This is a genomic window from Noviherbaspirillum agri (assembly GCF_054780595.1).
This window is the reverse complement of the sequence record NZ_BAAGWA010000020.1, coordinates 1-57,671: the sequence shown is the minus strand read 5'-3', so window position 1 is coordinate 57,671 and position 57,671 is coordinate 1. Positions and strand designations below refer to the sequence as shown.

51 protein-coding genes and 1 tRNA gene are annotated in these 57,671 nt (G+C 60.4%); 23 read left to right on the top strand and 29 right to left on the bottom strand.

All coding sequences use genetic code 11. The features are described 5' to 3' along the window. Positions 1–27 precede the first annotated feature (27 nt). The 3 genes from ACYVIA_RS21095 to ACYVIA_RS21085 form a co-directional block, all read right to left on the bottom strand. Complete coding sequence (locus ACYVIA_RS21095) at positions 28–846, bottom strand: hypothetical protein (protein WP_460844152.1); 819 nt, start codon at positions 844–846, stop codon at positions 28–30. A 484-nt stretch (positions 847–1,330) separates the two neighbouring features. Continuing rightward, entirely contained in the window at positions 1,331–1,822 is a 492-nt protein-coding gene (locus ACYVIA_RS21090; protein WP_460844151.1) for a hypothetical protein, read from the bottom strand. Positions 1,823–1,912: 90 nt separating this feature from the next. Next, complete coding sequence (locus tag ACYVIA_RS21085) at positions 1,913–2,467, bottom strand: HEPN domain-containing protein (protein ID WP_460844150.1); 555 nt, start codon at positions 2,465–2,467, stop codon at positions 1,913–1,915. A 149-nt stretch (positions 2,468–2,616) separates the two neighbouring features. On the opposite strand from ACYVIA_RS21085, the gene ACYVIA_RS21080 reads away from it, so the two are divergent. After that, positions 2,617–3,624, top strand: a complete 1,008-nt coding sequence (locus ACYVIA_RS21080) for an integron integrase (RefSeq protein ID WP_460844149.1) — start codon at positions 2,617–2,619, stop codon at positions 3,622–3,624. 216 nt (positions 3,625–3,840) lie between these two features. Here ACYVIA_RS21080 and ACYVIA_RS21075 read toward each other — a convergent pair whose 3' ends face one another. From ACYVIA_RS21075 to ACYVIA_RS21050, 6 genes are all read right to left on the bottom strand, one after another. Beyond that, positions 3,841–4,260 (bottom strand): hypothetical protein, encoded by a 420-nt coding sequence (locus tag ACYVIA_RS21075; RefSeq protein ID WP_460844148.1) that lies wholly within the window; start codon positions 4,258–4,260, stop codon positions 3,841–3,843. Between the two features lie 479 nt (positions 4,261–4,739). Continuing rightward, on the bottom strand, positions 4,740–5,816 hold the full coding sequence (locus ACYVIA_RS21070) for a BMP family ABC transporter substrate-binding protein (protein WP_460844147.1): 1,077 nt from the start codon (positions 5,814–5,816) through the stop codon (positions 4,740–4,742). A 218-nt stretch (positions 5,817–6,034) separates the two neighbouring features. After that, positions 6,035–6,625, bottom strand: a complete 591-nt coding sequence (locus ACYVIA_RS21065; protein WP_460844146.1) for a c-type cytochrome — start codon at positions 6,623–6,625, stop codon at positions 6,035–6,037. A 103-nt stretch (positions 6,626–6,728) separates the two neighbouring features. Further along, complete coding sequence (locus ACYVIA_RS21060; RefSeq protein ID WP_460844158.1) at positions 6,729–7,655, bottom strand: ABC transporter permease; 927 nt, start codon at positions 7,653–7,655, stop codon at positions 6,729–6,731. After that, entirely contained in the window at positions 7,655–8,716 is a 1,062-nt protein-coding gene (locus ACYVIA_RS21055) for an ABC transporter permease (protein WP_460844145.1), read from the bottom strand. Before ACYVIA_RS21055 ends, ACYVIA_RS21060 begins: the two co-directional genes overlap by 1 nt. Next, entirely contained in the window at positions 8,709–10,238 is a 1,530-nt protein-coding gene (locus ACYVIA_RS21050; RefSeq protein WP_460844144.1) for an ABC transporter ATP-binding protein, read from the bottom strand. Before ACYVIA_RS21050 ends, ACYVIA_RS21055 begins: the two co-directional genes overlap by 8 nt. A gap of 289 nt (positions 10,239–10,527) precedes the next feature. Between ACYVIA_RS21050 and ACYVIA_RS21045 the strand changes: the two genes are divergently transcribed. Beyond that, complete coding sequence (locus ACYVIA_RS21045; protein WP_460844143.1) at positions 10,528–11,829, top strand: NCS2 family permease; 1,302 nt, start codon at positions 10,528–10,530, stop codon at positions 11,827–11,829. Further along, positions 11,829–12,377, top strand: a complete 549-nt coding sequence (locus ACYVIA_RS21040; RefSeq protein WP_460844142.1) for a hypothetical protein — start codon at positions 11,829–11,831, stop codon at positions 12,375–12,377. The genes ACYVIA_RS21045 and ACYVIA_RS21040 overlap by 1 nt, the downstream gene beginning before the upstream one ends. Positions 12,378–12,387: 10 nt before the next feature. Here ACYVIA_RS21040 and ACYVIA_RS21035 read toward each other — a convergent pair whose 3' ends face one another. The 3 genes from ACYVIA_RS21035 to ACYVIA_RS21025 all read right to left on the bottom strand — a co-directional run bounded on the left by ACYVIA_RS21035 (position 12,388) and on the right by ACYVIA_RS21025 (position 19,468). Further along, complete coding sequence (locus ACYVIA_RS21035) at positions 12,388–13,695, bottom strand: MFS transporter (RefSeq protein WP_460844141.1); 1,308 nt, start codon at positions 13,693–13,695, stop codon at positions 12,388–12,390. 162 nt (positions 13,696–13,857) lie between these two features. Further along, positions 13,858–16,701, bottom strand: coding sequence for an ATP-binding protein (locus ACYVIA_RS21030; protein ID WP_460844140.1), 2,844 nt, complete (start codon positions 16,699–16,701; stop codon positions 13,858–13,860). A gap of 220 nt (positions 16,702–16,921) precedes the next feature. After that, entirely contained in the window at positions 16,922–19,468 is a 2,547-nt protein-coding gene (locus ACYVIA_RS21025) for a PAS domain S-box protein (protein ID WP_460844139.1), read from the bottom strand. Between the two features lie 251 nt (positions 19,469–19,719). Here ACYVIA_RS21025 and ACYVIA_RS21020 point away from each other — a divergent pair, with 251 nt between their 5' ends. The 3 genes from ACYVIA_RS21020 (at position 19,720) to ACYVIA_RS21010 (ending at position 22,774) form a co-directional block, all read left to right on the top strand. Then, positions 19,720–20,010 carry a GNAT family N-acetyltransferase gene (locus ACYVIA_RS21020; RefSeq protein WP_460844138.1) on the top strand — a complete coding sequence of 97 codons (291 nt, stop codon included), beginning with the start codon at positions 19,720–19,722 and terminating at the stop codon, positions 20,008–20,010. A gap of 166 nt (positions 20,011–20,176) precedes the next feature. Continuing rightward, positions 20,177–21,505, top strand: coding sequence for a guanine deaminase (gene guaD, locus ACYVIA_RS21015; protein WP_460844137.1), 1,329 nt, complete (start codon positions 20,177–20,179; stop codon positions 21,503–21,505). Between the two features lie 177 nt (positions 21,506–21,682). Continuing rightward, complete coding sequence (locus ACYVIA_RS21010; protein WP_460844136.1) at positions 21,683–22,774, top strand: porin; 1,092 nt, start codon at positions 21,683–21,685, stop codon at positions 22,772–22,774. 234 nt (positions 22,775–23,008) lie between these two features. On the opposite strand, the gene ACYVIA_RS21005 is transcribed toward ACYVIA_RS21010, so the two are convergent. From ACYVIA_RS21005 to ACYVIA_RS20995, 3 genes are read right to left on the bottom strand one after another with little or no spacing between them, the layout of a single operon-like run. Beyond that, on the bottom strand, positions 23,009–25,822 hold the full coding sequence (locus tag ACYVIA_RS21005; RefSeq protein ID WP_460844135.1) for an ATP-binding protein: 2,814 nt from the start codon (positions 25,820–25,822) through the stop codon (positions 23,009–23,011). Positions 25,823–25,864: 42 nt separating this feature from the next. Next, the gene (locus ACYVIA_RS21000) at positions 25,865–26,329 is read right to left on the bottom strand and encodes a DUF2269 family protein (RefSeq protein ID WP_460844134.1); all 465 of its coding nucleotides are present in this window, start codon (positions 26,327–26,329) and stop codon (positions 25,865–25,867) included. Next, on the bottom strand, positions 26,329–27,645 hold the full coding sequence (locus ACYVIA_RS20995) for an SDR family oxidoreductase (RefSeq protein WP_460844133.1): 1,317 nt from the start codon (positions 27,643–27,645) through the stop codon (positions 26,329–26,331). Before ACYVIA_RS20995 ends, ACYVIA_RS21000 begins: the two co-directional genes overlap by 1 nt. A gap of 129 nt (positions 27,646–27,774) precedes the next feature. On the opposite strand from ACYVIA_RS20995, the gene ACYVIA_RS20990 reads away from it, so the two are divergent. Both ACYVIA_RS20990 and ACYVIA_RS20985 read left to right on the top strand, forming a co-directional pair. After that, positions 27,775–28,278 carry a hypothetical protein gene (locus ACYVIA_RS20990; protein WP_460844132.1) on the top strand — a complete coding sequence of 168 codons (504 nt, stop codon included), beginning with the start codon at positions 27,775–27,777 and terminating at the stop codon, positions 28,276–28,278. 7 nt (positions 28,279–28,285) lie between these two features. Continuing rightward, complete coding sequence (locus ACYVIA_RS20985; RefSeq protein ID WP_460844131.1) at positions 28,286–29,011, top strand: intradiol ring-cleavage dioxygenase; 726 nt, start codon at positions 28,286–28,288, stop codon at positions 29,009–29,011. Positions 29,012–29,186: 175 nt separating this feature from the next. Here ACYVIA_RS20985 and ACYVIA_RS20980 read toward each other — a convergent pair whose 3' ends face one another. Continuing rightward, a complete protein-coding gene (locus tag ACYVIA_RS20980) occupies positions 29,187–30,455 on the bottom strand; it encodes a glycerate kinase type-2 family protein (RefSeq protein ID WP_460844130.1) in 1,269 nt (422 codons plus the stop codon). A 181-nt stretch (positions 30,456–30,636) separates the two neighbouring features. Further along, positions 30,637–31,356 carry a glycine-rich domain-containing protein gene (locus ACYVIA_RS20975; RefSeq protein ID WP_460844129.1) on the bottom strand — a complete coding sequence of 240 codons (720 nt, stop codon included), beginning with the start codon at positions 31,354–31,356 and terminating at the stop codon, positions 30,637–30,639. A gap of 261 nt (positions 31,357–31,617) precedes the next feature. Here ACYVIA_RS20975 and ACYVIA_RS20970 point away from each other — a divergent pair, with 261 nt between their 5' ends. Next, positions 31,618–33,873: a sensor histidine kinase gene (locus ACYVIA_RS20970; protein ID WP_460844128.1), complete on the top strand. Its 2,256-nt coding sequence runs from the start codon at positions 31,618–31,620 to the stop codon at positions 33,871–33,873. 265 nt (positions 33,874–34,138) lie between these two features. Here the strand turns inward: ACYVIA_RS20970 and ACYVIA_RS20965 are convergent, their stop codons facing one another. From ACYVIA_RS20965 to pepN, 4 genes are all read right to left on the bottom strand, one after another. Continuing rightward, positions 34,139–34,780 (bottom strand): acetyltransferase, encoded by a 642-nt coding sequence (locus ACYVIA_RS20965; RefSeq protein ID WP_460844127.1) that lies wholly within the window; start codon positions 34,778–34,780, stop codon positions 34,139–34,141. Between the two features lie 585 nt (positions 34,781–35,365). After that, positions 35,366–35,441, bottom strand: a tRNA-Thr gene (locus tag ACYVIA_RS20960). A gap of 99 nt (positions 35,442–35,540) precedes the next feature. Continuing rightward, entirely contained in the window at positions 35,541–36,542 is a 1,002-nt protein-coding gene (locus tag ACYVIA_RS20955; protein ID WP_460844126.1) for a class 1 fructose-bisphosphatase, read from the bottom strand. 32 nt (positions 36,543–36,574) lie between these two features. Next, on the bottom strand, positions 36,575–39,250 hold the full coding sequence (gene pepN, locus ACYVIA_RS20950; RefSeq protein ID WP_460844125.1) for an aminopeptidase N: 2,676 nt from the start codon (positions 39,248–39,250) through the stop codon (positions 36,575–36,577). Between the two features lie 71 nt (positions 39,251–39,321). Here pepN and ACYVIA_RS20945 point away from each other — a divergent pair, with 71 nt between their 5' ends. After that, the gene (locus ACYVIA_RS20945; RefSeq protein WP_460844124.1) at positions 39,322–39,663 is read left to right on the top strand and encodes a hypothetical protein; all 342 of its coding nucleotides are present in this window, start codon (positions 39,322–39,324) and stop codon (positions 39,661–39,663) included. A 116-nt stretch (positions 39,664–39,779) separates the two neighbouring features. Continuing rightward, entirely contained in the window at positions 39,780–40,433 is a 654-nt protein-coding gene (locus ACYVIA_RS20940; RefSeq protein WP_460844123.1) for a DUF4136 domain-containing protein, read from the top strand. 41 nt (positions 40,434–40,474) lie between these two features. On the opposite strand, the gene ACYVIA_RS20935 is transcribed toward ACYVIA_RS20940, so the two are convergent. The 7 genes from ACYVIA_RS20935 to ACYVIA_RS20905 all read right to left on the bottom strand — a co-directional run bounded on the left by ACYVIA_RS20935 (position 40,475) and on the right by ACYVIA_RS20905 (position 47,378). Further along, entirely contained in the window at positions 40,475–42,328 is a 1,854-nt protein-coding gene (locus tag ACYVIA_RS20935; protein ID WP_460844122.1) for a DUF1631 family protein, read from the bottom strand. A gap of 128 nt (positions 42,329–42,456) precedes the next feature. Further along, on the bottom strand, positions 42,457–42,588 hold the full coding sequence (locus ACYVIA_RS20930; RefSeq protein ID WP_460844121.1) for a hypothetical protein: 132 nt from the start codon (positions 42,586–42,588) through the stop codon (positions 42,457–42,459). A gap of 26 nt (positions 42,589–42,614) precedes the next feature. Further along, positions 42,615–43,589 carry a quinone oxidoreductase family protein gene (locus tag ACYVIA_RS20925; RefSeq protein ID WP_460844120.1) on the bottom strand — a complete coding sequence of 325 codons (975 nt, stop codon included), beginning with the start codon at positions 43,587–43,589 and terminating at the stop codon, positions 42,615–42,617. Positions 43,590–43,635: 46 nt separating this feature from the next. Continuing rightward, entirely contained in the window at positions 43,636–44,022 is a 387-nt protein-coding gene (locus tag ACYVIA_RS20920) for a methylglyoxal synthase (protein WP_460844119.1), read from the bottom strand. A gap of 30 nt (positions 44,023–44,052) precedes the next feature. Further along, positions 44,053–44,832, bottom strand: coding sequence for an SDR family oxidoreductase (locus ACYVIA_RS20915; protein WP_460844118.1), 780 nt, complete (start codon positions 44,830–44,832; stop codon positions 44,053–44,055). A gap of 8 nt (positions 44,833–44,840) precedes the next feature. After that, positions 44,841–45,752 carry a DMT family transporter gene (locus ACYVIA_RS20910; RefSeq protein WP_460844117.1) on the bottom strand — a complete coding sequence of 304 codons (912 nt, stop codon included), beginning with the start codon at positions 45,750–45,752 and terminating at the stop codon, positions 44,841–44,843. 69 nt (positions 45,753–45,821) lie between these two features. After that, complete coding sequence (locus ACYVIA_RS20905; RefSeq protein ID WP_460844116.1) at positions 45,822–47,378, bottom strand: helicase HerA-like C-terminal domain-containing protein; 1,557 nt, start codon at positions 47,376–47,378, stop codon at positions 45,822–45,824. A gap of 153 nt (positions 47,379–47,531) precedes the next feature. Between ACYVIA_RS20905 and ACYVIA_RS20900 the strand changes: the two genes are divergently transcribed. The 12 genes from ACYVIA_RS20900 (at position 47,532) to ACYVIA_RS20845 (ending at position 57,445) form a co-directional block, all read left to right on the top strand. Continuing rightward, positions 47,532–48,257, top strand: a complete 726-nt coding sequence (locus tag ACYVIA_RS20900) for a YebC/PmpR family DNA-binding transcriptional regulator (RefSeq protein ID WP_460844115.1) — start codon at positions 47,532–47,534, stop codon at positions 48,255–48,257. Between the two features lie 92 nt (positions 48,258–48,349). After that, positions 48,350–49,624 carry a phosphoribosylamine--glycine ligase gene (gene purD / locus ACYVIA_RS20895; protein WP_460844114.1) on the top strand — a complete coding sequence of 425 codons (1,275 nt, stop codon included), beginning with the start codon at positions 48,350–48,352 and terminating at the stop codon, positions 49,622–49,624. Positions 49,625–49,857: 233 nt separating this feature from the next. Beyond that, entirely contained in the window at positions 49,858–50,784 is a 927-nt protein-coding gene (gene hemF / locus ACYVIA_RS20890) for an oxygen-dependent coproporphyrinogen oxidase (protein WP_460844113.1), read from the top strand. Continuing rightward, complete coding sequence (locus ACYVIA_RS20885) at positions 50,775–51,446, top strand: nicotinate-nucleotide adenylyltransferase (protein WP_460844157.1); 672 nt, start codon at positions 50,775–50,777, stop codon at positions 51,444–51,446. Before hemF ends, ACYVIA_RS20885 begins: the two co-directional genes overlap by 10 nt. After that, positions 51,446–52,150, top strand: coding sequence for a ribosome silencing factor (gene rsfS / locus ACYVIA_RS20880; protein ID WP_460844112.1), 705 nt, complete (start codon positions 51,446–51,448; stop codon positions 52,148–52,150). Before ACYVIA_RS20885 ends, rsfS begins: the two co-directional genes overlap by 1 nt. Positions 52,151–52,159: 9 nt before the next feature. Then, positions 52,160–52,630: a 23S rRNA (pseudouridine(1915)-N(3))-methyltransferase RlmH gene (rlmH, locus tag ACYVIA_RS20875; protein ID WP_460844111.1), complete on the top strand. Its 471-nt coding sequence runs from the start codon at positions 52,160–52,162 to the stop codon at positions 52,628–52,630. 12 nt (positions 52,631–52,642) lie between these two features. Beyond that, positions 52,643–53,263 carry a Maf family protein gene (locus tag ACYVIA_RS20870; protein WP_460844110.1) on the top strand — a complete coding sequence of 207 codons (621 nt, stop codon included), beginning with the start codon at positions 52,643–52,645 and terminating at the stop codon, positions 53,261–53,263. Then, positions 53,260–54,723 (top strand): ribonuclease G, encoded by a 1,464-nt coding sequence (gene rng / locus ACYVIA_RS20865; RefSeq protein ID WP_460844109.1) that lies wholly within the window; start codon positions 53,260–53,262, stop codon positions 54,721–54,723. The genes ACYVIA_RS20870 and rng overlap by 4 nt, the downstream gene beginning before the upstream one ends. Positions 54,724–54,734: 11 nt before the next feature. Beyond that, on the top strand, positions 54,735–55,499 hold the full coding sequence (gene modA, locus ACYVIA_RS20860; RefSeq protein WP_460844108.1) for a molybdate ABC transporter substrate-binding protein: 765 nt from the start codon (positions 54,735–54,737) through the stop codon (positions 55,497–55,499). After that, positions 55,496–55,906 (top strand): TOBE domain-containing protein, encoded by a 411-nt coding sequence (locus tag ACYVIA_RS20855; protein WP_460844107.1) that lies wholly within the window; start codon positions 55,496–55,498, stop codon positions 55,904–55,906. The genes modA and ACYVIA_RS20855 overlap by 4 nt, the downstream gene beginning before the upstream one ends. Further along, positions 55,903–56,574, top strand: a complete 672-nt coding sequence (modB, locus tag ACYVIA_RS20850; RefSeq protein ID WP_460844106.1) for a molybdate ABC transporter permease subunit — start codon at positions 55,903–55,905, stop codon at positions 56,572–56,574. Before ACYVIA_RS20855 ends, modB begins: the two co-directional genes overlap by 4 nt. A gap of 1 nt (position 56,575) precedes the next feature. Continuing rightward, on the top strand, positions 56,576–57,445 hold the full coding sequence (locus ACYVIA_RS20845; protein WP_460844105.1) for an ABC transporter ATP-binding protein: 870 nt from the start codon (positions 56,576–56,578) through the stop codon (positions 57,443–57,445). A gap of 115 nt (positions 57,446–57,560) precedes the next feature. Here ACYVIA_RS20845 and ACYVIA_RS20840 read toward each other — a convergent pair. Then, the coding region (locus ACYVIA_RS20840) for an integrase core domain-containing protein (RefSeq protein WP_460844156.1) at positions 57,561–57,671 on the bottom strand (111 nt) is incomplete at its 5' end.

The following is a 57,671-nucleotide window of genomic DNA, read 5'->3' as shown; positions in this document are numbered from 1 at the left end:
CATTATGGCTTTCTCTCATCGCCAGAATCAGGGGTTAGCGCGAAAACTAAGAATGATGTTTCTGGTGGACGACACGATTTCCTTCCACTCTGAAAGATACCCTTTGCTGAAAAGGATCGATACACGCACGCGCATTTCAGGAAGCATATTGAATTTAAGAGTACAAGGTGCTAACACGTGCGCCTTGTTGCTGCACTCAATGTATGTATCCACCTTGCCATGCTCCCCTCTATGAATATAAATATTTTTATCGTTATAGTCGGGTGAGTGACCGTTAATTCGCTTCAACTCGTCTGCACCGATGGGCTCGTAGCCTACTAAGTCATATAGCTGTTCAGACATTTGTTGATAACGATACCCCGGCCCACTCTCGGCAAATATATTTCCCTTGGTGTAGTTGTCTAAGGCGTTGTCGCCGTCCGAGCCATATGTTGAGTTTGAACTAACACCGACTGACATCCAAATTTGCCCGTATTTGCCGACATCGCGGTTTTGCCTTGAATTCTCGATGGTTCGTACTTCGACTTCAGGAAAGCCAAGATCAAACCCAAAACTGGCGAGCTTCGATTGAAAATTGCGCTGGGGAGTGCGCCCCTTCCTTGGCTCTAACCAATGGGGGGCACCGTCGTACTCGACCAAATGAGCATATGCGCGCGGGATTCGAACCGGGACGCCGCCAAGTTCACCTATCACATAGTCATTTTTATTTTCGCGGAATACCGAGGAGTCGTTTAGCGATTGAGCCGCCTTTGCCTTCGAATAAAATGAATATGCCTCCCCCCATGCCATCACAACGCCGAGCGCAATGGCGGCAATAACTATAACGGCAGCTAACCGCTTCGCCATCCGTGTAGACTTATTATTTGATGGTGACATTCTCTTTAACGCCCAATTGGCCGGCATTCCTGGACGCACGGCTCGAATGTTGAATTAAAGACTGTGCGGTCCATTTTGCAGGCACCTTTCAAAAGCTAGAAAGCAAGCTTGCTGAAGTATTTCCGACTTGCCTTCAGCAGTAAGCCAAGCAGCCAATATGTCGGACGTAAAGACAAGCTTTCCTTCAGCAAGGATGCCCTCTATCTGCGTGTAGAGCCGATGATGGATCTCGTTTAGATCGAGCAATAATCTTGGGTCCGTAACCCCAGGGCCTTGAAATTCGTATGCTTTACGGCCTACCACAGTCAGCAAATGACCAAGCCGCGACAGAAACGTGGACTGCAAGTCCGGAGACATGCTATCCAAAATGCGTTCACAGTCTTGTTGAGTCAATGCCATGGACATTTAACGACCGAGATAACCAGCGGCGCAGCCGTCGGCGTTGATTGGAGAGTTAAACAACATGCGGCCATCCGTATTGGCTATGCGCCTGACGTCCGCAAAAAAGTTGAACAGTTCCGGCTTCTAGCTCAAGGCTGAAGGTTGAAGTCCTGATCGAGAATCGGCGCCAATGCGTAGCCCTATCGAGCCCGGGAATCATCATAAATACATCCGGTGTCTCTTCGAGAACGCATTGGCTCAGCTCACCAACTGGAACGCCATGTAGTACGTCGTCTTCCGCAGCAGGCTTCAAAAATCCAGCAGACTGCACTTTCCGTACTTCTGCAAACTGAAACACAGCATAGGCACGGAATCGCTCGCCGTACGCCCATTTCTCTGACGGGTTTCGGGGCAATTCCATAAACTGCCCAGCAACTGCCACATTATCGAAATCCATTCGGATGGAGTGCGGCGCAAACGAGTCGAGCGAAGGTGGTATAGCTTGGTACGGGCCAAGTAACGCCTTCGGTTCAACTAACAAATCCGCCCAGCTACCCTTATTCATCAAACCCTTTCTCCGTGCTGTTTAACGTTGGAATTCAGGGCGACCTGTGGCAGGCGAAGCCTGACACTGGGTCGGCCCTGGAATGAGTTGTTAGATTTTTTCTGCCAAAAACCTATCCGTTGTATTGGCGATTTGCGTTATGAAGTGGATGTGCTTTCGAAGCTCATCTCTAGTCACGGCATGCTCCTGTGGTTGAGCTACTCCGGAAACAGGGCGTAATGAGCGATGCGCAATATCACCACGCTTCTTAACTAACCTATTCAGTTCTGATTTTGCTTTTGCCGAATCACAGTTGTTCCAGCTCCAAGCTTCTGAAACGTCAATTGAAAGATACTTCTGAAAAAGCTGGCGAACCCTATCAGTGCTGGGGCTATGAAATAACTTTAGATCGGCCTCTAAGGAATTTCGATAGAAGTCAGAAAGGGAGCCATTTTCTTTGAGCCTGCCGCAAATCGAATTTACCTCTTCAGTAATTCTGTCCTCAAAGTACGTTTCGAGTGCGGCAAGCGCCATTACTAGGCTGGCACGCTTCAGAACCTCAATATCTGGTGGTGGAGGCTTGGTATTAAGTGCATCAAAGTGCTTCAGAAGGTCAGTGGAGTCCTGAATTGCATGATTAAATGTTTGAAGTGCATTTGAATTCATTTGAAAAATCTAACTAGATTTGGATTGACAGCTCCGGTCTGATCAACTCGACGCACTGTCCATCCAACCCGACGTGCCGAATTGACGCAAACCATTGCGGCATGATGTTTTTGACAATATACTGTATAAAAACACAGTTATAAATAACCATGAAAAACGTCACTCAGTTTAGTCCGTCCGTCCCTTTCCCGGCAAGGTCGCCGAAGCTGCTGGATCAGTTAAGACGTTGTATCCGCGACAAACACTATAGCTTTCGCACTGAAGAGACATATGTGTATTGGGCACGCTGGTTTATCCGCTTTCACGGCTTGCGGCATCCATCGGAAATGGGCGCGGCTGAGGTGCAGTCGTTTCTTTCCTACCTTGCCAATGAGCGCAAGATCGCTGCGTCCACGCACAAGCAGGCACTTTGCGCGCTGCTTTTTCTGTACAAGCAGGTGTTGCAGGTGGAACTGCCTTGGATGGAACAGCTACATCGCCCCACCCGCCCGCCGAAGCGGCCGACTGTACTCACACCGGCTGAAGTCGGCGCCGTCCTTGACAGAATGTCCGGCACCCACGCTCTCATCGCCCGGGTGCTGTATGGCACCGGGATGCGCCTCATGGAATGCATGACGCTACGTGTAAAGGACGTCGATTTTGAACGGCGCGAAATCACTGTGCGTGACGGCAAGGGGAGCAAGGATCGCGTCACCATGCTGCCATTGACGCTGGTTGTGCCATTGCGCGAGCAGATCGCAGCGGCGCGCGCGCTCTTCGATGCGGACCGCGCCGCTCAGCGCATGGGAGTGATGTTGCCGGACGCACTGGAGCGCAAATACCCGCGGGCATCCGTGCAGTGGGGCTGGTTTTGGCTCTTCCCTTCCGATCATGAATCGACCGATCCGCGTAGCGGTGTGGTGCGACGGCACCACATGTATGAACAGACCCTGCAGCGTGCGATCAAACGTGCAGTCGCCGCTGCCGGATTGACCAAACCTGCAACCACACACACGCTGCGCCACAGCTTCGCGACCCATCTGCTTGAGTCAGGTTACGACATCCGGACCGTACAGGAGTTGCTGGGCCACGCGGATGTGTCGACCACAATGATTTACACGCATGTCCTGAACAGGGGCGGGCGCGGGGTGGTTTCGCCGATCGACCGTAGCGCTTGAGATTGCCACTTCATCTCTCCGCCCCATGTTGCCTCGCACACTGACGATCAGGATTGATGTGATGGTCAACAGGATGTCTTGCCTTGCGAGGTTGCCTTCCTTGCCGGATGTTCCCGGCGCCCTCTCCGCCTGACAGCCTCGTCATCTGAAAGCCTGTTCAGTATCGCCTCGCAGATCTTGCCTACAGTCTTATCAAGGCCGTGGCCGGTACCAGGTTCAGGCCAATGCCAGATGCTTCTGCTGCTCCGGCAAAAACTCGCGGATGTCGCGCGGCTTGCGGCGGCGGGGATGTTCGATTTCATCGAGGCGCAAGGCGCGTGCAGCACGCCAGATCAGCACATCGTCCTCATAGGTGCGCAGCGCGGAGGTCTTCTCCCATGTCACGCGCCGATGAGTGATGAAGTCCCAGCAGACCGGTGTCAGGCCTTCCAGCGCGCCTTCGGCCCGTAGTCGCAATGCGTGGCCCATCACGTCGCCGGCATGGGGATTGTCTTCAGGGAAGTGAATCGAGTTTGCCCATGCGCGCACGTCGCAGAAGTCGAGGACCTGCCCGCGGATCGGCTTTTGCCAGTGATTGGGATGCGCGTTCTGGTTCGGCCAGCGGCCCGCGCCTACCCATGTGCCAGTCTTGAACATAGTGACCTCCTTGTTCAAAGCGCGGCGGCCTGGTTGCACTACCCCGGCGCCGCATGGATGCTGTCCTGGAACCTGTCTTGAAACCTGCTGCCCGCTCTGCTTTTCGGACTGCGTCGTGGCATTTGCAGACTGTGCCCTTGATCAGAACTTGGGGGTGCACGTTATGGTTTCAAGCACGTTCCCGGGCATCCGTGAACGCATGTGAATTGGAAGGCGCAAACCACACCGTCGAATTGCATCTTCAAACTGCATCTACCCTGCCCGATTCACATACTGTTTATTCATACAGTACGCTGAGTTTAACCTTTATTTGCAGGCCTTGCAGAAGATTTTTCGTCTGTTGCCATAGCGAAAACAGCAGGCATATCCGACCCTTTCCGCCGTGAATTTTCTTGCCAGAAAAGCAAAAAGGCCTGCATTTCTGCAGGCCCTTTCTCATGCGTGATACGGGATCGGGCGTGATCCCATCCGACGGTTGGTTATTTCCCCGGCAGTTTTCCGGAGACGCCTTCCACGTAGTAGTCCATCTTGTTCAGCGCGTCGTCGTTCAGCGAGCCCTTGTCGAGGCGGACCTTGCCTTCGTTGTCCTTGACCGGGGCATCAAACGGCGTGAGCTTGCCGCTGGCGATTTCTTTTTCCTTCGCGGCGATGAGCTGTTTCACATCAGCCGGGACGCTGGCATTGATCGCTTCGAGCTTGACCATGCCTTCCTTGATACCACCCCAGACGCCGCCGGACTTCCACTTCCCGTCCATGACGTCTTGCGCATGCTTGATGTAGAGCTTGTCCCAGTGGTGCGTGACTGCAGCGAGCTGCGCCTTGGCGCCGAACTTCTTCATGTCGGAGTGGTAGGACACCGCGTACTTGCCCTTCTCTTCCGCGGCCTGCACGATGGCGGTGGAGTCAGTATGGTGCGTAATGACGTCGGCGTTCTGGCCCATCAGCGTCAGCGCGGCATCGCGCTCCTTGCCCGGGTCGAACCAGCTGTTGACCCAGATGACCTTCACTTCGGCCTTCGGGTTCACGCTGCGCATGCCACGGGTGAAGGCGTTGATGCCCTGCAGGACTTCCGGGATCGGGAAGGCGCCGACATAGCCGGCGACATTGGTTTTGCTCATCTTGCCGGCGAGGACGCCTGCGAGGTAGCGAGCTTCATAGAAGCGGGCGTTGGCGGTGGCGACGTTCGGCGCGGTCTTGTAGCCAGTCAGGTGCACGAACTTCACGCCCGGGAATTGCTTTGCGACTTTCAGCGTCGGGTTCATGTAGCCGAAGGAGGTCGTGAAGATCAGCTTGTTGCCCTGCTGCGCGAGGTCGCGGATCACGCGCTCGGCATCGGCGCCTTCCGGCACGCTCTCGACAAACTTGGTCTTGATCTTTGCGCCGAAGGTCTTTTCCATCTCCTTGCGGGCGATGTCATGCTGCATGGTCCAGCCGGCGTCGCCGATCGGGCTGACATAGACAAAGCCGACATTCAGCGGCGCAGGATCGGCTGCAGCCGCGATCATGGGCAGCATGGCAAGGGCGGCAACGGCGCCGCGCAGGAAGCGTTTGGACATGTTTTCCTCTAGGTGGTACCCCACTATGCATCACCAGTCCGCGCTGCGTGGGAAAACAGCCGGACCACAAAAAACTAGAGCGGTTTGACAGCACATGCAAGGGAGTCGAGGTCGGGGTGAGAAGCGCAGCCGTACGTGATGTACGGCGAGCATCACAGACTCGAGATCGGCGCGGCCGGCGTAGGCCCCTTTCATGCGCTGGCGAATCGCTCTAACGCTCAGGGCAATTGCGACAGGTAGTCGGCAACCGCTTTCGTTTCCATCTCGCTCAGGCGGGAAGCGACCAGGTGCATGACGGCGTTGTCGTTGGTTCGTGCGCGCTGGTTGAAGTCCTTCAACTGCATCAGCAGGTAGCGCGAATTCTGTCCTGCCAGACGCGGCAGGGTCGTCGTGCCGTGGCCGTCGGCGCCATGGCAGTCCGCACAGGCCGGAACGCCCGACCAGCTGTTGCCCTTGCGGTAGATGTAGCGGCCGACAGCGAGCAGGTCCTCGTCGCTGACGCGGTGCTGCTTCGCCGGCTGGATACTGAACCAGGCAGCAAGGGCAGCGATCTCCTCATCGGGAAGCTCGGCGACCTGCGGTCCCATCGTATCGCTCTTGCGCCGGCCGGCCTTGAAGTCATGCAGCTGCTTGGCCAGGTATTCGCGATTCTGCCCGGCCAGCGACGGGAAGATCGGCGATGTGGACTGGCCCTTCGGCCCGTGACAGGAGGAACATTGCGAGGCCACCCGCTCCTCGACGTCCATCGCTGAAACACCGGCACACGCCAGTGAAAGCAGGGTCGCAAATGCCAGAAAACGGTACTTCATTGCATGCTCCTTTCCATTGTCAATCGTTGCCATATCCCAATCAAAACCGCGCGAATTTTACCTTGAGCATCGCAAAGCCGGAGCAGCGCCTGCTCAGAATTTTTCAGTCCGGATGAAAATTCTTGCCGAGCGACGCAGGCATGTTCAGCTTGATCCAGTTCGCATTACTGGAGATCAGGACCAGCACCACGATGGTGGCGAGATACGGCAGCATCGACAGCCATTGCGACGCGATCGCCACGCCCATGCCCTGCACATGGAAGGTCAGTATGGTGACGCCGCCGAACAGGTAGGCGCCGATCAGCACGCGCACCGGGCGCCAGGTCGCAAACGTGGTCAGTGCCAGTGCGATCCAGCCGCGGCCGGCGACCATGCCTTCCACCCACAAGGGCGTGTACACCAGCGACATGAACGCGCCGGCCAGTCCGCAGCAGGCGCCGCCGAACAGCAAGGCACCGAGCCGGATCGCCCGCACGTTGTAACCGAGCGCATGCGCCGACGATGGCGACTCGCCCACCGCGCGCAACACGAGACCAGCGCGGCTGCGGTACAGGAACCATGCAATCGCCGCACATAGCAGCAGCGACAGGTACACCATCGGATGCTGTTTGAACAACGCCGTGCCGAGGAAAGGAATGTCAGACAAAAACGGTAGCGCGAACTTCGGGTTTTCCAGGCTCTTGCCAACATAGCTGATGCCGATATAGGCCGATGCGCCGCCGCCGAACAGCGACAGTGCAAGGCCGGTCGCATACTGGTTGGTGCCGAGCCAGACCGTCATCAATGCAAAGAAGCCGGCCAGCAGCATGCCGGCGGCAGCACCGGCGACAAAGCCGAGCGCGACGCTATCGGTATTGACGGCGACGGCAAAGCCGACGACAGCCGCCATCAGCATCATGCCTTCCGCACCGAGGTTGACGACGCCGGATTTCTCGTTGATCAGCAGGCCGAGCGCGGCGAGCATCAGCGGCGTGCCGGCATTGATCGACGCGGCGATCAAGGGAGCCAACGTTAACGCAAATGAGTCCATCATTTACTCCAGCGAATCTTGTAGTGAATCAGCACGTCGCAGGCGAGCAGCGCGAACAGCAGGATGCCCTGGAACACGCCGGTGATCGCGTTCGGCATGCCCAGCCGTGACTGCGACAGCTCCCCGCCGATGTAGAACAGCGCCATGATGAAGCTCGAGAACACCACGCCGACCGGATGCAGGCGGCCGACGAAGGCGACGATGATCGCGGCGAAGCCGTAACCGGGCGACACCGACGGCGTCAGCTGCCCGATCGGGCCGATCACTTCCACCACGCCGGCCAGCCCGGCCAGTGCGCCGCACAGCAGCATCGACGTCCACAAGGCCTTGCGCGACGAGAAGCCGGCATAGCGCGCCGCGTGCGGCGCCATGCCGCCGACCTGCAGGCGGAAGCCGGCGAAGCTGCGCATCAGGAACACCCAGCCAATCAGCGACGCGGCCACCGCCATCACGATGCCCAGATGCAGGCGCGTGCCTTCGATGATCGTGGGCAGCAGGAAGCCGTCGGACAGCATGCGCGACTGAGGGAAGTTGAAGCCTTCGGGATCGCGCAGCGGGCCGTGCACCAGCAGGTTCAACAGCAGCTGCGCGACATACACCAGCATCAGCGACACGAGGATTTCATTGGCGTGGAAGCGGTCGCGCAGGAAGGCGGTGATCGCCGCCCATGCCATGCCGCCCGCCATGCCGGCGACGAGCATCAGCGTGATCATCAACGCACCGCCGCCCTCTCCCTGGTCGAAGTACAGGCCGACCGCGCCGCCGGCAACCGCGCCCAGCACAAGCTGGCCTTCGGCGCCGATGTTGAACACATTGGCGCGGAAGCAGATCGCCAGTCCTACCGCAATCATCAGCAGCGGCGCGACCTTCACGCCGACTTCCGCCCAGCCCTGCACATCCTTGATCGGCTCGATGAAGAAAATGGCAAGCCCCTCGATCGGATCCTTGTCGAGCGCGATGAACAGCACCACGCCGCAAATGACCGTCAGCGCCAGCGCCAGCACCGGCGACAGCCATGACATCAGCACCGACGGGCTGGGGCGCCTTTCTAACTTAAGCATGGGCATCCTCCTTCTGCGCAGGGGCACCGTCCCACAAGCCGCTCATCCACTGCCCGATCTGGTCGACGCTGGCCTGCGAACGCGCCACCGGCGGCGACACGCGCCCCTTGGCGATCACGATCAGGCGGTCGCAGATCTCAAACAGTTCTTCCAGTTCTTCCGACACCACCAGCAGCGCGCAACCGGCGTCGCGCAGCGCAACCAACTCGGCGCGGATCTGCGCGGCGGCACCCACGTCGACGCCCCAGGTCGGCTGCGACACGATCAGCACTTTCGGCTCGCGCACGACTTCGCGGCCGACGATGTATTTCTGCAAATTGCCGCCCGAGAGACTGCCTGCGGTAGCCTGCGGGCCCGGCGCCTTCACCTTGAAGCGGTCGATGATGGAGGCGGCCAGTCTGTTGATTGCGCCGTTCTTCACCATGCCGTGCGAGACGGTCGTCTCGTCCTGGTGCGACAGCAGGATGTTCTTCGCCAGCGACAGATCCGGCACCGCGCCACGGCCGAGTCGTTCTTCCGGCACGAAGCCCAGCCCCTTCTGGCGGCGGCGCGCGGCATTCATGCGGCCGATCGCTTCGCCGTTGAGCAGGATCGCATCGGCGGCGGCGCGCGGGTCTTCGCCGGACAAGGCCGACAGCAGCTCCTGCTGGCCGTTGCCGGAGACGCCGGCGATGCCGACGATCTCGCCGGCATGCAGGTCGAAACTGATGTCGGAGAGTTCGGTTGCATACGGATGTCGTTTTGATAAGGACAGCTTGCGCACGGACAGCACCTTGTCACCCGGTGTGCGTTCCGCTGCATGTACGGCCGGCGGTTCCGCGCCGATCATCATGCGCGACAGGCTTGCGGCGGTTTCTTCCATCGGATCGCACACGCCGGTCACCTTCCCGCCCCGCATCACCGTGCATTTGTGGCACAGGGTGCGGATCTCGTCGAGCTTGTGGCTGATGTAGAGAATGCTGCAGCCTTCGTCGGCCAGCTGGCGCAGCGTACCGAACAGCTTTTCCACCGCCTGCGGCGTCAGCACCGAGGTCGGCTCGTCGAGGATCAGCAGTTGCGGCTTGGCCAGCAGCGCACGCACGATTTCCACGCGCTGGCATTCGCCGACAGACAGCGTGTGCACATGGCGCTGCGGCTCGAGGTCGAGGCCGTACTGGCGCGCGGTCGTTTCGATACGCTTGCTCAGTTCATGGATGTCGGTATCGGGCGGCAGGCCGAGTGCGATGTTCTCGGCGACCGTCAGCGTGTCGAACAGCGAAAAATGCTGGAAAACCATCGCGATGCCGAGCTGGCGCGCGGCGGCGGGATTGGCGATGTGCACTTCCTTGCCGTTCCAGAAAACCTGTCCGGCATCCGGCTTGACCGCGCCGTAGATGATCTTCATCAGCGTCGACTTGCCGGCGCCGTTTTCGCCGAGGATGGAGTGGATTTCGCCCGGCAGTACCGTGAGGTCGATACTGTCGTTGGCAACCACCGAAGGGTACTTTTTGGTGATTTTGCTTAGTGTTAAGCGGGTGTCCATGTGAGGCTCATTGCGGCATCGCGCGGCGAGGAAATTAATGCTGCGACAAATAAATGCGCTATGTTAGTGGCTCTTGTTATCAATCCCGCGTTTCTTGTCGAAAAATATAGAAAAATTTTTGTGCTGGCACATATTTTTCTTGGGCGGTCAGCGGCACCGGCAAGCGCGGTACAGACAATCTCGGTATTTGTTTCATCAGCGCAGTATCTACACCGCAAAAACGGCATAATGCTGCCCTCGCCTCATCTTGGCTGACATGGGCCCTGCCCGGTTTTCAGGAGAATAAAAAATGCAATGGATGGAACGCTTCTTCAAGCTCAAGGAACACGGGACGGACGTACGTACCGAACTGCTCGCCGGTCTGACCACCTTCCTGACGATGGCCTACATCATCTTCGTCAATCCTTCCATCCTCGGTGACGCCGGCATGCCGAAGGACGCCGTGTTCGTCGCGACTTGCATCGCCGCCGCGCTCGGCAGCATGGTGATGGGACTGTATGCCAACTACCCGATTGCAATGGCCCCGGGCATGGGGCTCAACGCCTATTTTGCGTACAGCGTCGTCAAGGGCATGGGCTACAGCTGGGAAGCGGCACTGGGCGCCGTATGCATCTCCGGCATCCTGTTCGTGATCGTCAGCGTGCTGCGCATCCGCGAGATGATCATCAACGGCATTCCGCACTCGGTGCGCGCCGGCATCACCGCCGGCATCGGCCTGTTCCTGGCGATCATCTCGCTGAAGAATGCCGGCATCGTTGCACCGCATCCGGCCACTTACATCACGCTGGGCGACCTGCACAAGGCGCCGGCAGTGCTGGCGATCCTCGGCTTCTTCCTGATCGTCGCGCTCGATCGCCTGCGCGTGCGCGGTGCGATCCTGATCGGCATCGTCGTCGTCACCGTGCTGAGCTTTTTCTTCGCGGGCAATCAGTTCAACGGCATCGTCTCCGCACCGCCGTCAATCGCACCGACCGCCTTCAAGCTCGACCTGTCCGCGGCACTGTCCATCGGCATCCTGAACGTGGTGCTGGTCTTCTTCCTGGTGGAACTGTTTGACGCCACCGGCACGCTGATGGGCGTAGCCAACCGTGCCGGCCTGCTCAAGTCGGGCAAGATGGACCGGTTGAACAAGGCATTGCTGGCCGACAGCAGCGCGATTGTTGCCGGCTCCTTCCTCGGCACGTCGAGCACGACCGCCTACATCGAAAGCGCTTCCGGCGTGCAGGCAGGCGGGCGCACCGGCCTGACTGCCGTCGCCGTCGCGCTGCTGTTCCTCGCCTGCCTGTTCATCGCACCGCTGGCGGGCGCCGTGCCCGCCTACGCCACCGCGCCGGCGCTGCTGTTCGTCGCCTGCCTGATGATGCGCGACCTGGCCGACATCAAATGGGAGGACAGCGCCGAGAGCGTGCCGGCCGTGATTACCGCACTGATGATGCCGTTCACCTACTCGATCGCCAACGGCGTTGCATTCGGCTTCATTTCCTACGCCGGACTGAAGCTGTTCACAGGCCGCGCCAAGGAAGTGCCGGTCATCGTGTGGATCATCGCAGCGATCTTCATCTTCCGTTACGTGTACCTCGGCGCAGAGTGATGCTTACCCGGCCAGGCCAGGGCGCGCGAGCCAGTGCGTCCCTGCTGCGCGTAGCGGGCATCTGCGCTGTGCTGCTTGCAAGCGCACCGGCCGTAAGCGCCATGACGCTCGATGACATCTACGGTGGGATGGCGAAAGGCTGCACCTACGATCAGGAAGGCAACTACAAGCTCATCACCGCGTATGTCGATGAGCATTTGGGCGGCCCGAAGCTCACCCGCCCCGACGGCGGAAAGCGGCTGGCGCCATTCTTCGGGCGGGCAAAGCTGCGCACCCATGGAGAGTCCTACACCCTGACGATCCCTGTTTCCGGCGCCGCGCTCTATGACATCCCGGTTTCACAGATCGCGCCGTACCGGGGTATTGGCGCCGGTATCGCGGGCGTGGCAATCACATTTTCCGTTCCCGTTGACGAGGTCAAGACCCGGCTTGCGCATGCAGGCGTGAAGCTCGTACCGCATGACCATGGCTGGGGAGACATCATGCCGGAGCTGCAACCAGCACCGGACGGCAAACGCACGGAACTGGTCTGCGACCTGTCGATGTAGGACAGCCGTATCAGGATCCGGCGTGTGGCGCCGGCCTGGCCGCCGGTTGTTTGGCCAGTTTCGCAAAGTTGCGCATGACAAGCACCAGCGCCAACAGGCCGAGCATTCCCGACAGCAGGAAATGCCCTTCGTAGCCGAGACCTTTTGCCACCATCCCGCTTAGCGAGCCGACGACTCCGGCCAGCACCACCTGCGCGCATGCCTGCAAGGTGAAATCCGCGCCCTCGTGCTCCGGCCGGCATTGATTCATCATGACCGCAAACAGCGCGACGGTGGACATGCCGTCGGCAGCCTGTTCAAACAGGGCCACTGCGTACACTACGGCTGTGTCGCCGCCACTGTGCGTCAGCCACGCCATGGCGGCGATCCCCGCCGCTTGCAGGAAGCCGAACAGCAGCAGGGAGCGCAGTGCACCGAGCCGCGCATACAGCGCGCCACCGATCACGGCACCACCGACCCCGACGAGACTGCTGACCAGCGTGAGCCGGCCCAGCGCCATCGACGACCAGCCGAGGTCGACCAGCATGGGCTTGATCATCGGCGAGCCGATCGCATCGCCGATCTTGAACGTCAGCACCACCGCCAGCCAGCTGCCCATCGCCGGCATTGCAAGAAAGCCGCGGTAATGCCGCCACAGCAGGTGCGGCCCGGCAGGCTCCGCGAGCGCCGGCACGCGCGGCAGGCGGCGCTTTTCGGGAAACAGCAGCACGGGCAGCGTTGTCAGTGCGACCAGCGCTGCCACCATGCCGATTGAAGCGCCCCAGCCCCATCGCTCGACCACCAGCAGGAGCACGCTGCCGCTCACGATCATGCCGATCTTGTAGCCGCCGACCTGCAGGCTGTTGCCCAGCCCGCGCCAGCGCTCGGGCAGGAGCTTCACGGCAAGGCCGTCGGTTGCCACATCCTGCGTGGCCGCCGCCAGGTTCACCACGAGCAGCAAGCCCAGCAGCACCGGCAGATAGGTGCCGAACAAGGGCTGCGGCGGCAGGCTTGCGATCAGTACCAGCACCGAGAGCACGGTTGCCTGCAGCGGCAGGATCCAGCCGCGGTGATGCCCCCAGCGCGCCGAGGCAAGCCGGTCCACCCAAGGCGCCCAGATCACCTTCAGCACCCATGGCAGGGCGAGCAACTTCAGCATGCCGATGACGGCAAGGTCCACGCCGTTCTGCCGCATCAGGATCGGCAGGGCGTGCGCAATGAGCCCGGAAGGCAATCCCTGCGCGCAATAGAGGGCGGCAAGCAGCACGAGGGTACTGCCGCCCGGTGATGCGGAAGGGGCGCGGTTACCGAAGCGGGAATGTGAAGGGGCAGGCGTCATGCGCAAATGTGGTCACGGGATCCGGGGCGCCATTATGCGCCACTCGACCTCCGGCACGTACGGAATGGAGATGCCGATTGACTGCTGATCCATACTGACTGACAACATAAAGCGAAGGCCTCAAGCACCTTCCACATGACTCGTTGCGCATTACGCGCCGGCTCACTCGCCCGGGAATTCTCCCATTGCCGGCCTGCTTGCTTCGCAGGTCGCGGGTTGTTGTCCGCCCCGGGGGACGAGCGACTGCAGCGTGCCGATGAGCTCGTTGATATCGATGGGCTTGGCGACATAGGCATCCATGCCGGCCTCTGTTGCCCGCCTGCGGTCTGTTGCCATGGCATTGGCCGTCATCGCGATGATCGGCAGGTCATGCAGCTTCAGCTGCTGGCGAATGATCCTTGTCGCTTCGTAGCCGTCCATCACCGGCGTCTGGATGTCCATGAGCACGGCATCGAAACTGTCTGCCGACTCCTCCAGCATGTCCACCGCCGCGCGCCCGTCGCCGACGACCTTTACTGTCGCGCCGGCCTTGCGCAGGATCTGGCCGGCGACCTTCTGGTTGATGACGTTGTCTTCCACCAGCAGCACGCGCAGCCCCGCAAGGCGGCCGGCATGCGCGGCAACACCGGTGGCACCGGCGGTCGGAGATGGACATGCCGGCTGAACGGCCGCCTTCACCTTGCCGAAGCGGGCGGTAAAGAAGAAATTGCTGCCCTTGCCGAGCTGGCTGCTGAAGTCGAGCGCGCCGCCCATCAGCACCACGAGGCGATTGCTGATGGCCAGTCCGAGACCGGTGCCACCATAGCGACGGCTGGTCGAGTTGTCGCCCTGCGAGAACGCGTCGAAGATATGCGTATAGTGCTCCGGTGCGATGCCCACGCCGGTATCGCGCACCGAGAATTCCAGCGTCACCTCGGTGTCGGATTCGGCCAGCTTGCGCACCTGCACATCGACGCTGCCGCGCTCCGTAAATTTCACTGCATTTCCGGTCAGGTTCAGCAATACCTGCTGCAGCCGCAAGGGGTCGCCCAGCATGGCATGCGGCACGTCGGGGGCGGTACTGAAGGTCGTCGTGATTCCCTTGTCGCGGGCATTGGCGGACACGATCACGGACGTATTGCGCAACACCTCCTCGATCGAAAACTGCGTATTCTCCAGCTCCAGGCGCCCCGCCTCGATCTTCGAGAAATCCAGGATGTCGTTGAGGATGCCAAGCAGGGACTTGGCCGATACTTTGATGTCGGCGACGTAGCTGCGCTCCGTCTCGCCAAGCGCGGAGTCTTCCAGCAGGCTCGACAAGCCGAGGATCGCATTCATCGGCGTGCGGATTTCGTGGCTCATGTTCGCCACGAACTCACTCTTCATCCGGCTCGCTGCTTCCGCGCGGTCGCGGGCGCCGGCCATCTGCTCGTTCAGCTCCAGCAGGCGGACCTGCGTCTGCTTGAGTTCGGTCACATCGGAAATGAGGACATAGAATCCGAGGCACTTTCCCTCGCTGTCGATATCCGGAATGTAGCTGCACCAGGTAAAGCCGGGCTCGCCGGAGGGCCTGGTCATCGTGCGTTCAAAGAACTGCCGCGCGCCGCGCAGCACACCGGCCACGTGCGGCCGCAGGATGGCGAACACTTCCTCACCGACCAGCTCGGGCAAATGCATGCCGAGTATGTCGTCCTGCTTTCTGCGATACCAGTCGGCATACGGCTTGTTGGCGAACCGGCAACGCAGGTCCGCATCCCAATAGGACACCAGCCCTGGCAGGTTGTTCGTTACCGCCCGGATGAAGCGCTCACCCTCGCCGATGGTGGCCAAGGCTTTCTCGAGTTCCCGCGTGCGTTCGGACACCATGACTTCCAGCTGCTCGCGGTGCCGCTCCAGCTCCTCGCGCGCGGAGTCCCGCTCGTCAGTGCGCCGCGTCAGCAGGCTCGAGGTCGTCATCAGGGCGTTGGCCACCTCGGCGGCCTCCTTCAGGTCCACCTTCGGGGCAACCACATCGTCGCCTCTGCCCAAGGCCAATGCCGGCGCGGTAAGCGCGCGGACCGAGCGGGCGATCCGATCGCTGATGAAACCGGCACACACCAGTCCAAGCACAAACAGTCCGGCCATGCCGAGCGCCAGCACCGTCAGGTTGCGCAACAGTTCGTTTTCGAGCGTTGCGCGCGGAATGCCGATGCTGATCACCCAGTTGCTGACCGGGGCGCGTGTAAATACCGAATGCACCGGAATGCCATCCCTGGTAGTTGCTTCTATCGCGCCTTCAAGCTGCGAGAACACCTGGCTGACATACGCGTCCGAGCCCTTCTGCCCCACCAGCCGTTCGGCCGCCTGGCTGCGGGCGGCAATGGTGCCGCTTGCATCCAGGAACGTCATTATCCACTCCGGTGGCAGGCCGGGCTTTTGCATGATTGGCGTGAACTGTTCCGGCAGGATGCCGACGCTGAGGGCATATTGCACCTTGCCATCGAGGAGGACCGGCACGTCGACACTCATGATATGGCGGGAGACCACTTCGCCCCAGAAGAGATCGGATATCTGCGGCTTGCCCGTCTCGAATACGCGCTGCACCTGTATCGGGTTGCTATGGCGCGGCAGGGGCTGGCCGAACGGGCGGAGTGTATTGACATACTGCTGGCCGTTCGCATCGCTTAACACGATAGTGGCACCAGCCGAGACGGTGGCCATTACCTCGCGTGCCTGCCGATGGAAACGCGCGAAATCCTTTTCGGCAAGGGAGGGCGAGGCCGCGAGCGATTGCGCAACCGCCTGCGCGCGGACGAGGTGGCTATCAACCGTCTGCGCCAGCGCACGCGCCGTTTGCAGGGTATTTTTCTCCAGCTGTACACGGGCATCCCGGTAATGATGCAGGAATGACACTGTCGCGCCGATCAGCCCCGGCAGGAGGCAGGCAAGCACCAGCCCCACCAGGAAGGTACGCACCGACCAAAGCTTTTCGGCATCCCCTGGCCGGGGTGGTTTGATTTCAGGAGTTGCTCCAGGCGTGGATTCCATGCTGCCCTTGCCGCGGCGTGCGTACGCCAATTGACCCAGACTCCCCGCTTCGTACGCACGAGGGGGAAACCAACGGGATTTTACATGCCTTGCTGGCCTGATTGCCTTCGGAGCAGCCAACTAAATATCGGCGGCAAGGCCTATCACCAGGGACAGCCAAGGACAGCCCGAGAGCAACCGGCGCACTGTCATGAAGCAGGACGCCGCATGCCCCATCATGTCAGCCGTTCTCTAGATAAAAGGTGAAGTTGTCCTTGCTGCTGTGCTTGACACGATACATTGCTGCATCTGCATGCCGCAGCAGCGCTTCTTCATCCTGGCCGTCATCCGGGAATACGCACACCCCGACGCTGGCCGTCACCTTGTGCATCGCATCCGCCAGCATCACGGGAGCACGCAGCGCCGTCACCACCTTTTGTGCAATGGCCCGCAGCTGCTCCGAATCCCCCAGCTCCGGGATGATCACCACAAATTCGTCTCCGGCCAGGCGGGCAACGAAGTCGCTGGCGCGCACGCTGGCCGAAAGGCGCCTCGCCGCTTCCTTGAGCAGCAGATCCCCCGCCCCATGGCCAAAGCTGTCGTTGATCGCCTTGAAATGGTCGAGGTCGATGAACATCAGCGCAAACCGGCGGTCGTAGCGGCGCCCCTGCTCCACCTGGAATGCCAGCATCTGGTTGAACATCATCCGGTTCGGCAGGCCGGTCAGGATGTCGTGGCTGGCCAGATGCTGGATACGCTCTTCCGCCACCTTGCGCTCGGTGATGTCCTTGCCGGTGCCCCGGTAGCCGAGCAGGCGGCCGCTTGCATCCCTGACCGGCAGTCCGCTGATGCTCAGGTAGCGCGGCGATTGCTCGCCGGTGCAGGTCTTCAGCACGAATTCGCAGAACGGTTTGCCTTCGGCCAGCAGTCGCTGATGCGCCATCCACTGCGCGACGGTCACGCCGTCGAAGGGCAGTTCCCACAGCGTGCGACCCAGGTAGGCCCCGACCGCCATGCCGGTTTTTGCCTGTACATCGCCATTGATCTGGACAAAACGGTAACGTGCATCCTGCTCCCAGTACCAGTCGGACGACAGTTCGGTCAGGTCGCGGAAGCGCTCCTCGCTTTCCCGGATCGCCGCTTCCATTTCCCGGCGTGCCGTCACATCGCGCAGCATGCCGCGGAAGCCGACCGGCTCGCCCCAGTCGTTCCGGACCAGATGGATCGAGCCCTCGCAGCGGATGTTGGTGCCGTTGCGATGCAGCAGTTCCCAATCGATGCCCTTCTTGGTCCTGCCGGTGCGGAACACCTCATTGAAGTTGGCGAACACATGGCTGACTTCTTCCGGACGGTGACAGCGGGAGTAATTCATCCCGATGACCTCGTCCATCCTGTAGCCGAACATGCGGCAAAACGCCTCATTGCACATCAACAGCGTGCCGCCAAGGTCGACTTCGTAATAGGCTTCTTCGATATTCGCGAGGATGGAGCGGTGCTTCTCTTCACTCGCGCGCAGCGCTTCGACGGCGACTCGGCGCTCGATCTCGCGGTCGAAATTGTCGAGCGCAAAAACAATGTCTTCGGCCATGCGGCTGAGCAGCTGCACGATCTCGTCGTCAAAGGCATCCCGGTCGCGCGAGTACAGCAGCAGCACGCCCGCCGATTGTCCATCGCGCACCAGCGGCACCGCTGCCCCGGCGGCTGCGCGCTCCATGCCCAGCGCAGTGCGCCACGGCTGCATGCGCACATCGGACTCAAAGTCATTGATCACGCAGGCCTTCTGGCTGCGGTAGGCGGTGCCGACCAGGCCGCGTCCTTCCGGCTGGTTTTCGTCAAAGGAGATCCGTACGCTGCGCAGCGTATCGGCCCCGTCGCCAGCCACGGCGGCCACCGATGCCCAGCTGTCAGAGGTGTTCGGCACCAGCACCGACGCGGAGACGATCGGTCCGCCGCGTACGGCGACCGCACACACCTGGTTGAACAGCTCCTCGGGGCTGCGTGCATGGAGGATCGCCTCGTTGGTGCCGCTGATGGCGGCGTACATCTGCCCGAAACGCACGGCCGCTTCTTCGGCTTCCTTGCGCCGCGTGACGTCACGGCCGCTGGTGACGATCACCCAGCGCCCTTCGAAGCGCATCGCGCGCCGCTGCAGCTCGAACACATAGCTCTGCCCGTTCCTGTCTCGCGCCGCGGTTTCCTGGATCGTGCCTTTCGGCCCGGCTGCAATCACCTCGTCGAAATCGCGCTCGATCTCGTCCGGTTCCGCAAACAGGAAATCGTGCGGCCCCTTGGTCAGCAGCTCGTCATAGGTATAACCGGTGGCCCGGCAGGCGGTGGCATTGGCATCGATGATGCGCATGCTGTGGCGGTCGATCAGGAAGATCGGATCGCCGCACACGTCGATCGCCGCGCGAAAACGCCGGAATGCTTCCTGCTCGCTTTTTTGTGCAGTGATGTCGCGCATCAGGCCGTGATAGCCGGTAAACGTGCCATTGGCATCGAATACCGGCTCGCCCGATACGCTGACAAATCGCTGGCTGCCTGCATCGCACCATGACCATTCGAGGTCGCGGAATGTTTCATGGCGCACCACGAGTTCCTGCAGATGGCTCCATCCGCGCGAAACAGACACCATCGCAGGCACATCCCACGGCGCCTTTCCCAATGCATCCTCGATCGCGCCGGCACTGATGTCCCGGCATGCTTCCATGCGCTTGAACTGGGTGAAACGGCATTTGCGGTCCTGCTCCCAGTAAAGGTCTGCACAGAGTGCGATTAATTTGTTCATAAATACGGCTCCAGCCCTACCGCTGCGGCACCTGCATGCCGGCAGCTGCCGACGGGCACCTTCTTTGTATTGTTCGGTATCCAGCTTGTCTGTTTGCTACTGCCGCACTTGGGCACAGCAGCCGACTGTGAGACTTCTGGACGTTGCCACAAGGAAATAAAAAAAGCAATATCACTTGCCCGATGTAGAGGCATGCCTAAGCTGGCAGAATATCGGCTTCTTTCGGAACACGCTTACGGAGGTTCGACACCATGAGCCAGGCAGAACTACGGAACAATTCCCAGGCGCACCGCTACGAATTGCTCGACAATGGCAGCATCGTTGCCTTCGCCGACTATGAACTGGCCGGTGACGCCATCCGCTTCACCCACACGGAAGTCGTATCGGGCAATGAAGGCAAGGGCTTCGGCTCCTCGCTGGCGAAAAAGGCGCTGGACCATGCCTGCGCCGAAAACCGGAAACTGGTTCCGGTGTGCGAATTCATCGCCAGCTACATCGCGAAACATCCTGAATACCAGGACCGGGTCAAGTCAGAGAGTTAATCAGACCCGACAATCAGCCACGCAGTTGCACAGGCAATTAAGCAGGTAATTGCCCGGGCGCTGAACGATACAGCACAGCAAAAACCACTCGAAGGACTCCGCACGCCGTCGGCGCGGCGCGCCGGCAGCGTCGCGTGCCCGGCCTGCATAGACAGAAAAGCATCGCATGACATTTTCCCCAGCCCATCCCGGCACCCAGGGCTGCCAGGCTTATCGCGCCGGCATCCTCCATTTCACCGACGATCCCGCCTTCCACCACAATGCCCATCGCTGGCATGAGGACGGCCTGCTGATCGTCGAGGATGGACGCGTCCTCGCTGCCGGCGACTATGCGCAGTTGCGCGACAAACTGCCGGCCGGCGCAAAGCTGCACGATTACCGCGGCAAGCTCATCGTGCCCGGCTTCATCGACACGCATATCCACTATCCGCAGACCGACATCATTGCCTCGCCCGCGCCGGGTCTGCTGCCGTGGCTGGAGACCTATACCTTTCCGAACGAGCGCAAGTTTTCCGATCCGGCCTATGCACAGGAAGTCGCCACCTTCTTCCTCGACGAACTGGCGCGCTGCGGCACGACGACGGCGATGGTGTACTGCACCGTGCACCCGGAGTCGGTCGATGCCTTCTTCACCGAGAGCGACAAGCGCAACCTGCGCATGGTGGCAGGCAAGGTGCTGATGGACCGCCACTGCCCGGACTTCCTGTGCGACAGCGCCGAGGGTGGCGTGCGCGAGAGCGAACTACTCATCAACAAGTGGCACAAACGCGGCCGGCAGCTTTATGCGATCACGCCCCGCTTTGCGCCCACCTCGACCGAAGCGCAACTGCGGCTGGCCGGCGAACTGGCGCGCGCCTATCCGGACACCTTCCTGCAGACCCACGTTGCGGAAAACACTGACGAAGTGGCATGGGTGAAGTCGCTGTACCCGGATTCGCGCAGCTATCTCGATGTGTACGACCGCTTCGGCATGATGCGCCCGCGCGCGATGTATGCGCACTGCATCTGGCTCGACGACCATGATCGCGAGCGCATGCGCGAGACGCAATCGGCGGCGTCGATCTGCCCGACCTCCAACTTGTTCCTCGGTAGCGGCCTGTTTGATTTCGCGAAAGCGGATGCGGCGCAGATCCCGCTGTCGCTGGCCACTGACGTCGGCGGCGGCACGTCGTTCTCGATGCTGCAGACAATGAACGAAGTCCACAAGGTAGCGCGCATGGGCGGCACCCACCTGTCTGCACTGCGCATGTTTTATCTCGCAACGCTGGGCGGCGCGCGCAGCATGCAGCTCGACAGCGTGATTGGCGGTTTTTCGGCTGGCGCCGAGGCGGATTTTGTCGTGCTTGATCCGCAGGCGACTCCACTGCTCGCACGGCGCACTGTACGCAGCGGCAGCCTGGAAGAACTGCTGTTTGCCTTTGCACTGCTCGGCGATGATCGTGCTGTGGCAGCGACATACAGCGGCGGCCGCTGCATTCATGCGCGCGCACATTGAGCGCGGTTGAGAATGATTTCGCGGCGTACGTGAACCGGTTCAGCGCAGCGTTAACTGATTGACAAAAGAACCCGCAATTTTTATCAAAACGTGATGCCTGTGCTCCCCTTCAGGTGCAATGAAACGTAGAATGGCGACCGTTTTATTCACCCAACTGCATCTGAACAGGGAAATGTCATGCAACGTAACACCATCAATATGAAGAAACTGCTGCTGGCAACAACCATCGCCGGCGCAATGGCTGCAATGGCAGCACCGGCTGCCGCTCAGACCGGCGTCACCGTCAGCGGCCTGGTTGACGTATTCGCCGGCTCGTTGAAAAACGCGGGCGACACCGACCGCAAATCGGTTGTCGACAGCGGCGGCATGACGACTTCCTGGTTCGGGTTCAAGGGTACGGAAGACTTGGGTGGCGGTTTGAAGGCGCACTTCCTGCTGACCAGCTTCTTCCAGGCGGATACCGGCGTGCAGGGTCGCCCCTTCCCCGACACGCTGTTCTCCCGCGACGCCAACGTCGGCCTGTCCGGCAACTTCGGTGCAGTCTCGCTGGGTCGCGAACTGGCACCGCACTTCCTGCCGACGATCCTGTTCAATCCGTTCGGCGACTCGTACACGTTCGCTCCGTTGATCCTGCATGCGGACGTGCCGACCTTTAACAGCACGACCGACGCGCCAACGTGGTCCGGTTCGATTGCGGGAGATACCGGCTGGAGCAACTCCATCCGCTACACCACACCGAACATCGGCGGCATGACGGCCAACATCCACTACCAGTTCGGTGAAGTAGCGGGTGACACCGGCACCAACAACATCGGTGTCAACATGCTGTACTTCCGCGGTCCGTTCGCATTCACGGCGTTCTATCACAATGTTGATGTAGGAAACCCTCTCTGGGCCCCTGGTTCGTCGGTTGCGCACGGCACCGCCACCAACCAAAAGGCATGGATGCTCGGCGGCAGCTATGAACTCAGCATGGCCAAACTGTTTGCAACCTATGGCCAGACCAAGCATGACATCGACCTGGAAGACAAGACGATCTCCCTTGGTGCCAGCGTCCCGGTCGGACAGGGCAAGATCATGGCGGCGTGGGCACAAACCCGCCGCAGCGGCGTGGATTTTGGCGCAGAACAAAAGCGCAACACCACCTCGATCGGCTACGACTACAACCTGTCCAAGCGTACCGACCTGTATGCGGTCTACATGAACGACCGCATCACCGATCTCGACAGCGGCAACAGCTTCGGCCTCGGCATGCGTCACCGCTTCTGATCCGGCTTGCACCGGCATGCAGCAAAAAAGCCCGGCTTCGTACCGGGCTTTTTGTTTTCCGCTCCAGGTTCGTTAAGGCTACGCTGAACAAGTCCCGCGATGGCACGCGCCTGAATTCGGGATGGGACGCAAGGCGCAAACCGCAGCCATGGCGGGACCATGGCGAGGATGTGCAACGCCGCGGACCGCCCGAAGTCAGGATGCGTGGCGCGCGCGAACTTGTTCAGCGTAGCCTTAACCATTGGCGCGCTTTGCCTCGCCCGGCAGCGGACCGACCGTCTCGTCCAGCAACAGCAGGTTCAGCCGCTGCAGGTCGATCGGCTTGGTCAGGTGGTGATCAAAGCCCGCCGACAATGCGCGACGCCGGTCCTTGTCCTGCCCCCACCCCGTGATGGCGATCAGCATCGCGTCTGCGCCGCCGGTCAGGCCGCGGATGCGCCGCGCAACCTCGTTTCCATCCAGCCCGGGCATGCCGATGTCGAGCAATGCGACGTCAGGCAGGAAGCGCGCGAATTCGGCCAGTGCCGCGTCGCCATCATAGGCAACCCGCACCTCATGTCCCTGCAGGCGCAGGAACTCGGCCAGTGTTTCCGCCGCGTCGCGGTTATCGTCTGCAACGAGGATCTTGCGCACGCGTGAAAACTGCGGCGGCACCACGATGTCCGCCGGCACGCCGGGCGTGGCCGCGATGCGCATCGGCAGCCGGACGGTAAACCGGCTGCCCTGCCCCGGTCCCGCGCTGCTGGCGACGACCGACCCGCCATGCAGCTCGATCAGGCCTTTTGCCAGTGCAAGGCCGATACCCAGTCCGCCGCCGGAACGATCCTGGGTCGAGCGCACCTGCGTAAACATCTGGAAGATTTCGGTCAACGCCTCATGCCGGATGCCGATGCCGTTGTCCGACACGCGGATCAGCACTTCGCCGTCGGCCGCTTCCCCCTGCAGCTGAATGATGCCGCCGGGGTCCGTATATTTCGCGGCATTCGTCAGCAGATTGCCCACAACCTGCGCCAGCCTCAGCGGATCGGCTTCAAAACGCACGGGCTCCGGGGGCAGCTCGATCTTCAGCGCGTGCTTTTTCGCATCGATCAGCGGCCGTGCAGTCTCGACCGCGGCATCGATCACCGCCGCCAGCTCCACCGGTTCCTTGCGCAAGTGCAGCATGCCACGCGTGATACGCGACACATCGAGCAAGTCGTCGAGCAGCAATGACATATGGCGCACCTGGCGCTCGATCACGTCGTGGCTCCAGCGCTTCTGCTCTTCGGTCGCCAGCGGCGACTTCGATACCAGCGCCGCCTGCCGGATCGGCGCAAGCGGATTGCGCAGCTCATGCGCGAGCGTGGCGAGAAACTCATCCTTGCGCCGGTCGGCTTCCTGCAAGGATTGCTCATGCTGCTTGCGCTCGGTGACATCGGCAAACCAGATCGCCACCGAACCGACCAGCGGCGACGCCACCACATGGAACCAGCCGTCGATGCCGTGCGGCGTCGAATGCAGCTCGAATTCGCGCGTTTCCTCGGCATCCGCCACGGCGACAAAATGCTCGAAGAGCCCGGGCACGCCCCAGCTGCCCGGCAGCAACTCGTCGACGCGCCGGCCGATCAGGTGCTCGATCGGCCGCCACAGCACGCGCGCGGCAGCGAGATTGGCATAGGTCCAGCGGAAATTGATGATCTTGCCGTCGGGGTCGCGCACGGGGGTAAGTACGGTGAAGGGAACGGCCGACGAATCAAGCGCGACACGGAAGCGGCGCTCGCTCTCGATGGCGCTGGCCTGTGCCCGCGCCCGTTCGACGAACACTGCTGCCTTTCGGGCGCAGATGTCGGTAAGGCGGATTTCGCGCTCATCCGGTACATGCGGTTGCGGAAACTGCACGGAAATGGCGCCGAGCACCTTGCCGCCCGGCGTGATCAATGGCGCACTGTGCACCGCCCGAAAGCCCTGCTCACGCGCGAATTCGCGGCAGCCGGCCATGCCGGGATCGATTTCCGTATCCTCGACCACGACGCGGCGTTTCTCGGCATAGGCAAGGCCGCAGGCGGTCTTGCCGACAATCATTGACCGGAGCTGTTGCAAGGCCGAATCAGGAAAACCCACGCTCGCCACGACGACCAGCCCGTCCTGCCCCGGATCGTACAGCGAGAGCAGCCCTTTCCCGTTACCGTGAAGGCCGACGTGCACTTCCAGTATCGTCCGCAGCTGGCTCGACAGGTCGTCCAGTTCCAGCAATCGGCTGCTGAGCTCATGCAAGCGGTGCAGGTCCTCCACCTGTTGCGTGAGCATCGCTTGTGTTTCAGACAGCAGGTCGTCCATGCGCTTGCGCTCGGTGACGTCGACGGTTGCGCCACGCAGTCGCACCGCCCGCCCCTTGTGGTCCTTCTCGATATGCACCTTGCTCAGGAACCAGCGCTGCTGCCCGTCCGGCAGCACCATGTGGTGCTCATGCGAATAGCTTTCCACCCCTTCCTGCAGCTTTTGCTTGAGGACGTCCCGCGCCGCCTGCAAGTCTTCCGGGCGCAGGGGCGCATTCCACTCATCCAGCGCCAGCAGGCCGTTCTTGGTCTGCATGCCGGTCCGGCCGAACATGGCGGCCAGCGCCGTTGACGCAAAGATGGTGCGGGCCTCGAGATCGATTTCGAACATGCCAACGCCGGAGCTCTCCTGCACCAGTTGCAGGCGCTGCTCGACTTGCGCGGCGCGATGCGTCACCGACTGAAGCCGCGCACCAAGCACAGTCAGCACTGAACCAGCCAGCACATAAATCAGCACAGAGACCCGGTCCTGCGCGGCGGCGATCGCCGGTTCCCCCGTTGGCGGCAGCAGCAGCACACCATTGATTGCACCTATCGCCAGCACCACAAGCGCCGGCACGCGCCCGGCCAGCATCGCAATGAGCAGTACCGCCGGAAGGAAAAACAGGAAAGGAACGCGTGAGCCGACAAACGGCTGGATCAGCCATTGGAGCGCCACTGCTGCGACGCCGATTGCGGCGGCGAATGCAACGCGAACTGCGACAGAACGCTCCAGTAAAGATGCTGCAGCCATCAGCTCCTCGGGTAAATGGAAAGAAGTCTAGCCGCACCGACATCAGGACGGCTTGGCCACCATCAGATAAAAGATCAATACAAAGGCGAAGAAGGCGGGTATGCCCAGTGCCACCCAGGTCCAGAAATATCTCCAGTAGGCAACAGGCAGGTCCATGCGGTGTTCGACCGCCTCCCGTGCAATGGCCCGCAGCCGCATTTGCAGCCAGACCACCGGCAGCCAGCATACGATTGCCACGGCGTAGAGCGCGATCGACCACGTCAGCCAGCGGCTCTCCCATTGGAAGCCCGCAGCCCGTACCAGGAAATACCCGGTCACCGGTTGAATCACCGCGGTCGTTGTCGTAAACAACCAGTCCGCCAGCACGACATACCGTGTGACGACTGCCACCGCGCGCACATCGCGGCTGACCGTGGCAAACAGCAGGTAGAACGCGGAACCGACGCCCGTGCCGAAGAGAAAGGTGGACGACATGATGTGCAGCCACTTCACGAGCACATAATCCATTACCGCTCCTTTGGCGCCTCAAGCTCATACAGGAGCCAGATCGCTGCCAGCATTGGCAGGTTTTTCAGCAGCGGACCGTAGGGATGCAGCCAGAATTCCGGCAGCCGCCAGCTGATGATCGCCGTGTAAAACACGATTAACGCAGCCTGTGCCATCCAGAGCAGTCGCCGCTTGCGCAGGACAAGTATCCCGATCCCGAACGCCAGGTCGAGCAATGCCGCCCCGTACAGCATGAGCGGCGCCAGTATGCCGGTGATCCCCACGCGTGCCAGCAGCGCATAGCTGTCTGCCACCGGATACAGGCCGAGGGAAACGATGCCAGTGACAATCCACACCAGCGCAATGCTCCAGCGCAGTAGCGGCAGCAGCCAGTTCAGCTGCGCCTGCAGCCGCACACTGTGCACTTCGCCCGTACCGATGAAGTCGCGTGCCGCGCGCGGTGTCCGCCCGAGCAGCCTGCTCACCGGCGCGGCATCGGCGGTGTTGCCGCGCTCCAGCATCTGCAGGGTTTCCCGGTCGAGCAAGCTGCCCGGCAACAACGGTGCCACTGCTGCCCCGGTCCGCACCAACGCCGTCGGTACCGGCAGGAAATGCGCTTTTCCCATGCCCATCTCCCGGCGCAGCTCCCCCAGAAAGTCCCGCAGCGACATTGGCTGTGGCCCGACCACTGCAAGCTGCGTGCCGCTTGGCGGCGGATTGCCGAGCAGCGACACCATCGTCGCGACAAGGTCCTCGATATGCACGGGCTGTATCTGCTGTTGACCTTGTCCGGGCAAGCCGATCAGGGGTAGGCTCGCCAGCGTTGTAAACAAGCGCGCACTGGTGCCGCCGGCGCCATAGACCAGGGAGGGTTGGACAATCACGGAATGCACCGGCAAGCTGCGCAGGTAGTCATCTGCCCGTTTCTTGCTGAGGTGATAGCGGCTCTGCGCCTGCTCGTCCGCTCCGAGCGCGGAAAGCTGTACCACCAGCTTCACGCCGGCCTCTGCACAGGCCGCGAACAATGCGCGTGGCGCCTTTTCGTGGATTGCATCGAAGCTCTGTGCGCCCTGTTCACGAATGATGCCGACGGCGTTGATGACTGCGTCGATGCCGCGCAAACGCGGCACCCATTCCGCCGCGTCGAAGTCCCGCGTGAAATCTGCCGAAACGTATCGAAAACAAGGGGTTGACGCCTGCTCCTTGCCTTCATGTTGCATGGAAGGTTTGGATGGTTTGGGTGGCTTGCGCACTGCACAGACCACCTGATGCCGGGCGGCCACCAGCGCTTCGGCGAGGTGACGTCCGATGAAACCGCTTGCTCCGGTTAGCAGCACGACCAATTTCGCGTCCTTATTTCGTGTCGTTCATTCCGGGAACCCCGATCCTTTTTACGCGTCACAAATGAAACTAGACCGGCCCGCGTGGCCGCAAGTTCATAATCCGAACAATTGCATGGAGGAAGCATGAAGACTTGGTCAGAAGCGATGCACGACGGCGCCATTTCCGGCAGCATGGCCAGCCTGCTGTCGACCGCCGTACTCGGCGCAGCCGGTGAACGGGAGAACAGGCCCCCCTACGCCCCGACCAATGCGATCAGTCACTGGTTCTGGGGCGACCGTGCCGCGCGGAAAGAAGGCCCGAGTGCACGCTATACCGCTGTCGGCTATGCGATCCATCATGCCTCCTCGACGCTGTGGGCAATCCTTTACGAGAAATGGTTCGGTGAAATGGCCGACCGCAAGCACATTGCCCCCGCAATTGCCGCCGGTGCAGCCGTCGCCGGCCTGGCCTGCTTCGTCGATTACAAACTCACGCCGCAGCGACTGCAGCCCGGCTTTGAAAAACGCCTGTCGACGCCGGCCATGTTCCTCGTGTATGCGAGCTTCGGCGCCGCGCTTGCGTTGCGCGGACTTGCGACGCCACGACGGCGGCCGCGCCTGGTCCGTGCCTTCCCGCTCTATCAGTAACACCTGCATGGACATCCCGGAGTCCGAACCTGTTCCTCGCCGCCGCAAGGTATTGCTGACGCTGGGCGCGGCATTCATCGCTGCGCAGGCCCGTGCGCAAGCTACCGCCTCCAGCAGCAAGGCCAACGGAGCGCCGGCATGTGTCCTCACGCCCGCCCAGACCGAAGGCCCCTACTTTGTCGACGAGCGCCTGAACCGCTCGGATATTCGAACTGACCCGAGCGACGGCTCACAACGCCCCGGCATGCCGCTGTCGCTCACCTTGCGCGTTCATGCGGTCGACGGCGCGCGCTGCACACCGCTGCGCGACGCGATCGTCGATATCTGGCATTGTGACGCCAACGGCATCTATTCCGACGTCGCCGACCCCGCCTTTGACACGAGCGGCAAGAAATTCCTGCGCGGCTATCAACACACCAACGCCGACGGCATGGCGCGCTTCCTGACCATTTACCCCGGCTGGTATCCCGGCAGGGCGGTGCATATCCACTTCAAGGTCCGCGCCAAGGCTCCAGGCGGCAGCGAACATGAACTGACCTCCCAGCTCTACTTCGACGACGCCCTCACCGACCGCATCCATTCCCGGCCGCCCTACGTGCGCAATGGACAGCGCGCACCACGCAATGCAAGCGACGGTATATTCCGGCGCGGCGGCCGGGAGCTGATGCTGTCGGTAGTGCGGGATGGCGCAGGATATGCGGCGGTGTTTGATGTCGGGCTGCGGATGGGCTAGTAATACTGAGAGCCTGTTTGAAAACTGTAGCGAGCGGTCCGAGTTTGGCCGGGGGCGCCCAGCCTGAGAAGCGCAGTCGTACGTGAGGTACGACGAGCATCGCAAGGTTCGGCGCCCCCGGCCAAAATCGGACTGCGCAGTAAGTTTTCAAACAGGCTCTGAGCGCCACCTCAGTTCACAACACCAGAATCGCCCGCAGGTCATTCACATTGGTTCGCGTCGGCCCTGTGACAACAAGGTCGCCGAGCGCACTGAAGAATCCATAGGCGTCGTTCTCGTCGAGCATCCTGCGTGCATGCAGGTTGAGCTTTTGCGCGCGTTCGAGTGAGGCCGGATCAAAGATGGCGCCCGCGTTGTCTTCCGAACCGTCGATTCCATCGGTATCGCAAGCGAGCCCGTAAATATTTGGATGGCCATCCAAGGCAGCGACCACGCTGAGCAGGAATTCCGCATTGCGCCCGCCACGCCCCTTTCCGCGCACCGTCACCGTTGTTTCGCCGCCCGAGATCAGGACGCAGGGCCGTTGGACAGGCTGCCCGCGCAGCGCGACTTGCCTGGCGATCGCGGCATGCACCAGTCCGGCGTCGCATGCCTCGCCTTCGATACGGTCCGAAAGGATATAAGGCGTAACGCCGGCAGCGCGTGCCGTAGCAGCGGCCGCCTCGAGCGCCAGCTGGGCGGTGGCAATCACGTGATGCGTGTTGCGCGCGAACCTGGCATCGCCAGGCTTGGGCGTCTCCCCTCTTCCGGATGCGAGATGGTCCTCAATACTGGCCGGCGTATCGATCCGGTACTTGCGCAGGATGCCAAGCGCATCGGCACAGGTCGTCGGATCGGGCAAGGTCGGCCCGCTGGCGATGATGCCTGCATCGTCACCCGGCACGTCGGACACCAGCAGCGTCACGACGCGTGCCGGTGCGCATGCAAGCGCAAGGCGGCCGCCTTTGATGGCGGACAGGTGCTTGCGCACGCAATTCATTTCGGCAATCGTTGCGCCGCTCGTGAGGAGCGCCTTGTTGAAAGCCTGTTTCTGCTCCAGCGTGATGCCATCAGCCGGCAATGCAAGCAACGCGGAGCCGCCGCCCGAGATCAGGCAAAGTACGAGATCCTTCTCGCTGAGATTGCCCACCATGTCCATGATGCGGGTTGCCGCTTTCCGCCCGGCCTCGTCCGGTACCGGATGCGCCGCCTCGACGACCTCAATCCGGCGGCATGCGGCACCATGGCCGTAGCGCGTCACCACCAGGCCGGACAGTTCTCCGTTCCAGTGCGACTCGACCGCTCTTGCCATCGCCGCCGCTCCCTTGCCTGCGCCAATGACAAGCGTGCGTCCGCCGGAAGGAGGTTCGGGCAAGAAGGGTGGCAGGCATTTGTCTGCGCTGACTGCGTCAACGGCACTGTTGTACATGTCGAGCAGCAGCTGGCGAGGATCGGTTACCGGCATGGTGAGGGCTTTCTCAACGGACTGAAACACAGGATTGTAGTGCGGCCTATTCTACGTGCCCGCATCCTGTGCCTGCATTCTGTGCTAGCCTCAGACGCCCTCCCAGAGCGGATATGAAAAGACCCGCAACCTCTCCGGTGGCGGGTCTCCTTCCTGCATCACGTGGGGTGTTTACTGCCGTTCAAGCGGCACAGTGTTCCGCATCCTGCAGCTTCGGCCGCCCTTTTCCTGCAATGACGCCACAGTAACTGGTATTGGAGACGCCACAATAGGCGGTCTGCCCATCTTGTTCTGCCGACTTGCCGGCGACAACGCCGCAATACGCCTGCTCTTTTTGCATCGCCTGATTGCCAGCCGCGACACCACAGTAGCCCGTGCTTGTGGCGCCGCAATAAGCGCTCACTTCTTCAAACTTGGCAGCGACTACCCCGCAGTAGGCGGTCGATTGCCCTGGCGTCGCAGGCTTTCCCGCCACGACACCGCAGTAAGCGGTCGTCTGCGCATCTTGCCGGCCGAACTCCTGCTGATACAGGCGCCGCATGGTCTCGGCAGCCCGAGCAAGGTTGGCAGCGTCCTCCGCGTCACGCATGCCAAAGTACGGAAAGTGGTGCAGGAAATAGCCGAAAACCGCTTCACAATCCTCGGCGTACTTCATGGTGTCGAGGATATGCGCATGCCAGAACTTGTCTACATGCGTGGTCGGCGCGACGACTTCATCGGGGAACCTGGCGATCAGTGCCAGGAAGCGGCGATATTCCAGCTCGTGCCGGTCGGCCTCTTCACGCCCCCAGCCCAGGCCTTCGCGCTTGTCCATCAGCTTGACTTTGATCGGGTCAAGATCCAGTGCAAAGATTGCTTCGACCATCTGGTCCGACGTTTTGTGATGGGAATTTCGGTTCATCGTCTGCCACCTTTCCTTGAGGGTGAATGCTACGGAAGATGCGACAGATGGCCGTTGCTCACCGACATGTTGCAGCCATGCCACCCTGTCGTCGAATTTACTCTAGCACGCGCTGATTCTTGCAAATTTGTAACATAATTGACGTGCCTCAATTTTCCTGTCGGCTACTCAAGAGGTGAAATAGAACCCTGAAACAATGGCAACGATTCTTTGAATCGCCTCCTTTCACTCCCACAGGGGCGCTTAGGCCCGCAACGCCCGATGCGAATTTCCCGCCGATTTGTCAAAGCGCTGTTCACATCCATCACCTGGTGGCTGGGGCTGGTGATTTCGCTCGTGCTGCACCTGCTTGTCATGCAAATGATCGAGGGCAAGAGCCGCGCACAGTTTGAGTACCACGCAGAGAACGCGCAACTTGCGGTGCAGAACAGGATGCGTTCGTACATCGATGTGCTGCGCGGTGTGAATGCCTTGTTCGCCACCAGCGACAAGGTGACGCGCGAGCAATTCCGTGCCTATGTGACGGAACTGAACCTGGAGCGCAGCTTCCCCGGCATCACCAACCTGAACTTCGCGGAGCACGTCCCGGCAAATCAAAAAGCCAAGTTTGAAGCTGCCGTGCGATCCGACACCAGCCTCGACAAGGACGGCTATCCCGGCTTCTCCATCAAGCCCGAGACAGAGCGCCCGGCATACCATGTGCTGACCTATATCGAACCGCTGAAGGATTACCCTGCCTCGTTCGGCCTTGATATTGCGTCGAACCGGTCTGTCGAAAAGGCATTGGCCGTATCGCGCGACAGCGGGCAATTGACCTCTTCCGGCCGGCTGATCCGCATTGCAGGTCCGAACAGGCATGTGGGCCTTGCGATGCGCATGCCGCTCTACCGCCGCGGGATGCCGCTCGAGTCGGTCGCCGAGCGGCGCGCCGCCTATTACGGCTCGGTCGGCGCCGGTTTTGACGTGAGCAAGCTCATGCTTGGTGCGGTCGACAAGAACATCCTGAGTTACATGCGCGTCAAGCTCTACGATACGGGCCGCAGCGACCAGGAATTGACGACCGGCACGATGGACCCGGAACGCCTGCTGTTCGACAGCAGGCCTTCTGACGAACAAGAGTCGCCGTTGAAGGCAGGGGTCATGTCGCGGGATACCCTAGTAAAACGCGCCGCCATCGTCGTCGGGCCACGCGTGTGGGAAGCAGAGTTCTCCGCACCGGAATCCGCCATGATGAACAGCTTTGACGTATCGATTGCCTGGATGGTGCTGTTTGGCGGTATCGCGGCGTCGGTACTGCTGTTCAGCAACTACTACTATCTGACGACGGCACGCCGGCGGGCAATGGAGCTGGCGACGGAAATGACGAAGGACCTGCGCAACAGCGAGGCGAGCCTTGCTGAAGCACAGCACATGGCCCGCCTTGGCAGCTGGGTGCTCGAGCCCGGAACCGGAAAAATGAGCTGGTCGGCCGAGACCTGTCGCATCCTCGATGTCGATACCTTCCCCGGCGTGCCGCAATATGACGACTTCCTGCGCCGCATGCATGTGGATGATCGCCAGCGCATACGCGAAGGCCTGCAGCATTCCATCCGCTCCGGCGAGGAATTCTCGGCGGAGCATCGTATCGTGCAACGCGACGGTTCGCTGCGCTGGGTGCAAACCATCTCCCGCGTCGGGCATGACGGGCGCGCCCTGCTTTTGCGCGGCACGATCATGGACATTACGGAACGCAAGCATACCGTGGAGGCATTGCAGCGTTCGCAGGAACTGTTGCGCGAACTCACGGCATACCAGGACCGGGTGAAGGAAGAGGAGCGAAAGCGGATCGCACGCGAGATCCATGACGAACTGGGCCAAACGCTGCTGGCGCTGCGCATCGATGTATCCATGCTCGAAGCCCGTACCAGCGAATCACATCCCCACCTGAACCAGAAGGTGCGCATGGCACTCACCCATCTCGATGCCACGGTCAAGACGATTCGCACCATCATCAACAACCTGCGTCCGGCAGCACTCGACCTCGGCCTGACTGCCGCCATCGAATGGCAGGTTGCCGAATTCCGTCGCCGCACCGGAATTTCCTGCGTCCTCTACATGAGTGAACAGGAATTTGTCGTGGATGACACGCGGGCGACATCACTGTTCCGCATTCTGCAGGAGTCGCTGACCAACGTGATCCGGCATGCCAAGGCCACGAATGTCGTGATCGACCTCTTCCAGGACGATATGCGACTCGTGATGCAAGTAACGGATAACGGCATTGGCATCAACCCGGAGAACCGCAAGGCCCCCAATTCATTTGGCCTCATCGGTATAGAAGAACGAGTTCTCGCACTGAATGGAGAATTCCAGATTTCCAGCGCCCCGGAACAGGGCACGACGCTCACCGTCTACATTCCCCTGCATGCTCCGCAAGAAGATGGCGCGTCACGAGAAAGTGCGCTATGGCACGCCAGCGAAACCACTGTTGACCGCACTGCCTCCGATTCAGGCGATGCCGTCGGCCGCATGTGCTAGAGCCGTTTCAGCCTGACTGGCCGATTGAGGCCGAGGCGAATGATCTGCGGAACAAGGCGCGGCGACGCGTCGTAGCGGGCTCGTCGGCCCCACGCAATGCCGTGTCGTCGGCAAGGCGGCCGGCATCAACGGTTCAATCAGGCTGAAACGGCTCTAGCGTCCTAAGTCAGCAGTTAGTCGAATCTCTGACTCGGGGCACGAGAGTACTTCCTGCTGGTTGAGAACGTAAGAATGTTCCCTGCTCGCGTCGATTAACCGCATCACATCACGCCCTTTTTTCCGCATCGACCGGACGGCTGGCGAGCGGCTTGGCAGGCACGCCGACGACTGTCGTATGCGGCGCCACATTCTTCGTGACCACCGCCCCCGCACCGACCGTCGCCCATGCCCCGACGTGCAGCTTGGGCAGCACCGTCGAGCCCAGCGCCATGAATACGCCCTCATCGATCGACGACCAGCCTGCGAGGTGCGCAACGGCAATGTGTGCATAGTCGCCAACACGGCAATGGTGGTCGACACTGGCCTTGGTATTGAGGATCACATGGGAGCCGACGACAGCTTCCGGCTGGATGATCGAGCCTGCACAAACGATCGTCCCCGCGCCCAAAGCGACATCCGGGTGAACCCAGGCAAACGGGTGGACAACAGTGATCCAGTCAATATTGATCTCTTCGGCAAATCGCTTGCGCGCCATGTTGTCTCCGATGCCGATGATCGCATGCGAGCAATGCGCCGAAGACAATTCGCTGATGGGGCCAATGACCGGAATATCGAGCACCCTGGTACCCCAGATCGACGGCACGTCAGCATAGAAACCGACAACTTCATGTCCGGCAGCCTTCACCGTGCTGGCCACTACCGCGCCATGCCCGCCAGCGCCAATCACTGCAACGCGATGCTTAACCATGTCGCTTCAAGCCCCTTTCAGATGGGAAGTGTGAGCTGCTTTTTTGCTCCAGTTGCCTGATGGTTGGCCCTGCAACCGGCCGCGCCAGGCCATCGCGCGAGGAGCTTGAAGAGCAAGCAGATCAATGAGTACAGACCAATTGCCTGCGTCACATCGCTTCGAAACAGCATTCCGTCCGCCCAGCGCAAATCGGCGCACGATGCGATTGACGTGCAGCGCAATGCCTAACTAAAAGTCAAAGAATACGTAAAGGTGCTGTAACGGGCTTGAGCAAGTGCAAGTGCATTATTGGTTCGCCGCTCGTCAATGTAACGCGTGGCAGATCATGGCCGTTGCGGTGCTTCATGAAACGGTCTGAACCCACATGTAGCGAGGGGAACCGCTGTAACTGCTTGTGCGCGCAAGCGTAGAGGTTGATGAACCTTACCGGGCGGTCGTTCCGATGTTCCGGAGAGCTCGTCTTTTCGTTATTGATTTGCCGCTGGCAGAGTGGAACTCGAGCGAGCCAACACGATGCAGGCGCATAACATGCGGAAGGAAAAGAAAAAGGGTTAGCGCCTTTCGGAGCTAACCCTTCAATTCTCTTGGTGCTGATGGGCGGAATCGAACCGTCGACCTACTGATTACGAATCAGTTGCTCTACCAACTGAGCTACATCAGCGAAAACGCGTATTCTATCAAAGAAAGAAACAAATCCGCTAGAGCCGGAGTGTTTCCTTCTTTTTAATCCGGCAGGAGCCGGTTTGTGTCCGGAACCGCGTTATTCGAAGTGGTAGCTGGTCACCCGTTCCACTTCGCTCTTCGAGCCGAGGAATACCGCAACGCGCTCGTGCAGCTTTTTCGGCTGGATGTCTAGGATACGCTGCTTGCCGTTGGTGGCGGCGCCACCGGCCTGCTCGATGATCATGGACATCGGGTTCGCTTCGTACATCAGGCGCAGCTTGCCGGGCTTGTCCGGTTCACGCGCGTCAGCCGGATACATGAAGATGCCGCCGCGGTTGAGGATGCGGTGCACGTCGGCAACCATGGAGGCAATCCAGCGCATGTTGAAGTTCTTGGCGCGCGGCCCTGTTTCGCCAGCGAGCATTTCGTCGATGTAGCGCTTGACCGGCGGATACCAGTGGCGTGCGTTGGAGGCGTTGATCGCGAATTCCTTCGTTTCCTTGGGAATCTGCATGTCGCGCTGGGTGAGCACCCAGGAACCCATTTCACGATCGAGCGTAAAGCCATGGACACCCCTGCCGGTAGTCAGCACCAGCATGGTTTGCGGGCCGTAGACGGCATAGCCTGCGGCGACCTGCTTACAGCCCGGCTGCAGGAAGGCTTCTTCGGTCGGTTCGCCCATGCCTTCAGGCGCCTTGAGCACGGAGAAGATGGTGCCGATGGTGACGTTGACGTCGATATTGGACGAGCCATCGAGCGGATCGAACAGCAACAGGTATTCGCCCTTCGGGTAACGGTTCGGGATCGGGTGGATGGTTTCCATTTCTTCGGAAGCCATTGCTGCGAGGTGACCGCCCCACTCGTTAGCCTGCAGCAGCATTTCATTCGACAGCACGTCGAGCTTCTTTTGGACTTCACCTTGCACGTTTTCGCTGCCGGCGCTGCCGAGCACCTCGCCCAGTGCACCCTTGCCGACGGCGTGGCTGATGGTCTTGCAGGAACGCGCAACGACTTCGATCAGCAGGCGCAATTCTGCCGGGATGGTGTTGTGCAAGCGCTGTTCTTCGACAAGGTGCTGCGTAAGGCTGACTCTTTTCATGAATAGTTCCAGTGTTGGCGATGTGTTGGAGATTAGTTGGCAAGGGACTTGCTCACCACTTCGAGCACGTCCTTGGACAGCGACTTGACGCTGGCAACCTGCTTGAGTGCGGCTTGCATCTTTTTCTGCAGGGCAGGCGCATATTTGCGCCAGCGGTCAAGGCTGCGCGCCAGGCGGGCTGCGACCTGCGGATTGATGGCGTCGAGCGCGATGACCTGCTCCGCCCAGAATTCGTAGCCGCTGCCGTCAATCGCATGGAACTGCGATGGATTGCCGTTGCAGAAGTTGAACAGCAGGCTGCGCGCGCGGTTCGGGTTCTTCAGCGTGAAGGCCGGGTGCTTCATCAATTCGCGCACGGCCTTTACATCGGTCGTGCGGGCGGTGGCCTGCAGCGCAAACCATTTGTCGATCACCAGTGCTTCCTGTTCGAAGTCGGCAAAAAACCGATCCAGTGCCTCCTCCTTGCCGGACGCACTGCTGTTGGCCAATGCCGACAAGGCGGCGAGCCGGTCGGTCATGTTGTTGGCGTGGTCGTACTGGTTCTGTGCCAGCAGGTGCGCTTCGGCATCGTCCAGCTCGATCAGGTAGGACAGTGCGAGATTCTTGAGTGCACGCTTGCCGGCCGAGACGGGATCGGGACTGTAATCGCGCGGCGTGCGGTTCGACTGGTAGGCGACCTGCCAGTCCAGACGCAATGCGGAAGCGATCGAGCGGCGCAGGAACTGGCGCACCGCGCGTACGGCGTGCGGATCCACCACGCTCATCTGTTCTGCGATGACCGTTTCCGAAGGCAGCGTCAGTGCCAGTTCGCGGAAAGCCGGATCCAGTGTTTCATCGTTGAGCGTCGTACGGAAAATAGTGGTCAGCGCGCTGTCCATGAGCTCCGCATCGCTGAGGGCATGGTTTGCCTGCACCGCCTCGGTCAATGCCAGCATGCGGCGCATGGCGAGGCGCTGACCCGCTTCCCAGCGGTTGAACGCATCGCTGTCATGCCCCATCAGGAATGCCAGCTCTGCATCGCTGTATTCGATATCGAGTACCACCGGCGCAGAGAAATCGCGGAGTACCGACGGCACCGGTTTTTCCACCACTTGCGTGAAGACGAAAGTCTGGCTCGGCTTCGCCAGTTCCAGCACGATTGTCGTCGGTGCAGCGCCGTCCTGTGCGCTGTCGCTGCCTTCCAGATGCAGCGGCATGTCGCGTCCACTGCTGTCGAGCAGGCCGACGGCGACCGGAATGTGGAAAGGCTGCTTCTTCGGCTGTCCGGGCGTCGGCGCGCAGGTTTGCGATAAAGTCAGCGCGTAGGTTTTCGCCACGTCGTCATACTGCGCATCGACGTTCACACGCGGCGTGCCGGCCTGGCTGTACCAGAGTTCGAACTGCGACAGGTCGCGGGCGTTGGCATCGGCCATTGCGGCGCGGAAGTCATCACACTCCACGGCCTGGCCGTCATGGCGCTGGAAGTACAGGTCCATGCCCTTGCGGAAACCGTCGCGCCCGAGCAGCGTCTGGTACATGCGCACGACTTCGGCGCCTTTTTCGTAGATCGTGACGGTGTAGAAGTTGTTGATCTCGACGTAGGAGTCAGGCCGCACCGGATGCGCCATCGGGCCGGCGTCTTCCGGGAATTGCGCCTGGCGCAGCACGCGCACGTCCTCGATGCGCTTGACTGCACGACCGCTTGCGGTGCCGACGAGATCCGCAGAAAACTCCTGGTCGCGGAACACCGTCAAACCTTCCTTCAGCGACAGCTGGAACCAGTCGCGGCAGGTCACGCGGTTGCCGGTCCAGTTATGGAAGTATTCATGCCCGACAACTGACTCGATGCCGGCATAGTCGGTGTCGGTCGCAATGCGCGGATTGGCCAGCACATACTTCGTATTGAAGATATTGAGGCCCTTGTTTTCCATCGCGCCCATGTTGAAGTCGCTGACCGCGACGATCATGAAGCGGTCGAGGTCCAGCTCGAGCCCGAAACGTTCCTCGTCCCAGCGAATGCTGTTCTTGAGGGAATCCATTGCGTGCTGGGTCTTGTCGAGGTTGCCCTCTTCCACCCAGACCTGCAACAGCACTTCACGCCCCGACTTCAACGTGTATTTCTCTTCCTGGCACACCAGTTTGCCGGCAACGAGCGCGAACAGATAAGACGGCTTCTTGAACGGATCCTCCCAGACCGCATAGTGGCGTCCGTCGCCAAGCTCACCCTCTTCAACAAGATTGCCGTTCGACAGCAGGACGGGATACTTCTCCTTGTCTGCCCGCAACATCACCTTGTACTTCGCCATCACATCGGGACGGTCGGGGAAGAACGTAATCTTGCGGAATCCTTCCGCCTCGCATTGCGTAAAGAAGTTATCGTTTGAGGTGTACAGCCCCATCAGCGACGTATTGAGGTTGGGATGGGTAATCGTTTCGATTTCGAGCGTGACATCGTCCGGCGGATTGGAAATTTCCAGCCTTCCATTGGCAAGCGAGTAGCCGCGCTTGGTCAGCGTCTTTCCGTTCAGCCGCAGTTGCACCAGTTGCAGCGCCTCGCCATAAAGGACAAGGCTCTTGCTGCGGCTTGTCGGATTGCGCGTGAGCGTCATGCGTGTGGCAACACGGGTGATTTCCGGATCAAGGTCAAAACCCATCTCGACCGTTTCGACGAGAAAAGCGGGCGGTGTGTAATCCTTGCGATAAATTGCCTGTGGGGTATCGGTGCGCATGCGGAGTTTGATTCGGAGGATAATGGCACAAGCTGGCATTCTACCAACCAACGCGTACCGAGCCTATCCCAATGAAATCTTCCCTTGCGCTTTTCGTGGTGGTCCTTTCGGGCCTACTTGCCTCATGTACCCAGGAGCAACAGAACCAGTTCAGCCGTGGGGTGCAGAACTGGACTGGCACCGACGGTGTGCTCGAATTTTATGCAGGCGAAAAGCTGACGCGCCGCTTCATCAATATTGACAAGATCACCACTGCGCTCGGAACGAGCGACAATCAGGCGCGCTCCTACCGCTACGGCTACGGCGTCCTGGATGAAAACCTCAACATGGTGGCGGATGCGGGCGAGAAGAAAGTGTATTTCGAGATCAGCGACTTCAGCTCCAACTATATTTTCTTTGAGAATCCGCGCTGATTGCCTTCTCACTGCAAAGCAGTGTGTGTCTTGCTGGATGTACTTACAAATAATTACGGAAAATTTATGCCGTACGCCTATTCTGAATGGATGTTCCAGCCTACGGGAGAGAAACAATGAAGCGTTGGCTGATCACCGGCATCCTTGCCCTGTCGGGATTGCTGCTGGGCGGATGCGCCAGCACGATCCGTAGCGACGTCACGTCGTTCCATGAATGGCCGGCGACCTTGCCGGACAAATCGTACGTGTTTGAACGGACCAAGGAGCAGAACGACAGCCTGGAATATCTCAACTATGAAAACCTTGTGCGCACGGAGCTGAACCGCCTCGGATTCGTGGAAGCACCGGCCAACACCAAGCCGACGCTCAAGGCATCGATCAGCTACAGCATCCATGGGCGGGATGTGAAGGAAGTCTATCCGGTGGTGGTCAATCCCTCTCCCTACTGGTACGGCCCTGCATGGCGCGGCTATTACGGACCGGGATACTGGCCCGGGTATTACGGTTATGGTCCGTTCTACGATCCATTCTGGTTCGGACCGCCCGTTGTGGAACAGCGGGTGTCGCAGTACCAGTTGTTCACCCGCCAGCTGAAGGTCGTGCTGGCGCAGATGTCCAACGGCAAGAGACTCTATGAGACAACGGTCGTCAGCGAGGGCACCAATGGCTCGCTCGCGACGGTCATGCCCTATCTGGTGCGTAGCGCCTTCACGGATTTCCCGGGTCCGAACGGGGTGCCGCGCCGGGTTGAACTCAAGATGGAACAATAATCCACAGGTGATTTGTGCCCGCGATCGTCGGGCACATTGTTTTATTGCGCACCGCCTCCGACGCCAACGGTGTCCAGCGCACTGGACAGTGCCCGCTTCACCAGCGCATCCGGTGCGAGGGCAGTCGCCCGTTCCATCCGCAGGGCTTGCGCGAGCGCTTTGTCTTCCAGCGTAAACACCAGCTTCCCTTTGTGTCCCGAAAAAACAAAGCAACCGCGCTCCGGACTGATCCATATCAGCTTGCAATTGACCTTGCGGCCGTCGTTCCGCACAAACTCGACCCAGCCGCCCGGATGTAATGGCTGGGCCTGGCGCATGAGCATGGCGACCTCCACCTTCTGCTGCTCGCGCGCCCGCCGGCTCAGCTCATGTTCACTCGCGCGTTGCATCGCGTCCATCCGATGTTCCAGTTCGTCGCGCGGAGTCAGTTCGAGCGGGCCGCGCATGCAGGCTGCATGATGCTGCGCCAGCTCCGCAAAAAACGTATCGCGTTCTGGATCAACCCAGTTGATTGCGTCAAGCCCGGCATTGAGCTCCGCCAGCAAGGTGGGCAGACGCACGACCAGTTCCTTCCTCTCCTCCGGAGCAGACCTGGGCTTGGCGCTCCAGATCAGGTCATCCATGGTCGTGAGCGCCGCTGGCAATTCAGCCGGATGCTTCTCATGCGCACGGGCCAGCACACGAACCCAATGCAGTTGCAGGAACGGCTCGAGGAAACTCTCCACCTCGCCGCTTTCAAGCCGCGGGGCAACGTCTGCCTCTGCGAGTGCGAATGCCTGGCTCGCCTTTTCCTGCGCATTCGCCTCCGCAATGGCGTCACGCAGCATCTCCTGGTCGGCCTGCACCTGCTGTAACGTCGCCGTTGCGATGTCATCCGCTACCGTCAGGTGTCTTGCCGCAACCGTGGCACCGTCCCGCAGTAACTGCTCCACCGCATGCTGCACTTCCTGCCATACAGGATCTGCGCCGTCCTCGCTTCCATCCAGCCCCAAACCGCCGTCAATCACCGCATTGAGCAGGCGCCGGGCAGGATGCGTAGGGTCGAAAAAAAACGCCATGTCGCCGCACGCAAGCGGACTCAATACCTCCTTCAACTGTGCAACCAGCTCACGCACGGTCGAGGGAATCGTATCGTCGACATCGAGTTGCTCAAACATCCGTTCGAACAGCTCTCCCCCGCAGGCAAGGCTGACTTTTCCGTCGGCCACCAGCCATCGGCGCAGGCGCTCCGGCAAGGGACGGACAATGGGCTGCGGCGCTTCCTTTCTCTTGCGCCGCCAGATTTCTTCCGCGCCCGGCAGCAGTCCGCGTGCAGCAAGATCGCGATTCATTTCCTGCCAGATCGCGCCGAGCGGGAGAAAGACGGACGGCTGCATCTGTGGCAGCACCAGGGGCAGAGAATCGGATTGGGTGTCGAACTTGCGCCATGCCTCGGCAACCGCCTTCAGGAACACCTCCGAACGAAATGGATTCTGCTCGGTGCTGCTGTCATCGCGTTGCATCAGGTGCGCAATGCGGAGGCTGAGGACGGCCAGGGCATCGTAATCGCTGGCATCCAGGTCATGGCTGAGACTGTCAATTTGCGCCTGCCGCTCCATCTCGGCAAAGGAGGTCACCGGCAGCAGTTCGCCGGCATCGCCTTGTTGCGACACGACGTTTCGCCGCCCCATGGCCTGCACCGCTTGCAATAACGCCTGCTGCAGGGCTTCGCTGGCGAGGCGCTGAAAAGTCGGTCGGTGCCGGTTCAGCAATTGCCAGGCATGGCGATATTGCGTTTCCTGCTCGGGACTGGCGGATTTCGCCACCTGCAGGAACAAGGCCTGGTCCAGCCGCGCGCAGAAGGCTTCGAGTTCGCCGGCGGCAAGGCGCACGGCTGTAAACGCGAGTGCGTCCAAGGCCGCGCTCCTTTCCTGCACGGAGAGAGGCTTCTCGAGCGGTCGAGTGATATACGGATCTGCCATGATCTTCAGTGGTCTGTCGCACGGCGGCATTTCCCTTCCAAGGGAAACACCGCATGCGACCGTCAGGAGTAGAAAGCTTCGGAGGCCAAGGTCACCGTCACGATCACCAGCACCGCGGCGGCCAGTATCAGCAGCAGCCGGCCGAATTTCGGCTCGTCATCGCTGCCAGAGGCCTGCTCTTCCGGGTGATCCATCGGGTTATGTCCCCGTTCATCCATCGCTACGGCACCAGGATGGTGGAACCGGTGGTCTTGCGCGCCTCGAGGTCGCGGTGCGCCTGCGCCGCATCGCGCAGCGCATAGCGCTGATGGATGTCGATCTTGACCTTCCCGCTCTCCACCATGCCGAACAGGTCGGCAGCCATCGCGTCCAGATCCTCCCGTTTGGCGGTATAGGTGAACACGGAGGGCCTTGTGATGAATAACGAGCCGCGCGAGGCAAGCTCGTTCAGGCTGAACGGCGGCACGGGCCCCGAGGCGGCACCGAAGCTGACCATCATGCCCAGCGGCGCGAGGCAGTCGAGCGAACCGATGAACGTGTCCTTGCCGATCGAGTCGCACACGACGGGCACGCCCTGTCCACCCGTGATTTCCTTCACGCGCTCGACGAAGTTTTCCTTGTTGTAGTTGATCGTGTGCGTGCAGCCATGCGCCTTGGCCAGTGCGGCCTTTTCATCGGAGCCGACGGTTCCGATCATCGTCACGCCGAGCGCGCGTGCCCACTGGCAGGCGATCAGCCCGACACCACCGGCGGCCGCATGGAACAGGATGGTTTCGCCGCCACGCAACGGGAAGGTGCGGCGGAACAGGTACTGCACTGTCAGTCCTTGCAGCATCATCGCTGCGCCGGTTTCAAAGTCGATTGCATCCGGCAGTTTCACCAGCACGGCAGCCGGCATCACGCGCGCCTCGGCATAGGCGCCGGTCGGGCGCCCGGCATACGCAACGCGGTCACCCGGTTTGACATGGGTGACGCCGGCTCCGACCGCTTCCACGACACCGGCACCTTCCATGCCGATACCTCCCGGCAGCGGCTGCGGGTAGGCGCCGGTACGGAAGTAGACATCAATGTAGTTCAGGCCGCAGGCGTACTGGCGCACGCGCGCTTCGCCGGGGCCGGGTTCGCCGACCTCGACGTCGACGTATTCCATTACCTCCGGACCGCCAACCTTGTTGATTCGAATTGCCTTTGCCATGCTTTCCCCTTTGTTCCTTATCTCAGTATTTTTATCGCTGTTGCTCTCAGTTATGGTGGTGATGCGGCGCCAGCTGCGCGAGTATCAGCCGAGCCGACTCCACGTTCGTCGCGCACGGGACGTTATGCACGTCGCAGGCGCGCACCAACGCGTTGATGTCCGGCTCATGCGGCTGCGGCGTCATCGGGTCGCGCAGGAAAATCACGCAATCGATCTTGCCCTCGACCAGCTCTGCGCCGATCTGCAAGTCGCCGCCAAACGGGCCGGACAGCTTGCGTTCCACCGTCAGGCCGACCTCGTCATGCAGGCGTTTGCCGGTCGAGCCGGTCGCCACCAGGATGAACTGGCGCAACAAGTCCGCATGCACCGAGGCGAACTCGACCATGTCATCCTTTTTCTTGTCATGCGCGATCAGGGCAATACGCTTTTTCACCTTAGCCTCACACTGCAGTTGCCAAATTGCTCAGAAGGTGCCCGGATAGTTCCCGCCGTCCAGCAGCACATTCTGTCCGGTCATGTAGCTGGCATGGACGCTGCACAGAAAAGCACAAACCGCGCCAAACTCCGCAGGCGTGCCAAAACGCTGGGCCGGAATCTGTTGCCGCCGTGCGGCAAACGTTTCTTCCAGACTTTTCCCGGCGGCGCTGGCGGACGCGCCAATCGTCTTTTTCAGGCGGTCGGTTTCGAACTGGCCCGGCAAAAGATTGTTAATCGTGACATTCTGACTGACAGTTTTTCGCGCCAGGCCACCGACAAATCCTGTCAGTCCGGACCGCGCGCCGTTGGACAGACCGAGCACATCGATCGGCGCTTTCACTGCACTGGAAGTAATGTTGACGATGCGGCCGAAGCGCCGCGCCATCATGCCGTCGACGGTTGCCTTGATCAGTTCGATCGGCGTGAGCATGTTGGCGTCCAGCGCCGCGATCCAGTCCTCTCTCGACCAGTTGCGAAAGTCCCCCGGCGGCGGACCGCCGGCATTGGTAATGAGGATGTCCGGTGCCGGGCACGCCGCCAGCGCTTGCGCCCGCCCTTCCGGCGTCGTGATGTCGCATGCGACAGTCGACACCTTCACACCTGCTTTTTGGCGGATCTCCGCCGCTGTTGCCGCCAGCACGTCAGCCGTGCGCGCAACAATGGTCACATCGACGCCCTCTGCCGCCAGCGCCTCTGCACATCCGCGACCGAGTCCCTTGCTGGCGCCGCAAACCAGTGCCTGTTTCCCGCGAATTCCCAGATCCATGATTCTCCTTATGCTCGTTTTTTGGAAAGTAAATATATGCCAGCCAGCACCAGCGCGGTGCCCGCCAGCTGAATTCCCGTAATCGGCTCGCCGAGGATCAGCGCACCGAGGAAAAGCGTCGATACCGGGCCGATCATGCCCGCCTGCGAGGTGGTCGCCGGGCCGATGCGCGACACGGCAACCATTGTCAGAAATACCGGGAACACCGTGCAAAAGACGGCATTGATGAGCGACAAGCCGTACACCGGCATCGGCTGCACCAGCATCGAAGCCGGACGCAACAGAAAGAATTGCAGGATGCATGCCACGCTCGACACGCACATCGCATAGGAGACAAGGCGCAGCGTGCCGACGCGGTTGACCAGTTCGCCCGATATCAGGAGATAGATCGCATACGCAATCGCGCTGCCGAGCACGAAGGCGCCACCCAATGTCACGTTCGCGCCGCCCAGGCGCACATCATGCAAAAACACCAACACCGTGCCGAGATAAGCCGTGCCGAGCGCCAGCCATTCGCGCGTGGAGATCTTCTTGTGGAGGGAAAAGACCGAAATCAGCAGGACGAAGGATGGCGTCAGGAACAGGATCAGGCGCTCCAGCCCAGCGGAAATGTATTGAAGACCGAGAAAATCCAGGAAGCTGGACAGGTAGTAACCGAGCAGTCCCATCACAACGATCTTGCCGAGATCAGCCCCGGTCAAAGGCGCTGCAGTACGTGCCTTCCATGCCGCGATCCCGGCAAAGAACGGCAGCGAGAACAGCATGCGGAAGGTAATCAGGGTGACGGCATCAACGTCGTAGCGGTAGATCAGTTTCGCGACAATCGCCTTCGCGGAAAAGAGAATTGCGCCGGAAATGGCAATCGCCAGACCGATCAGGAAGGCTTGGCGCGCAGAAGGAGGAGTAGCGCTGGAAATCATCGGGCGATTTTACGCCGCGAATGATTTCCTCACATTGACCTGTGACTGCCCTGCCTGTGCGACGTCGGATTATCGACGCTTCAGGATCGAACCGAGCACGCCCCGAATGATTTCGCGGCCGACTTGCGAGCCGATGGTGCGCGCGGCCGACTTCACCATGGCTTCCACCATCGTGTCCTTGCGGCGCGAACCTCCACCACCGCCGAGCAGGCCGCCAAACGCATCCTTGAAACTATCGCCGATGGACGGGCCGCCCGGCTGCTGTGATGGCTGCTGCGACTGCTGCCGTGCTTGCGACTGTGCCGCATCGCCCGCCTCTTGCGCGGTTTGCTTTTCCGGCATCCGGGTATCGACGCGGCCCTTAATCTTTTCATGCGCGGATTCGCGATCAACCGCGTTTTCATACACGCCGGCAATGACGGAGTTGGCGATCACCTCGCGCCGCTCCGCGTCGGTGATCGGTCCGATCTGCGATGCCGGTGGCGTAATGAACGCACGCTCAACCATGTGGGGCCGGCCTTTCTCATCGAGGAAAGACACCAGCGCCTCACCGACGCCCAGTTCGGTAATTGCCTGCGCCGTGTCAAGCGCGGGATTGGGCCGGAAGGTTTCAGCCGCGGCCTGCACCGCTTTCTGGTCGCGCGGCGTGTATGCGCGCAACGCATGCTGCACGCGGTTGCCGAGCTGGCCGAGCACAGCATCCGGAATATCGAGCGGGTTTTGCGTCACGAAGTACACGCCGACGCCCTTGGAGCGGATCAGCCGCACCACCTGCTCGATCTTTTGCAGCAGCGCCTTCGGCGACTCGTCGAACAGCAAGTGTGCCTCGTCAAAGAAGAACACCAGCTTGGGTTTTTCCAGGTCGCCGACCTCGGGCAATTGCTCAAACAGTTCCGACAGCATCCATAACAGGAAGATCGAATACAGGCGCGGCGAGTGCAGCAGCTTGTCGGCGGCGAGGATGTTCACCATGCCCTTGCCGTTGCTGTCGGTTTGCATGAAATCCTGGATATTGAGCATCGGCTCGCCGAAGAAGCGGTCGCCGCCCTGCTCGTCAATCGCTATCAGTCCGCGCTGGATCGCGCCGATGCTGGCTGCAGAGATGTTGCCGTATTCCGTCTGGAACTGTGCCGCGTTTTCGCCTACATACTGGAGCATCGTCCGCAGGTCCTTGATGTCGAGCAGCAGCAATCCGTGGTCGTCGGCGATCTTGAATACCAGCTGCAACACACCTTGCTGCACGTCGTTGAGGTTCAGCATGCGCGCCAGCAAAAGCGGCCCGAGGTCGGAAATCGTCGCCCGCACCGGATGACCTTTCTCTCCAAACACATCCCAGAACGTGACCGGGCAGGCCAACCAGGCCGGCTCTTCCATCTTCAGGAATTCCAGTCGCTCTTTCAGTTTCGGCGTCAGCACACCGGCCTTGGCCATGCCGGAAAGGTCGCCCTTAACGTCCGCCATGAAGACCGGCACGCCAATATCCGACAGTGCCTGGGCAATGACCTGCAACGTGACGGTCTTGCCGGTGCCGGTTGCGCCGGTGATGCAGCCGTGGCGATTGGCGAGAGCGGGCAACAGCACGAGTTCCTTGTCCTGGTGGCGGGCGATAAGTAGTGGCTTTGGCATGGTTTGGCGGTCTTTCCGGCTGATTTTGGCGAGGGTCGGTATGGTAGAATTCTAGGTTGATTTTCGGCTGGGTAGCTTGTTATTTTGGCTCAGTTTTGACGCCGCGATAAGCCGTCCCCGCCCTTCCTCATCTCATTTCCAGGAAAGATCGTCATGGCTGGACACAGTAAATGGGCCAATATCAAGCATAAAAAAGCAGCAACCGATGCCAAGCGCGGTAAGATCTGGACGCGCCTGATCAAGGAAATCACTGTGGCGGCCCGCATGGGCGGCGGCGATATGAACAGCAATCCGCGCCTGCGCCTGGCGGTGGACAAGGCCGCCGACGCCAACATGCCGAAAGATAACGTCACGCGCGCGATCCAGCGCGGCACCGGCGGGCTCGAAGGCGCCAACTACGAAGAAATCCGCTACGAAGGCTACGGCATCAACGGCGCCGCGATCATCGTCGACTGCATGACCGACAACCGTGTGCGCACAGTGGCGGAAGTGCGCCATGCGTTTTCCAAATACGGCGGCAACATGGGCACCGAAGGTTCGGTGGCATTCCTGTTCAAGCATTGCGGCCAGCTGTTCTTTGCACCGGGCACCAATGAAGATGCCTTGATGGAAGCAGCGCTGGAAGCCGGCGCGGAAGACGTGATCACGGATGATGAAGGCGGCTTCGAGGTCATTACGGCACCAAACGATTTCTCGACGGTCAAGGATGCGCTGGAAAAAGCGGGATTCAAGGCCGAAATGGCCGAGATCGTGATGAAGCCGGCGACCGAAACCGTCTTTACCGGCGACGACGCCGTCAAGATGCAGAAGCTGCTGGATGCGCTGGAAAACCTGGACGATGTGCAAGAGGTCTACACCAATGCCGTGATCGAAGAGTAATTGGTTTTGCCTTTCGCTTTCCCTGTTTCACAAGTAAATTGAGCAATGCAGGCGCCAGCGCCTGCATGACGTTTAACGTTTCAAAGATCTCCATGAAAATTCTGGTAGTCGGTTCAGGCGGCCGCGAACATGCCCTGGCTTGGAAGCTTGCACAGTCCGAGCGCATTCAAATGGTCTATGTGGCACCGGGCAACGGCGGCACGTCGCTGGATCCGCGCCTGCAGAATGTCGACATCACCGATCCGGCCTGGCTTGCACAATTCGCCATCAAGGAAAACATCGGCCTGACCGTCGTCGGACCGGAAGTCCCCTTGGCCGCCGGGATCGTCAACATCTTCCGCGAGAACGGCCTGAAGATTTTCGGCCCGACCAAGGAAGCCGCACAGCTGGAAAGCTCGAAGGATTTCGCCAAGGCATTTATGAAGCGCCACCGCATCCCGACTGCGGACTACCAGACGTTTTCCGACCTGCAGGCTGCGCACAAGTACATTAACCAGAAGGGTGCACCGATCGTCATCAAGGCCGACGGGCTTGCCGCCGGCAAGGGCGTGGTCGTCGCGATGACGCTGGACGAGGCGCATGCAGCCGTCGACATGATGCTGTCTGATAACAAGCTCGGTGATGCGGGCGCACGCGTCGTTATCGAAGAATTCCTCGCCGGTGAAGAGGCAAGCTTCATCGTCATGGTGGATGGCAAGCATGTGTTGCCGCTTGCGACCAGCCAGGACCACAAGCGCCTGAAAGACAATGATGAAGGTCCGAATACCGGCGGCATGGGAGCCTACTCCCCTGCACCCATCGTGACGCCGTCATTGCATGCGCGCATCATGCGCGAAATCATCAATCCGACTGTGCTCGGCATGTCGAAGGATGGGATTCCGTTCACCGGTTTCCTGTATGCCGGCCTGATGATCGATGCCAAGGGCAATCCGAAGACGCTGGAATTCAATTGCCGGATGGGCGACCCCGAGACGCAGCCGATCATGGCGCGTCTGAAGACCGATCTCGTGACCGTGATGGAACATGCAGTCAATGGCTCGCTCGATCAGGTGGAACTGGAGTGGGATCGTCGCACGGCACTTGGTGTTGTGATGGCCGCAGCAGGTTATCCGGACGCGCCGCGCAAAGGCGACGTCATTACCGGCATTCCGCCCGAAACCCCGGATTGCGTCACGTTCCATGCCGGCACGACAAACGCCGGTGGCAAGCTGACCACGTCCGGTGGCCGCGTACTCTGCGTCGTGGGTTTGGGTGACAGCGTTCGTATTGCACAGAAGAATGCCTATGACGCGGCGGATAAGATTCATTTCGACGGGGCACAGTTCCGCCGCGATATCGGCTGGCGCGCGTTGAAGCGGCCGTCCTGAGCCTCTTCCGAATAAACCTTTCGCAGCGGCCGGTATCGTAAATACGGACGGGGCGAGCGGCCTCTGCGGCGGAGAAGGCTGGCTTGGCTTCAAACGCCGCCTGCCTTGCCACCAGGCGACCTACCCGGCGCCCCCGGCAAATTTGCCGAGACATTGCAATACTGCAGCATGCCGTAACACGGATTTCCGCCAATGCGGGAATAACGCCCAATTTGCAATCCAGATCCAGATCGATGACCCAATCCTCCATCACCCCGGCCACTGTCAAGTCCTATCTTGTCGATCTCCAGTCCCGCATCGTCACGGCCCTGGAAAAAATCGACGGCAAGCAGTTCATCACCGATGAGTGGCAGCGCCCGCAAGGTGCAGGCCCGATTGCGGGTGGCGGCATTACCCGCATCCTTGAAGAAGGCAATGTGCTCGAGCGCGGCGGCGTCGGCTTCTCCCATGTCAGCGGTAGCAGCCTGCCGCCGACGGCAGTCGCCAACCGACCCGAGATTGCGGGCCGCAGCTGGGAAGCGATGGGCGTATCGCTGGTGCTGCATCCACGCAACCCCTACGCACCGACCACACACATGAACGTCCGCTTCTTCACTGCCACGGCTGAAGGTGAGGAGCCGGTCTGGTGGTTCGGCGGCGGCATGGATATGACGCCGTATTACGGCTTCGAGGAGGACGTCAGGCACTTCCACCAGACTTGCCGCGACGCGTTGGCGCCATTTGGCCCCGACCTGCATCCGCGCTTCAAGAAATGGTGCGACGAGTACTTTTACCTGAAGCACCGCAAGGAGCCGCGCGGCGTGGGCGGCATCTTTTTTGACGACTTCCATGAGCTCGGACTGGACCAGAGCTTTGCAATGATAAAGAGCGTCGGCGATCATTTCCTCGATGCCTACCTGCCGCTCCTGGAGCGGCGCAAGGACATACCGTACGGCGAGCGCGAGCGCGACTTCCAGGCATACCGTCGCGGCCGTTATGTCGAGTTCAACCTGGTATTCGACCGTGGCACGCTGTTCGGCCTGCAGTCGGGAGGACGAACCGAATCGATCCTGCTGTCGATGCCCCCCGTGGTCAAATGGCGCTACAGCTGGCAGCCTGAGCCAGGGACGCCGGAGGCGAAGCTGTACACCGACTTCCTCACACCGCGGGACTGGGTGTGATCGCTGACACAAACAAGCGCTGCATCGCCTTGCTCGGCGGCAGCTTTGATCCGGTGCACAATGGCCATGTCGCGCTGGGTAACTACTTCGCCAAACTGCTCGTGCCGGAGGAGTTGCGCGTAATTCCCGCCGGCCAGCCATGGCAAAAAGACGGGCTCCATGCCACGCCGGATCATCGTATCGAAATGCTGAAACGGGCCTTTGAACGCGTATCGGTTCCGGTCATCATCGACGATCAGGAAATCCGGCGCGATGGTGCCACGTATACGATCGATACGCTGCGCGGGATGCGGGCACAACTTGGTCCGGATGTGTCAATCGCACTGCTCGTCGGGGCAGACCAATTGCAGCGCCTGAATACATGGAAAGAATGGCGGCAGCTATTCGATTACGCGCATATCTGCGCCGCCTCGCGTCCCGGATTCACGATGGACGGCGCGCATGTGCCGCAGGAAGTGCAGCGGGAATTTGCGCGCCGGGCTGCCACGCCGGCGCAGATTCGTGAGACCTCGCACGGCCTCACTTATCTCGCAACCAACCTTGCAGTCGACGTTTCCTCTACAGAAATACGAAGCGCCTTTGAACGAGGCCAGCAAGCCGAGTCGCTGATCCCGGCCGGGGTGCTAGACTATATTCAACAACATCACCTTTATCAAAATTAATGGATATCAAAAAACTCCAATCCATCGTCATTGACGCCCTTGAAGATGTAAAGGCACAAGACATTCACGTCTACGACACCACCCACCTCACCGCCATGTTCGACCGGCTGGTCGTTGCATCCGGTACGTCAAACCGGCAGACCAAGGCACTGGCCGCTTCCGTGCGCGACAAGGTGAAGGAAAAAGGCGGCGAGATCGTCAGCATGGAAGGCGAAGACACCGGCGAATGGGTGCTGGTCGATCTGGGCGACATGGTCGTTCACATCATGCAGCCGGCGATTCGCGACTACTACCGCCTGGAAGAAATCTGGGGCGACAAGGAAGTGAAGTTCGGCGCCGCCAAGCGTACTTCCAAGCGCACCGCGACCGAGGAAGTCGAAGAGGCACCGAAGAAGCGCTCACGCCATCTGGCTGCCAGCCAGACCACGGTCGACGACGAGCCGAAGAAGCCCGCGCGCAAGCCCCCCGCGAAGAAGACGGCCGCCGGCACGGCGACGAAGACTGCTGCCAGGACGGCGAGCAAGACCGCAACCAAGTCCGCTGCGGCAAAGACTGCGAAGGCACCTGCGGGCAAGACCGTCAAGGTTGCTGCTGCCAAGACTGCTGCGCCGCGGAAGACGGCTGCAAAATCGGCGGCGAAAACAGCGGCTAAACCGGCTGTGAAAGCGGCCGCAAAGCGCACCGCCAAGAAGTCGGCCGAATAAGTCACTGCCATGCAGCTCGTCATTGCTGCAGTCGGCCACAAGATGCCCGGCTGGATCGAGGATGGATTCGCCGAGTATGCCAAGCGCATGCCACCGGAGTGCCGCATCCACCTCAAGGAAATCAAGCCGGTCGAACGCTCCGGCAGCAAGACGGCAGAAACCGTCATGGCTGCCGAACGCGTCAAGATCGAGGCCGCCGTTCCGAAAGGCTCTCGCGTCATCGCACTGGATGAACGAGGCAAGGACTTGACGACTGTACAACTTTCGCAGCTTCTGACGCAGTGGCAACAAGACGGGCGTGATGTTACATTCGTCATCGGTGGCGCAGACGGGCTGGATGCCGGCTTCAAGGCGTCGGCCGACATGCTGGTTCGGATTTCCAGTCTCACCCTACCGCATGGGATGGTGCGCGTGCTGCTCGCGGAGCAGCTGTACCGCGCCTGGTCGATTACGCAGAATCACCCGTATCACCGGGTATAAAGAACACGTTTCATGAAACCGGTAGACAACAAGATTTATCTGGCATCCAAGAGCCCGCGGCGGCGCGAGCTCCTGCGCCAGATTGGCGTCGAATATGAACTGCTCCTGCTGCGAGATCAATCGCCGCGCGGACCGGAAGTCAGTGAAGAGGTGCTGCCGGGCGAAGAGCCACGCGTCTATGTCGAACGGGTGACACGTGAAAAGGCCGATTTTGCGGCGAAGGTCATGCTGATGCGCCGGCTTCCTGTGCGCCCGGTGCTGACTGCCGATACCACCGTCGTGATCGACGGGAAAATACTCGCGAAACCTGCGGACACGGCCGAAGCCATGGACATGCTGCGCCAGCTGTCCGGTCGCACGCATCAGGTGCTGACCAGTATCGCACTGCACCAGGACCAGAACACGACGCAGATGACGCAGGTGTCTGAAGTGACCTTTGCCACACTGACCGAAGACCAGATGCGCGCCTACTGCGCGACGTCCGAGCCTTACGACAAGGCGGGCGGCTACGGCATACAGGGCATGGCGGCGATCTTCATCGAACGCATTACAGGCAGTTATACCGGTATCATGGGCCTGCCATTGCATGAAACCGCAAAACTATTAGAACAAGCCGGCATCCCGACTCTATGAGCGAAGACATCCTCATCAATATCACCCCGCAGGAGACGCGGGTGGCGTTGATCCTCCAGGGCGCAGTCCAGGAACTCCATATCGAACGCACGCTGTCGCGCGGCCTTGCGGGCAATATTTATCTCGGCAAGGTGGTACGCGTACTGCCCGGCATGCAGTCCGCTTTCATCGACATCGGCCTCGAACGCGCAGCCTTCTTGCATGTCGCCGACATCTGGGAAGCCCGGCCGCACGACAATCCGAATGCGGTCCCGACACCGATCGAGAAGCTGCTGTACGACGGCCAGGCGGTCATGGTGCAGGTGATCAAGGACCCGATCGGCACCAAGGGTGCCCGCCTGTCGACGCAAATCTCGATCGCAGGGCGCATGCTGGTCTACCTGCCCCAGGATTCGCACATTGGCATTTCGCAGCGCATTGAGAAGGAAGCAGAGCGTGAACAGCTGAAGGAAAAAGTGCAAAAGCTGCTGCCGCCGGAAGAGAAAGGTGGCTTCATCATCCGCACGATGGCCGAGGAAGCCTCCGATGTGGATCTGCAAATGGACATCGACTACCTGCGCAAGACCTGGGCGACCATCACGCAGAATGCGCGCACGAAACCGGCCCCAACCTTGCTTTACCAGGACCTGAGCCTTGCACAGCGCGTACTGCGCGACTTCGTGAACGACGACACATCCACGATTCAGATCGATTCACGCGAGAACTTCCAGAAGCTGCAGCAGTTCGGCCAAACCTATACGCCTTCGGTGCTGTCCAAGATGGTGCACTACACCGGCGAACGTCCGCTGTTCGACCTGTATGGGGTGGAAGAAGAAATCCAGCGCGCACTCGGGCGTCGGGTCGACCTGAAGTCGGGCGGTTACCTGATCATTGACCAGACCGAGGCGATGACGACCATCGACGTCAACACCGGCAGCTATGTTACCGGGCGCAATTTCGACGACACGATTTTCAAGACGAATCTCGAGGCAGCACATGCCATCGCCCGCCAGCTGCGCCTGCGCAATCTGGGCGGCATCATCATCCTCGATTTCATCGACATGGAAAATGTCGATCATCGCAATGCGGTGCTGGCCGAACTGCACAAGGCCCTGTCGCGCGACCGCACCAAGGTCTCAGTCTCCGGCTTTTCGGCGCTTGGTCTCGTGGAGATGACGCGCAAGCGCACCCGCGAATCGCTGGCGCACATCCTGTGCGAGGTCTGCCCGGCCTGTGGCGGCAAGGGACAGGTCAAGACGGCGCGTACGATCTGTTACGAGATCCTGCGCGAACTGCTGCGCGAGGCAAAGCAGTTCAACCCGCGCGAGTTCCGCATCCTTGCATCACAGGTCGTGGTGGACATGTTCCTCGAAGAGGAGTCACAGCATCTGGCGATGCTGGGCGACTTCATCGGCAAACCGATTTCGCTGCAAGTGGAGACGATCTACCACCAGGAGCAGTACGACATCATCCTGATGTAAGGCGGAGCGGCATGAAGCGTGTCATGTTCCTCCCCCTCCTCCTTACTGCCCTGCTGTCCCTCCTTTCGCCGTATGTCATCGGTGCTCCACTGACCATCGCCGTGGCGGCAAATGTGCAGTACGCCTTTGACGACCTGCAGTCAGAATTCAAGAAGGAAACCGGTCACGACATCAGGCCCGTTTATGGATCGTCCGGCAAACTGACTGCGCAGATCATGAACGGCGCGCCGTTTGACATCTTCCTGTCCGCGGACATGGAGTATCCGGAAAAGCTGCATCAGGCGGGTTACACCGCCGGTGCTCCCGAAGTGTATGCCTTGGGCACGCTCGTGCTCTGGACGCTGAAGGATATCGACCTGAAAGAATGGCAGAACGCTCTCGCCGCACCCGCTGTCCGCAAGATCGCTGTAGCAAATCCAAAAACTGCACCGTACGGGCGCGAGACGATGAAGGTTCTGGGGCATTTCAAGCTCGACGGTGCGCTCAACGGGAAGTTCGTTTTCGGCGAAAGCATCGCGCAAACGAACCAGTACATTTACTCCCGGGCAGCAGATGCGGGATTTACCGCCAAGTCCGTCGTCGTCTCCCCGGAAATGAGTGGCAAAGGGACATGGGTCGAGCTGCCAAAAGATGCGTACCAGCCGATTGCGCAGGGAGTGGTGATACTCAAACATGGCGAGCAGAAAAATCGACAAGTCGCTCGGCAGTTTCTTGATTTCGTACTGTCAGCGAAGTCGCGTGTGATCCTGCAGCGCAACGGATACTTGTTGCCATGAACCACCTGCCTGGCATCATCAGCAACGTCGAGGTCCATGGCAGCATCGCCTTGGTAGAAGCCGCCGTCGGCAAACACAAGCTTGCTGCGACATTGATCGGCGCTGGCGAAGAAGTGCAAACATGGCAAAGCGGCATGCCGGTCGCGCTGTTGTTCAAGGAAACCGAAGTGTCACTGGCAAAGAACCTGTCCGGTCTGATCAGCATGCGCAACCGTATGCCGTGCACCGTCACGGCAATCGAGCGCGGCAAGCTGCTGACCAAGGTGTCGCTCGATTTCAACGGCCACGCCATCACGTCAGTCATCACTACCCGATCGTCGCATGCGCTTGAGCTTGCCGTCGGCGATGTGGTCGAGGGCCTGGTCAAGGCGAATGAGATGACAATCGTGCCGAAGGATAGGGCATGAACTACGATTGGCAACCGCTACTGCTGACATTTCGTCTTGCCGCGATCACCACGTTGATCCTGTTTATCGTCGGCGTTCCGCTTGCGTACTGGATCGCCTATACACGTACGCGCTTCAAGCCCGTCATCGAAACGCTAGTCAGCATGCCGCTGGTACTGCCGCCGTCCGTGCTGGGCTTCTATCTGCTGCTCGCATTCAGCCCGCAGAATGCCTTCGGGCAGTGGCTGGAACAATGGTTCCAGGTTCGGCTGGTCTTCAGTTTCACCGGCCTCGTGATCGGTTCTGTGATCTTCAGCCTGCCGTTCATGGTTCACCCGATCCAGTCTGGTTTTCAGAACTTGCCGGTATCGCTGATCGAAGCATCGCGTACGCTGGGAAAATCCGATCTCGTCACGCTGTTCCGCGTGCTGCTGCCGAACATCAAACCCGCCCTGCTGTCCGGCGCCGTGCTGAGTTTTGCGCATACCATCGGCGAGTTTGGCGTCATCCTGATGATTGGCGGGAATATCCCCGGCGTGACGAAAGTCGCTTCGATCGCCATTTACGACGAGGTCGAGAGCCTGAACTACGCTGCTGCCAATTTCTATGCTGCAGTGCTGTTTGTGGTGTCGTTCGCAGTCTTGCTGCTGGTGTATGTGATGAACAAGCGTCTGGTGAAGGCGGGATGACATGATCGACATCGCGGTCAGCAAGAAGCTCGATAGTGCAGGCAGCCCGCTGCAGATTGAGGTTCACACAAAGATTGACACCGCCAGCTTCGTCGCACTGTTCGGCCCCTCCGGTGCAGGCAAGACCAGCATCCTGCGCATGCTGGCCGGCCTGACGACGCCAGACAGTGGGCACATCATTGTGGACGGTGTGGCATGGTTTGATGCAACGAAACGTATCAACCTGCCCCCACAAAAGCGTGCCATCGGATTTGTGTTCCAGGACTATGCGTTGTTTCCGAACCTCAGTGTCCGCGACAACGTTGCCTACGCAGCGAACGAGCATGACGGCAGATGGGTAGACGAACTGCTTGCGCTCGTCGGCCTGTCGGCCCTGCAGCAACGACTTCCGGCCACGCTGTCAGGCGGCCAGAAGCAGCGCGTGGCGCTTGCTCGCGCACTGGCGCGGAGGCCAAAACTGCTCTTGCTGGATGAGCCGCTATCGGCGTTGGATGCTGCAATGCGTGCGCAGTTGCAGGAGGATCTGCTGCAACTGCATCAACGCTTCGGCTTGACCACACTGCTGGTCAGCCATGACATCGGTGAAGTCTTCAAACTTGCGCAGCGCGTGCTGAAACTTGACGCCGGACGCGTCGTGCAAACTGGAACGCCTGCCGAAACCTTCCTGTCGCAGCGCTTGCGTGGCCGACTCAACCGCCATGCACAGGTGCTCGCTATCCGGCGCGAGGAAGTTGTGCACATCGTGTCGCTACTGGTTGGAGGCGAGATTATCGACATTATTGCGTCCGACGATGAGGTGGAAGGATTGCGTGAAGGTGATGTTGTTTGCATTTCTGCAAAGGCCTTTAGTCCAGGTATTTTCAAATCCTGAAGCGAGCGCTTTTCCTTGCCAGACAAGCTTTTGCTGTCAGATCAAGGCGGAACTACAACATCTAGTGGAACAAGCTAATTCCCCCATCTTGGGAGGGATTGACCTGCTACCCAATTTAGTCCGAAATCGACATAGAGTCTGCGGTTAAAAAACTCTCTGCAAATCTATTCGGCGTCAGGTAGCCGAGCGAACTATGCGGACGTTCGCCATTGTATTCCTGACGCCA

Coding starts and splice junctions, on each gene's coding strand:
- ACYVIA_RS21095 (WP_460844152.1), bottom strand. CDS start 846: ATGGCGAAGCGGTTAGCTGCCGTTATAGTTATTGCCGCCATTGCGCTC.
- ACYVIA_RS21090 (WP_460844151.1), bottom strand. CDS start 1,822: ATGAATAAGGGTAGCTGGGCGGATTTGTTAGTTGAACCGAAGGCGTTA.
- ACYVIA_RS21085 (WP_460844150.1), bottom strand. CDS start 2,467: ATGAATTCAAATGCACTTCAAACATTTAATCATGCAATTCAGGACTCC.
- ACYVIA_RS21080 (WP_460844149.1), top strand. CDS start 2,617: ATGAAAAACGTCACTCAGTTTAGTCCGTCCGTCCCTTTCCCGGCAAGG.
- ACYVIA_RS21075 (WP_460844148.1), bottom strand. CDS start 4,260: ATGTTCAAGACTGGCACATGGGTAGGCGCGGGCCGCTGGCCGAACCAG.
- ACYVIA_RS21070 (WP_460844147.1), bottom strand. CDS start 5,816: ATGTCCAAACGCTTCCTGCGCGGCGCCGTTGCCGCCCTTGCCATGCTG.
- ACYVIA_RS21065 (WP_460844146.1), bottom strand. CDS start 6,625: ATGAAGTACCGTTTTCTGGCATTTGCGACCCTGCTTTCACTGGCGTGT.
- ACYVIA_RS21060 (WP_460844158.1), bottom strand. CDS start 7,655: ATGGACTCATTTGCGTTAACGTTGGCTCCCTTGATCGCCGCGTCGATC.
- ACYVIA_RS21055 (WP_460844145.1), bottom strand. CDS start 8,716: ATGCTTAAGTTAGAAAGGCGCCCCAGCCCGTCGGTGCTGATGTCATGG.
- ACYVIA_RS21050 (WP_460844144.1), bottom strand. CDS start 10,238: ATGGACACCCGCTTAACACTAAGCAAAATCACCAAAAAGTACCCTTCG.
- ACYVIA_RS21045 (WP_460844143.1), top strand. CDS start 10,528: ATGCAATGGATGGAACGCTTCTTCAAGCTCAAGGAACACGGGACGGAC.
- ACYVIA_RS21040 (WP_460844142.1), top strand. CDS start 11,829: ATGCTTACCCGGCCAGGCCAGGGCGCGCGAGCCAGTGCGTCCCTGCTG.
- ACYVIA_RS21035 (WP_460844141.1), bottom strand. CDS start 13,695: ATGACGCCTGCCCCTTCACATTCCCGCTTCGGTAACCGCGCCCCTTCC.
- ACYVIA_RS21030 (WP_460844140.1), bottom strand. CDS start 16,701: ATGGAATCCACGCCTGGAGCAACTCCTGAAATCAAACCACCCCGGCCA.
- ACYVIA_RS21025 (WP_460844139.1), bottom strand. CDS start 19,468: ATGAACAAATTAATCGCACTCTGTGCAGACCTTTACTGGGAGCAGGAC.
- ACYVIA_RS21020 (WP_460844138.1), top strand. CDS start 19,720: ATGAGCCAGGCAGAACTACGGAACAATTCCCAGGCGCACCGCTACGAA.
- guaD (WP_460844137.1), top strand. CDS start 20,177: ATGACATTTTCCCCAGCCCATCCCGGCACCCAGGGCTGCCAGGCTTAT.
- ACYVIA_RS21010 (WP_460844136.1), top strand. CDS start 21,683: ATGCAACGTAACACCATCAATATGAAGAAACTGCTGCTGGCAACAACC.
- ACYVIA_RS21005 (WP_460844135.1), bottom strand. CDS start 25,822: ATGGCTGCAGCATCTTTACTGGAGCGTTCTGTCGCAGTTCGCGTTGCA.
- ACYVIA_RS21000 (WP_460844134.1), bottom strand. CDS start 26,329: ATGGATTATGTGCTCGTGAAGTGGCTGCACATCATGTCGTCCACCTTT.
- ACYVIA_RS20990 (WP_460844132.1), top strand. CDS start 27,775: ATGAAGACTTGGTCAGAAGCGATGCACGACGGCGCCATTTCCGGCAGC.
- ACYVIA_RS20985 (WP_460844131.1), top strand. CDS start 28,286: ATGGACATCCCGGAGTCCGAACCTGTTCCTCGCCGCCGCAAGGTATTG.
- ACYVIA_RS20980 (WP_460844130.1), bottom strand. CDS start 30,455: ATGCCGGTAACCGATCCTCGCCAGCTGCTGCTCGACATGTACAACAGT.
- ACYVIA_RS20975 (WP_460844129.1), bottom strand. CDS start 31,356: ATGAACCGAAATTCCCATCACAAAACGTCGGACCAGATGGTCGAAGCA.
- ACYVIA_RS20970 (WP_460844128.1), top strand. CDS start 31,618: ATGCGAATTTCCCGCCGATTTGTCAAAGCGCTGTTCACATCCATCACC.
- ACYVIA_RS20965 (WP_460844127.1), bottom strand. CDS start 34,780: ATGGTTAAGCATCGCGTTGCAGTGATTGGCGCTGGCGGGCATGGCGCG.
- ACYVIA_RS20955 (WP_460844126.1), bottom strand. CDS start 36,542: ATGAAAAGAGTCAGCCTTACGCAGCACCTTGTCGAAGAACAGCGCTTG.
- pepN (WP_460844125.1), bottom strand. CDS start 39,250: ATGCGCACCGATACCCCACAGGCAATTTATCGCAAGGATTACACACCG.
- ACYVIA_RS20945 (WP_460844124.1), top strand. CDS start 39,322: ATGAAATCTTCCCTTGCGCTTTTCGTGGTGGTCCTTTCGGGCCTACTT.
- ACYVIA_RS20940 (WP_460844123.1), top strand. CDS start 39,780: ATGAAGCGTTGGCTGATCACCGGCATCCTTGCCCTGTCGGGATTGCTG.
- ACYVIA_RS20930 (WP_460844121.1), bottom strand. CDS start 42,588: ATGGATCACCCGGAAGAGCAGGCCTCTGGCAGCGATGACGAGCCGAAA.
- ACYVIA_RS20925 (WP_460844120.1), bottom strand. CDS start 43,589: ATGGCAAAGGCAATTCGAATCAACAAGGTTGGCGGTCCGGAGGTAATG.
- ACYVIA_RS20915 (WP_460844118.1), bottom strand. CDS start 44,832: ATGGATCTGGGAATTCGCGGGAAACAGGCACTGGTTTGCGGCGCCAGC.
- ACYVIA_RS20910 (WP_460844117.1), bottom strand. CDS start 45,752: ATGATTTCCAGCGCTACTCCTCCTTCTGCGCGCCAAGCCTTCCTGATC.
- ACYVIA_RS20905 (WP_460844116.1), bottom strand. CDS start 47,378: ATGCCAAAGCCACTACTTATCGCCCGCCACCAGGACAAGGAACTCGTG.
- ACYVIA_RS20900 (WP_460844115.1), top strand. CDS start 47,532: ATGGCTGGACACAGTAAATGGGCCAATATCAAGCATAAAAAAGCAGCA.
- purD (WP_460844114.1), top strand. CDS start 48,350: ATGAAAATTCTGGTAGTCGGTTCAGGCGGCCGCGAACATGCCCTGGCT.
- hemF (WP_460844113.1), top strand. CDS start 49,858: ATGACCCAATCCTCCATCACCCCGGCCACTGTCAAGTCCTATCTTGTC.
- rsfS (WP_460844112.1), top strand. CDS start 51,446: ATGGATATCAAAAAACTCCAATCCATCGTCATTGACGCCCTTGAAGAT.
- rlmH (WP_460844111.1), top strand. CDS start 52,160: ATGCAGCTCGTCATTGCTGCAGTCGGCCACAAGATGCCCGGCTGGATC.
- ACYVIA_RS20870 (WP_460844110.1), top strand. CDS start 52,643: ATGAAACCGGTAGACAACAAGATTTATCTGGCATCCAAGAGCCCGCGG.
- rng (WP_460844109.1), top strand. CDS start 53,260: ATGAGCGAAGACATCCTCATCAATATCACCCCGCAGGAGACGCGGGTG.
- modA (WP_460844108.1), top strand. CDS start 54,735: ATGAAGCGTGTCATGTTCCTCCCCCTCCTCCTTACTGCCCTGCTGTCC.
- ACYVIA_RS20855 (WP_460844107.1), top strand. CDS start 55,496: ATGAACCACCTGCCTGGCATCATCAGCAACGTCGAGGTCCATGGCAGC.
- modB (WP_460844106.1), top strand. CDS start 55,903: ATGAACTACGATTGGCAACCGCTACTGCTGACATTTCGTCTTGCCGCG.
- ACYVIA_RS20845 (WP_460844105.1), top strand. CDS start 56,576: ATGATCGACATCGCGGTCAGCAAGAAGCTCGATAGTGCAGGCAGCCCG.